The organism is Desulfosporosinus sp., from assembly GCF_014237355.1.
GTDB lineage: Bacteria > Bacillota > Desulfitobacteriia > Desulfitobacteriales > Desulfitobacteriaceae > Desulfosporosinus.
The window spans coordinates 1-57,671 of record NZ_JABZFS010000081.1 but is presented as its reverse complement, the minus strand read 5'-3'; the positions used below and the strand labels follow the sequence as shown (position 1 = coordinate 57,671).

The 57,671-nt window shown below is 46.1% G+C and carries 35 protein-coding genes and 1 other annotated feature (1 of these 36 running past the window's edge); of the genes, 31 read left to right on the top strand and 4 right to left on the bottom strand.

Annotated elements, in window-relative coordinates; genetic code table 11:
• A protein-coding gene (locus HGJ98_RS20590) for an FMN-binding glutamate synthase family protein (protein WP_291353594.1) crosses the window boundary here: on the top strand, positions 1-402 show its end. 966 nt of this gene lie to the left of the window's left edge; the window shows 402 of its 1,368 coding nt (coding positions 967-1,368); its start codon lies beyond the left edge, outside the window; it ends in the stop codon at positions 400-402.
• A 189-nt stretch (positions 403-591) separates the two neighbouring features.
• Positions 592-807: a binding site (T-box leader), on the top strand.
• A gap of 204 nt (positions 808-1,011) precedes the next feature.
• On the opposite strand, the gene HGJ98_RS20585 is transcribed toward HGJ98_RS20590, so the two are convergent.
• Together HGJ98_RS20585 and HGJ98_RS20580 are read right to left on the bottom strand one after the other, a co-directional pair.
• Entirely contained in the window at positions 1,012-1,140 is a 129-nt protein-coding gene (locus HGJ98_RS20585; protein ID WP_291353580.1) for a hypothetical protein, read from the bottom strand.
• Between the two features lie 106 nt (positions 1,141-1,246).
• Positions 1,247-1,774, bottom strand: coding sequence for a hypothetical protein (locus tag HGJ98_RS20580; RefSeq protein WP_291353579.1), 528 nt, complete (start codon positions 1,772-1,774; stop codon positions 1,247-1,249).
• A 10-nt stretch (positions 1,775-1,784) separates the two neighbouring features.
• Between HGJ98_RS20580 and HGJ98_RS20575 the strand changes: the two genes are divergently transcribed.
• The 16 genes from HGJ98_RS20575 to HGJ98_RS20500 all read left to right on the top strand — a co-directional run bounded on the left by HGJ98_RS20575 (position 1,785) and on the right by HGJ98_RS20500 (position 19,273).
• Positions 1,785-4,412 (top strand): valine--tRNA ligase, encoded by a 2,628-nt coding sequence (locus HGJ98_RS20575; RefSeq protein WP_291353593.1) that lies wholly within the window; start codon positions 1,785-1,787, stop codon positions 4,410-4,412.
• A gap of 73 nt (positions 4,413-4,485) precedes the next feature.
• Complete coding sequence (locus HGJ98_RS20570) at positions 4,486-5,811, top strand: folylpolyglutamate synthase/dihydrofolate synthase family protein (RefSeq protein ID WP_291353578.1); 1,326 nt, start codon at positions 4,486-4,488, stop codon at positions 5,809-5,811.
• Between the two features lie 336 nt (positions 5,812-6,147).
• Entirely contained in the window at positions 6,148-6,765 is a 618-nt protein-coding gene (locus HGJ98_RS20565; protein WP_291353577.1) for a DUF47 domain-containing protein, read from the top strand.
• Complete coding sequence (locus HGJ98_RS20560) at positions 6,758-7,765, top strand: inorganic phosphate transporter (RefSeq protein ID WP_291353576.1); 1,008 nt, start codon at positions 6,758-6,760, stop codon at positions 7,763-7,765. The genes HGJ98_RS20565 and HGJ98_RS20560 overlap by 8 nt, the downstream gene beginning before the upstream one ends.
• Positions 7,766-7,917: 152 nt before the next feature.
• Complete coding sequence (locus HGJ98_RS20555) at positions 7,918-8,613, top strand: SPOR domain-containing protein (protein WP_291353575.1); 696 nt, start codon at positions 7,918-7,920, stop codon at positions 8,611-8,613.
• A 135-nt stretch (positions 8,614-8,748) separates the two neighbouring features.
• Entirely contained in the window at positions 8,749-9,384 is a 636-nt protein-coding gene (locus tag HGJ98_RS20550) for a redox-sensing transcriptional repressor Rex (protein ID WP_291353574.1), read from the top strand.
• 223 nt (positions 9,385-9,607) lie between these two features.
• Entirely contained in the window at positions 9,608-11,206 is a 1,599-nt protein-coding gene (gene cimA, locus HGJ98_RS20545) for a citramalate synthase (protein WP_291353573.1), read from the top strand.
• Positions 11,207-11,358: 152 nt separating this feature from the next.
• Positions 11,359-12,762 (top strand): aspartate ammonia-lyase, encoded by a 1,404-nt coding sequence (gene aspA, locus HGJ98_RS20540; protein ID WP_291353572.1) that lies wholly within the window; start codon positions 11,359-11,361, stop codon positions 12,760-12,762.
• Between the two features lie 364 nt (positions 12,763-13,126).
• Positions 13,127-14,416: a radical SAM protein gene (locus HGJ98_RS20535; protein WP_291353571.1), complete on the top strand. Its 1,290-nt coding sequence runs from the start codon at positions 13,127-13,129 to the stop codon at positions 14,414-14,416.
• 246 nt (positions 14,417-14,662) lie between these two features.
• Positions 14,663-14,926, top strand: coding sequence for a DUF4321 domain-containing protein (locus HGJ98_RS20530; protein ID WP_291353570.1), 264 nt, complete (start codon positions 14,663-14,665; stop codon positions 14,924-14,926).
• A 1-nt stretch (position 14,927) separates the two neighbouring features.
• Positions 14,928-15,584, top strand: coding sequence for a nucleoside triphosphate pyrophosphatase (locus HGJ98_RS20525; protein WP_291353569.1), 657 nt, complete (start codon positions 14,928-14,930; stop codon positions 15,582-15,584).
• The gene (radC, locus tag HGJ98_RS20520) at positions 15,535-16,218 is read left to right on the top strand and encodes a DNA repair protein RadC (protein ID WP_291353592.1); all 684 of its coding nucleotides are present in this window, start codon (positions 15,535-15,537) and stop codon (positions 16,216-16,218) included. Before HGJ98_RS20525 ends, radC begins: the two co-directional genes overlap by 50 nt.
• A 202-nt stretch (positions 16,219-16,420) precedes the next feature.
• Positions 16,421-17,443 (top strand): rod shape-determining protein, encoded by a 1,023-nt coding sequence (locus HGJ98_RS20515; protein ID WP_291353568.1) that lies wholly within the window; start codon positions 16,421-16,423, stop codon positions 17,441-17,443.
• 18 nt (positions 17,444-17,461) lie between these two features.
• Positions 17,462-18,331, top strand: coding sequence for a rod shape-determining protein MreC (gene mreC / locus HGJ98_RS20510; protein ID WP_291353567.1), 870 nt, complete (start codon positions 17,462-17,464; stop codon positions 18,329-18,331).
• Positions 18,331-18,837 (top strand): rod shape-determining protein MreD, encoded by a 507-nt coding sequence (gene mreD / locus HGJ98_RS20505; protein WP_291353566.1) that lies wholly within the window; start codon positions 18,331-18,333, stop codon positions 18,835-18,837. Before mreC ends, mreD begins: the two co-directional genes overlap by 1 nt.
• Positions 18,838-19,036: 199 nt before the next feature.
• Entirely contained in the window at positions 19,037-19,273 is a 237-nt protein-coding gene (locus HGJ98_RS20500; RefSeq protein ID WP_291353565.1) for a hypothetical protein, read from the top strand.
• Positions 19,274-19,300: 27 nt separating this feature from the next.
• Here the strand turns inward: HGJ98_RS20500 and HGJ98_RS20495 are convergent, their stop codons facing one another.
• Positions 19,301-19,573: a hypothetical protein gene (locus tag HGJ98_RS20495; RefSeq protein ID WP_291353564.1), complete on the bottom strand. Its 273-nt coding sequence runs from the start codon at positions 19,571-19,573 to the stop codon at positions 19,301-19,303.
• 73 nt (positions 19,574-19,646) lie between these two features.
• Here HGJ98_RS20495 and mrdA point away from each other — a divergent pair, with 73 nt between their 5' ends.
• From mrdA to HGJ98_RS20450, 9 genes are all read left to right on the top strand, one after another.
• Positions 19,647-21,758, top strand: a complete 2,112-nt coding sequence (gene mrdA / locus HGJ98_RS20490; RefSeq protein ID WP_291353563.1) for a penicillin-binding protein 2 — start codon at positions 19,647-19,649, stop codon at positions 21,756-21,758.
• Positions 21,759-21,957: 199 nt separating this feature from the next.
• Positions 21,958-22,641 (top strand): septum site-determining protein MinC, encoded by a 684-nt coding sequence (gene minC, locus HGJ98_RS20485; protein WP_291353562.1) that lies wholly within the window; start codon positions 21,958-21,960, stop codon positions 22,639-22,641.
• 168 nt (positions 22,642-22,809) lie between these two features.
• Positions 22,810-23,604: a septum site-determining protein MinD gene (minD, locus tag HGJ98_RS20480; protein ID WP_291353561.1), complete on the top strand. Its 795-nt coding sequence runs from the start codon at positions 22,810-22,812 to the stop codon at positions 23,602-23,604.
• 28 nt (positions 23,605-23,632) lie between these two features.
• Positions 23,633-23,911: a cell division topological specificity factor MinE gene (gene minE / locus HGJ98_RS20475; RefSeq protein WP_291353560.1), complete on the top strand. Its 279-nt coding sequence runs from the start codon at positions 23,633-23,635 to the stop codon at positions 23,909-23,911.
• Positions 23,912-24,089: 178 nt separating this feature from the next.
• Positions 24,090-25,250 carry a rod shape-determining protein RodA gene (gene rodA, locus HGJ98_RS20470; protein WP_291353559.1) on the top strand — a complete coding sequence of 387 codons (1,161 nt, stop codon included), beginning with the start codon at positions 24,090-24,092 and terminating at the stop codon, positions 25,248-25,250.
• Positions 25,251-25,666: 416 nt separating this feature from the next.
• Positions 25,667-26,431: a murein hydrolase activator EnvC gene (locus HGJ98_RS20465; RefSeq protein ID WP_291353558.1), complete on the top strand. Its 765-nt coding sequence runs from the start codon at positions 25,667-25,669 to the stop codon at positions 26,429-26,431.
• A 76-nt stretch (positions 26,432-26,507) separates the two neighbouring features.
• Positions 26,508-27,383, top strand: coding sequence for a M50 family metallopeptidase (locus tag HGJ98_RS20460; protein WP_291353591.1), 876 nt, complete (start codon positions 26,508-26,510; stop codon positions 27,381-27,383).
• Positions 27,384-27,521: 138 nt separating this feature from the next.
• The gene (locus HGJ98_RS20455; protein ID WP_291353557.1) at positions 27,522-29,378 is read left to right on the top strand and encodes a TIGR03960 family B12-binding radical SAM protein; all 1,857 of its coding nucleotides are present in this window, start codon (positions 27,522-27,524) and stop codon (positions 29,376-29,378) included.
• The gene (locus HGJ98_RS20450) at positions 29,375-30,079 is read left to right on the top strand and encodes a TIGR03936 family radical SAM-associated protein (protein WP_291353556.1); all 705 of its coding nucleotides are present in this window, start codon (positions 29,375-29,377) and stop codon (positions 30,077-30,079) included. The genes HGJ98_RS20455 and HGJ98_RS20450 overlap by 4 nt, the downstream gene beginning before the upstream one ends.
• A 34-nt stretch (positions 30,080-30,113) precedes the next feature.
• Here the strand turns inward: HGJ98_RS20450 and HGJ98_RS20445 are convergent, their stop codons facing one another.
• The gene (locus tag HGJ98_RS20445; protein WP_291353555.1) at positions 30,114-30,272 is read right to left on the bottom strand and encodes a hypothetical protein; all 159 of its coding nucleotides are present in this window, start codon (positions 30,270-30,272) and stop codon (positions 30,114-30,116) included.
• A 176-nt stretch (positions 30,273-30,448) separates the two neighbouring features.
• Between HGJ98_RS20445 and HGJ98_RS20440 the strand changes: the two genes are divergently transcribed.
• The 5 genes from HGJ98_RS20440 to HGJ98_RS20420 all read left to right on the top strand — a co-directional run.
• Positions 30,449-30,739 (top strand): hypothetical protein, encoded by a 291-nt coding sequence (locus HGJ98_RS20440; protein WP_291353554.1) that lies wholly within the window; start codon positions 30,449-30,451, stop codon positions 30,737-30,739.
• 479 nt (positions 30,740-31,218) lie between these two features.
• Positions 31,219-32,481 (top strand): Rne/Rng family ribonuclease, encoded by a 1,263-nt coding sequence (locus HGJ98_RS20435; protein WP_291353590.1) that lies wholly within the window; start codon positions 31,219-31,221, stop codon positions 32,479-32,481.
• Between the two features lie 322 nt (positions 32,482-32,803).
• The gene (locus HGJ98_RS20430) at positions 32,804-33,412 is read left to right on the top strand and encodes a response regulator transcription factor (protein ID WP_291353553.1); all 609 of its coding nucleotides are present in this window, start codon (positions 32,804-32,806) and stop codon (positions 33,410-33,412) included.
• A 360-nt stretch (positions 33,413-33,772) separates the two neighbouring features.
• Positions 33,773-35,530 carry a tetratricopeptide repeat protein gene (locus tag HGJ98_RS20425; RefSeq protein WP_291353552.1) on the top strand — a complete coding sequence of 586 codons (1,758 nt, stop codon included), beginning with the start codon at positions 33,773-33,775 and terminating at the stop codon, positions 35,528-35,530.
• A gap of 68 nt (positions 35,531-35,598) precedes the next feature.
• Positions 35,599-57,671 (top strand): hypothetical protein (locus tag HGJ98_RS20420; RefSeq protein ID WP_291353551.1); only part of this gene is annotated, 22,073 nt, incomplete at its 3' end.

The following is a 57,671-nucleotide window of genomic DNA, read 5'->3' as shown; positions in this document are numbered from 1 at the left end:
CGCGAACAAGGGGCTCGTAAAGAAGTAAGTTTAGTGGTTTCAGGAGGATACTCAACTCCCGCAGAATGTCTAAAAGCGATAGCCCTAGGTGCAGATGCAATCTACTTGGGAACCGTTCCGATATTTGCCCTTGTTCATAACCAAATTCAAAAAATTCTTCCCTGGGAACCGTTAACTCAGTTGATTTGGTATGATTCTCCCTATAAACAACGTCTCGATATCTCCTTGGCCACTAAAAGTGTGGCCAATGTTCTAAAATCCATGGCTCTTGAAATGGAAGAGGGTGTACGGGCTCTAGGAAAAACATCATTGTCTGAGCTAGGCCCCAATGATCTCGTGGCCTTAGACGAATGGACCGCCAAAGTGACAGGTGTAAAGCGTGCCTATCCTTGGGAAGATTAGACAGCAAAAAGACAGGTCGAAATGGGGAGGCATTCGAACCTGTCTTCTTAAACTTACACCAGCTGAACTTCAGGGATGATACGTGTCAAAAGGACCGCCCCCCTTGACACGCGAAAGAAACTATGTGACAAACCAGTTTTGACAATATTTATTGTGCCGAGTATAATGTATTCAATAAAAATAATCGAGTCAAACCCAGGGAATGTGAGGAATAGTGACAGATACCGTATAGAGAGAAGGACCATAGCTGGAAGGTCTTTTCGGTAAAGCACTAAGGTCGCACAGGAGGGGCTGAGGGGAATGAAGTACTCTCTGACGGAAAAACCCGTTACGTTTACCAAGTGCTGAGGGAACGAATGTTTTCTCAGAATAAAGGTGGTACCACGGAAGCTTTTCGTCCTTTTGGGATGAAGGGCTTTTTTTGATAGGGAGGAAGTGTCTTAGCCCGTTCGCACTCGTGACATCGCTATTCCCTTGAGGATATGGCTAAAACTCAAAACCTCTGGGCTTTCTGCATGTGAACCGTTGAGTTTCTTCACGCCATATCCTCTGCGCTCATTGACGCGATTCTACTCACATGCTCACTAAGCTAAGAAACTTCCTCTGGCTTTAGGGTCGACGGTTTGGAACGACGGGAGTTGGAATGCTCAGGGAACTGTTTGCGTCTTGACGCAAAAGTGTATGCAAGTTTGGGACGGTTCTGGCTTTCTGGATGTGAACCGTTGAACGTTTCTTCACGCCTTGTCGTCTGCGCTCATTGATTCCCACAAAAGTGCTCCTTAAGCTAAGAAACTTCCTCTGGCTTTGGGGTCGACGGGGTTTGGAACAACGGGAGTTGGAACGCTCAGGGAGCTGTTTGCGTCTTTGACGCAAAAGCGGTGGTTAAGTTTTCGAGTGGAGGACGAATTCTAGTATAAACATAAGAACCGTCCCCGCCTCCGTTCCCCTTCCTATGCCCCAGAGGGTCGCGCTCACACGGCGCGAAGCCTTTGCGTGAGTCGTAGCCAAACTCGGCTTTAATCCGCTTGCATAAAGCAGGGCGGGAAACAGGGATGTTTCCCGCGGGCCATGCGACAGGGTCACCTCCCGCCGTCCTTGGCTCCGGTGACACTTGGCCATCCATGGCCTGCGGATGTCGCTTTGGCCCGGAACCCTGCCCGCTTTCATAACGGATTAAAGCCCTAGTTTGGCACGACGAGCGCATGGCTGAGCATAGTGTGATCGCGACCCTCGCCAGGATGAGAACTTCAATAAACGTCCTCGTACCCCAGAGTTTAGCTATCCCTTTATATCCACGCGAGAGACTAAATAACCACCCTACCCAAACCAATATTAACAATAGCCCGAAAGGAGTTTTAAATATGACAGACAAAAAACTAGAAATGGCCACAGCCTACGACTCAAGCTCAGTAGAAAGCAAATGGTACCAGTATTGGGAGGACAACGGCTTTTTCCATGAAGAAGTGGACAAGGACAAGGAGCCCTTTAGTATAGTAATGCCTCCTCCGAATGTAACAGGTGCCCTTCACCTGGGGCATGCCATGGACAGTACCATCCAAGATATCCTGATACGCTTTAAGCGGATGCAGGGCTTTAACACGCTCTGGGTTCCAGGAACGGATCATGCGGGGATCGCCACTCAAGCTAAAGTTGAAGGGCAGCTAGCCAAAGAAGGAACCAATCGTCACGAACTAGGAAGAGAAAAATTCTTAGATAGGGTCTGGGACTGGAAAATGCAGTATGGCGGCCGCATTACCCAGCAGTTACGTCGACTAGGATCCTCCTGCGACTGGGAACGTGAGCGCTTTACCATGGATGAAGGATGTTCACGAGCGGTTCGAGAGGCCTTTGTAGATCTCTATAATAAAAAGCTGATTTACCGCGGAAACTATATAGTCAATTGGTGCCCTCATTGTCATACCACGATTTCAGATATTGAAGTGGAACACAATGATCGGGATGGAAACTTATATCACTTGCGTTACCCCGTCAAAGACAGTGACGAAGGCTTAGTCGTAGCGACCACTCGGCCGGAAACAATGCTCGGCGACACGGCAGTGGCCGTTCACCCAGAAGATGAGCGCTATAGTCATCTGATCGGAAAAACTTTAATCCTCCCCCTAATGAATCGAGAAATCCCGATTATTGCCGACGAATACGTGGACCGAGAGTTTGGGACAGGTGCTGTTAAAATCACCCCAGCCCATGACCCCAACGACTTTGAAATCGGACTCCGTCATAAATTGCCTCAAATTATTGTCTTAGACAAGGCAGCTAAGATGAATGAAAATGCTGGTAAATACCAGGGACTGGACCGTTTTGAGGCTCGTAAAGCGGTTGTCGAAGACTTGAAAACCGCCGGAGTTCTGGTCAAAATTGATGCCCATGCTCATGCTGTAGGAGAGTGCTATCGTTGCTCAACAGTCATTGAACCTTTAGTCAGTAAACAATGGTTCGTAAAAATGCAACCCCTAGCCAAGCCCGCCATTGACGTTGTCCGGGATGGACGCTTGGAATTTGTTCCAGAGCGCTTTGATAAAATCTATCTTGGCTGGATGGAGAACATCCGGGATTGGTGTATTTCTCGGCAGTTATGGTGGGGCCACCGTATTCCTGTTTGGTATTGCGAAGCTTGCGGTGCTGAAATCTGCTCAAAAGAGGATCCGGCAAGCTGCCCCACCTGTGGAGCGGACCACCTGAAGCAAGATCCTGATGTCTTAGATACCTGGTTTTCTTCCGGACTATGGCCCTTTTCTACCTTAGGCTGGCCGGAGAACACGCCTGAACTGGAACAGTTTTACCCCACCTCAGTGTTAGTCACCGGCAGGGATATCATTTTCTTCTGGGTAGCCCGTATGATTTTCATGGCCATGGAGTTTAAAAAGGAAGTTCCCTTCTCAAAAGTTATGATTCATGGTCTTGTACTAGATGCCCAAGGTCGAAAAATGAGTAAATCCCTAGGCAACGGTGTCGATCCCATAGAAGTGATCGAACAGTACGGAGCAGACACTCTGCGCTTCATGCTAATTACAGGTAATACACCAGGTAATGATCTGCGCTTCCATCCAGAGCGTCTCGAAGCAACCCGGAATTTCACAAATAAGATTTGGAATGCTTCACGTTATGTCCTCTTAAACCTAGAAGACTACGAAGAAGGACCCCGAGGCGAGCTCGCCCTAGCGGATCGCTGGATCTTGACTCGTTACGCATCCACTGTCGAGAAGGTCACAGAGGCTCTGGAAAATTTCGATCTTGGTGAAGCAGGACGTTTACTCTACGAGTTTATCTGGAATGAATTCTGTGACTGGTATATTGAACTTACGAAGCCGCGCCTCTATAACAAGGAAGATGTGTTGGCCCGACATACTGCTCAATCCGTACTCCTTGAAGTTCTGGAAGGAACTCTGCGCCTCTTACACCCCTTTATGCCTTTCTTAACCGAAGAAATATGGCAGAACTTCCCTGTGCCGGGGAAAAGCATAATGCTGCAGCCTTGGCCGGAAATACCCGATTACAAAGACCCTGTAGCTGAAGGAAATATGACCTTACTCATGGACAGCATCAAAGCCATTCGCAATATTAGAGCAGAAATGAAAGTAGCCCCTGGTCAGAAGGTGGAGATCATTATGCTGGCTCTTGATGCCAACCAACGCTCTGTATTGGAAAATGGAAAAGCGGATATTCTGAAATTAGCCGGAGGTGCTAGCGTCGAATTGTTTGCAGCCTTAGCTGAAAAACCTTCCCAATCAGCAAGTGCAGTTTTAGAGGGCGTAGAAATCTATCTCCCTTTAAAAGGCTTAATGGATTTTGATAAGGAAATTGCTCGTATAGAAAAAGAGATTGCTAACGCAAGCCAAGATCAGCTGGTCTTAGAAACCAAACTAAATAACCCGGGCTTTACAAACAAAGCACCCGCCGCAGTCGTAGCTAAAGAACGGGAAAGACTCGAAGGACTTTTAGCTCGCAAAGTGGCTTTAGAAGAGCGATTAAGGGAGTTAAAGCAAGGCTAGCATTAAGTCGGCAGGATGTCATGAATATCTGCGTATAGAATAGACTCTCAAATAGGCAGGAGGGGGCAAAGTTATGTCTGAAAAAAATCTTGAACAGGACTATCAAGAGAACTTACAATACCTCGCTAACCTAACCACCTTTGGTATCAATTTTGGGCTAGGGCGCATTACAGAACTTCTTAAACGGCTTGGAAATCCGGAAAAAAACCTGCGCGTTGTGCACATCGGCGGCACAAATGGTAAAGGTTCAACAACCGTCATGGTTGCCCGGATTTTGCGAGAAGCGGGGTATAAGGTTGGGGTCTTCACCTCCCCTCATATGCATGATTATCGAGAGCGTATGGTGATTAATGGCCTCATGATATCCAAGGAAGATGTTATTCAGATGATCAGTCGCCTGCGACCCCACTTGGAGGACATGGTTGCTGAAGGGTTTGAGCACCCCACCGAGTTTGAGGTGAGCACAACCCTTGCACTTCTCTATTTCGCAGAGAAAAACGTCGATTATGCCATGATTGAAGTCGGGTTAGGTGGAGCTATCGATTCCACAAATGTCGTGACTCCTCTGATTTCCGTCATTACCAATGTTGCCATGGATCACATGGATTACTTGGGTCCGGATGTGGTTTCCATTGCCAAAGTTAAAGCAGGCATCATTAAACCAAACTCAGTTGTCGTCACCGCCTCTGAAAATCCGGAGGTGATCCAAGTATTGCGTGAACAGGCTAAAGCCATGAATGTACCCCTTTGGTTAGTCGGGGAAGATGTCCGCTGGGAGAGCAAGTGGAGTGGAGAACTAGAACAAGAATTCGACCTCGTAGGGCTCCATGCTAACTATTCGAAGTTACGCCTGCGACTGATGGGATCCCACCAGCTGCGCAACGCCGCCACCGCAGTGACTGTTTGCGAAGTCCTACAAAGCGACTATGGAGTAACAATCCCTAGAGAAGCGATTTACTCCGGATTGCGCGAAGTGGAATGGATTGGTCGGCTGGAATTGCTTTCTCTAAATCCCAAGATTCTTCTCGATGGGGCACACAATGTGGATGGAGCAAAAGCTTTATCCCAGGCCATTCCAATTTATTCACGGGAGCGGCTTGTCCTTTGCCTGGGTATGCTGGCAGACAAAGAACGTGAAAAAGTCGTACAAATGCTTGTGCCTTTAGCAGACGAAATCGTCATCACCCGTCCGAATTCTCCTCGAGCAGGAGACTGGAAGGCCCTGGGGAGCCTTGCAGAACAATATGGTCGTCCTGTAACTTGCATTGAAGATCCTAAGGAGGCAGTTCTTTTCGCCCTTACTCGGCTCGGAGAAAAGGATATGCTCTGTGTAACAGGTTCAATCTACATGTTAGCGGACGCACGCCAAGCACTAATAGATAAAGTGAAATTAGCCTAAACGAAATAGCCTAGGGGGTGGAGTTATAGTCCACTCCCTAATTAAGTTTACATAGGCACTGTACATATTTGATTAGCAATAACGATGGGATATTGCCCTTGTTTAATCAGGCAAAAAATGCATATCGATGTCCTTATATCGAGATTCCAAATGTTAACTTAACTTAATAAACTTAACACAAACTTAACACAAAACTTTTGGGATTTGATATAATACTCAGTGGGAATTATACTGGATGAAAATGGGTATTCGACGAATTTTGCTGAAAACTTAAAGATTCGAATGTTGACTGCTCAGTTTCCTGGAGACTGGGAATTTTAAGGCTGGGGGTATTTTATGTTCAAGAAAGAAGACAAGTTTTTTATGCTTTTTTCCCAAAGTACTGAGATAATCACGAAGTCACTTAAAAGGCTCTATGGGATCATGCAACAAGAGTCAGTTTCACAAGAAGACGCAGCCCAAATGCATCGCTTTGAAAACGAGGCAGATAACGTCACGACTCAAATCTTAGAGCGACTGAATTGCACCTTCATAACCCCCCTGGACCGTGAAGATATCTATGAGCTGGCTCAGGTTCTTGATGATATCGTCGATTTTGCTGAAGGTACCGTGGAACGTATGCTCATCTATCGTACAGGTAAACCTTCACTAGGAGCTCAAGAACTGGTCCACTTGGTAGAATTATCTGCGGAGCAAATACATACAGCCTTCTCCTTTTTAGGGAACCTTCATTCTAAGAAAGCAAATATCTTGGCTGCAGCAGAAGAAATCTATCACCTGGAAAGTGCTGGGGACAAGCTTTACCGTCAAGAAGTAGCACGTTTGTTTGAATATGAAAAAGACCCCATTGAGATTATCAAATGGAAAGAGATTCTGGAGCATATTGAAGCAACCCTAGATCATTGTGAGTCCATTGCCGATCTTCTTAAAAGTGTGGTCCTAAAATATGACTAGTGTCAGCGTAATGCTTGTTCTTGTAGTGTTTTTAGCCTTGGCTTTCGACTACATAAATGGATTTCATGATACGGCCAATGCCATCGCTACGAGTGTTTCTACAAGAGCCCTGAGCCCGAAACGGGCTGTAATGATGGCTGCAGTCTTAAATCTCCTCGGAGCACTCTATAGCACGGGAGTGGCTCAAACCATTGCCAAAGACATTGTTTCTCCGAAATTTGTGACTCAAGAGGTTGTCATTGCTGCCTTACTCAGCGCCACTGCCTGGAACCTCATTACTTGGTACTTTGGAATTCCAAGCAGCTCTTCCCATGCCCTGATAGGGGGAATGGCCGGAGCAGCTGTAGCCAAGTCAGGATTTGCCATCCTGCATTGGCAGGGAATTGGCAAGATACTAGCAGCACTAATTTTTTCGCCGATTATCGGGATGGCTTTAGGTTTTATAATTATGAAGTTATTAGCACTTATCTTTGGAGGTTTTTCGCCCTCTCGTCTTAATCAAGGCTTTAAAAAAATGCAGATCATCTCTGCTGGATTATTAGCCTTTAACCACGGATCCAATGATGCCCAAAAGTCCATGGGAATTATCACCATGGCACTCATCGCTGCAGGGTTACAATCTCAGACAGATCTTAATCCTCATTTTTGGGTAAAACTTTCCTGTGCCTTGGCTATGGCAGCGGGAACGGCTGCGGGTGGATGGAAGATCATTCGAACTATGGGAGGAAAGATCTTTAAACTTGAGCCTATCAATGGCTTTGCTGCAGATTTGACATCATCGATCGTTATCTGGACAGCGACCGCAATGCCGGGACTCCATCTGCCTGTTTCCACAACTCATGTCGTTTCTGGCTCGATTATGGGGGTTGGGAGTGCCAAACGAGTTTCTGCAGTTCGTTGGGGCGTGGCTCAACAAATGCTTATGGCATGGCTTGTGACAATTCCTACAACCTCAGTTTTTGCGGCAACTCTTTACCTCGCACTTTCGAGACTTCTCTAGGTAAGAATTCCGACGATTGTTTTATTACAACTGTTAAAAGGTCTTGGCTTGAACCAAGGCCTTTTAAGATTATCTTTCGGTCTATTTCTTTCCTCCATCACATATCTTCCCGTAGAGAAGTTTGTCCTGAGCAACGGGGAAGGGGAATGGACATGAAGATAATGGGAAAGTTTCGAGTGGTGTTTGTCTTGATTTTAGGAATTATGGCATTGGCTTTATTGACCTGGGGAATCGGTAAAATATACTTAGAACTCTTAGGGCAACCTAGCCGTGACCAAGTCATCGGTTACCAAGTTCAAAACAACGAGCAAAGGAATCAAGAAACCATATTAGTGCTGCCTGAGGTAAAATTTTGGATTTGTCAGGCTGGAGTTTTTCAAAATGAACAAAATGCCCTGTCTATAAAAGAGCAATTAACTCTAAAGGGGTTAAAAGCTGAGGTGATAGGTTCTAGTCCCTGGATCGTAGGGATTGGCCTAGGACATTCTGCCGATGACCTTAAAAGTCTACGCCAACGCTTAGAGGAAAAAGGTCTCTTGACAATTCCGAAACAAATAGTGCTTCCTAAACGTACCTTTCGTGTCGCTGGAAATGGCAGCGAATTAACGACAGAATTATTGAAAAATGTTAATAATATTCTCCAAAAGGGATTTAATGAGGAAGAACTAGCCAGGGAAGAGCAACTATGGAGGACTCAGGCTGGTGATCATCCGCCGAAAGATTTAGAAAGCCTCCATCAAATCTTTTCTCAGATTCGCTCGAATACCACCATTGAAGAGCAAAATGCTGTGGGGTTATCACTGTTTTTTGAGTCACAGAGGATTATTTCTAAGTTTTCTGGTAAATAATACATGTAGAAACATCCATAAATTAAACTATTTGGAAAATCGAGCAAAGATAAAATTGCGTTTTTTTCCGATAGTGCTATAATTAACATATGTTTTATTATGGCGAAATTCCAAGGAGAGAAATGGGGGAACTTATTGAAAACGCTAAAAATTCCTGAGGCAACTATTATTCGACTATCGGTATACTCACGTCATTTGACTGACGTTGATCGCAAAGGAATTATCACCACTTCTTCGGGGGAAATCGCTGACGGAGTTGGAGTTAGTCCTGCACAAGTGCGGAAAGACTTGGCCTACTTTGGAGAGTTTGGGACAAGAGGCGTGGGTTATAATGTCAAAGATCTTCGCCAACATATTATGAGAATATTAGGCTTAAGCGAAGATTGGAGTGTAGCCTTGGTAGGAGTCGGTAACCTAGGCTTGGCTTTAAGTACTTATAGAGGGTTTAGAGAACGTGGTTTTGTCATCACCAGTATTTTTGACACAGATCCCCAAAAGATCGGGACAAAGATACTAGACGTAGAGGTACAGCCGATTGACCAAATGGAAACCGTTGTAAGACAAAACCGTACGCAAATTGGAATTGTCGCTGTACCCGCTGCCGCCGCACAGGAAACCGTAGATCAATTGATTAAAGCGGGAGTCGCAGCTATTCTGAATTTTGCTCCGGTAGTGCTGAACGTTCCTCCTGAGATCGAACTACGTAATGTTGACCTAGCTGTAAACCTTGAAGTGTTGACCTTTAATGTCTGCGGACAAAGGTGTTATTAATTCATACTACTGTTGTACATCAATAGGTACCTGTCGTATAATAGCACAATAAGAAGTGTATCTAGGGTTCCGCTGAAAAGGTCTGGACCGAGCGATACAGGTTGGAAATGTACCAGCTACACCGTGTGGGAAAAAAGCCCCGTGGCAAGTTCTTAGGAACTCGTTATGGGGCTTTTGAGTACTGTAAAAGCATAGACGCGCAGATAATAAGAGGGGGAGAACTATGAATCAAAACCAGGGTAAGAGAAAAGTGACAGTTTACGATACAACCTTGAGAGATGGAGCACAGGGAGAAGGAGTACATTTTTCGACCCAGGATAAGCTTAGTTATGTCAAACGAATTGAGGATATGGGAAACCTCTATGTGGAAGCAGGTTGGCCGGGAGCAAACCCACGAGATGAAGAGTTTTTTCAACAAGCTCAAACGTTACACTCTCCTATGGCGCGGATCACCGCCTTTGGAAGTACCTGCAAAGTCATGGAATCCCCTGAAGAAAGCGAGATTTTGCTTAAGCTATTAGCTTCCGGGGCGAAAACCATTACCATCTTCGGAAAGGCCTGGGACCTCCACGTACGGGACGTCTTACGGGGAACTCTAGAAGAGAACCTGCGCATCATTCGAGAATCTGTAGCTTTTTTGCTGCAGCAGGGACGTGAAGTATTTTTTGATGCGGAGCACTTTTTTGACGGCTTTAAGGAGAACCCGGATTACGCCGTGAAATGTGTTTCAGCTGCCCTTGATGGCGGAGCGAATGCCATCGTTTTATGTGATACAAACGGGGGAAGCATGCCGGGGGAAATTGATCTAGGGGTCAGAACCGTCGTGCAGAAATTTTCCCCTCAAAAGCTAGGCATTCACGTCCATAATGATCGAGGGCTGGCCGTTGCCAATTCCTTGATCGCCGTAGAAGCTGGAGTAAATCAAATTCAAGGGACTTGGAATGGCTTTGGAGAACGGTGTGGAAATGCAAATCTAAGTACACTTATTCCTCTGTTACAGCTTAAAGGGGATTATGATGTAGTTTCGGATGCAGCTCTGTTAAAGATAACCTCTTTTTCACGCTTCGTTGCTGAATTATCCAATGCACCGTTTGATGAAAAACAGCCCTTTGTAGGCCGAAGTGCCTTTGCGCATAAAGCAGGTATGCACGTGGATGCCATTCTCAAAAATCAACGAACCTTCGAACACATGGATCCAGCTGAGGTGGGCAACGAACGACGAATTTTAATCTCTGATCAAGCAGGCAAAGCAAATATTCTCGAACGCTTATCTCGCTTTGAACCTAATATTCGCAAGGACGACCCGCGAGTGGAGATTGCAATGCATGAAATCAAAGAATTAGAGCATACAGGATTTCAATTTGAAGCTGCAGAAGGCAGCCTAGATTTATTGCTTCTGCGCACCCTTGGAAAGTTAAGTACTCCCTTGTTCGAAGTCTTAGATTATCATGTCTGGAGTGATCCTTTGCGAGGAGAGCTTGATTCTGTCGCCGTCGTCAAGGTTAAAGTCGGTGAGGAAACCGTCCAAATTGCCTCTGAAGGAAACGGTCCAGTAAATGCCTTAGATACAGGCTTGCGGCAAGCCCTCGCCAAGTTCTTCCCCATCTTAGGGGAGAGCGAGCTGGTGAATTATAAAGTAAGAGTCCTGGACGGTGCTCACGGAACAGAAGCCATTGTCCGCGTAATTATTGATACTCGCTTAGGTAATGAGGTGTGGGGAACCATTGGGGTGTCTAAGAATATCCTAAAGGCCAGTGCCCAGGCCTTGCTCGATGCTATTAATTGGACCATATGGAGAGGGGAAGGGTACGAGTCGCATTAAGCCGCAAGTGAACGGGAACGTGCAATGTCCCCTTACTTTCAAAGACCCCAAGTGGCTCTCAAACTCTCGGAATTGCATCTGTGACATATAGCCTTAAATGTTATATTATGTACATAACATTTAAGGCTATTATTATAAGGGAGATATGCAATATGCGGCAAGAAAAGGATCTGATAGGAGTTCATTTAGTTCCGGATGACGTATATTATGGTATTCAGACAGTCCGCGCCACGGAGAACTTCCCCATAACTGGGTATCAACCTCATCGAGAATTGATCCGTGCCTTGGGCATGGTTAAAGGTGCTGCAGCAGAGGCCAATATGCATATTGGAGCTTTAAGCCCTAAGATTGGAAGGGCAATTGTCGAAGCTTCTAAGGAACTGGTAGAAGGACGTTTTCATGATCAATTTGTGGTTGATGTGATTCAGGGCGGTGCAGGGACGTCTATGAATATGAATGCTAACGAGGTGATTGCTAATCGGGCGATTGAGATCCTTGGCGGAACTAAGGGTGAGTATTTCAAGGTTCACCCCAATACTCATGTGAACATGGCCCAGAGTACGAATGATGTTTTCCCAACAGCTATACGAATTGCATGTTTGAATGTTGCCCAGGATTTGCTTGAAGTCCTAGACCACCTAAGCCAATCCTTTGAGGATAAGGCTCAAGAATTCGACGGTGTTATTAAAATGGGGCGGACTCATCTTCAAGAAGCAGTCCCTATTCGCTTGGGCCAAGAATTTGCTGCCTATGCGCACATGTTAGGCCGAGATATTAAGAGAATTAAAGAGGCAGTTCGCTCTCTTGAAGTCATAAATATGGGAGCAACGGCAGTTGGCACTGGATTAAATGCTGATCCCAGGTATATTGAAAAAGTGACTGAGCTGATGGGCCAATGGACAGGCTTGCCCCTTCGTCTTGCTGAGGATCTCGTAGATGCTACACAGAACACAGATGCCTTTATGGAAGTCTCCGGATCCTTGAGGACCTTGGCGGTTAATCTTTCAAAGATAGCAAATGATCTGCGCTTAATGGCCTCAGGTCCTAGAACTGGTTTAAATGAAATAAATCTGCCACCTATGCAACCGGGTTCCTCAATCATGCCTGGGAAGGTTAATCCGGTCATCGCCGAAGTGGTCAATCAAGTCGCCTTTCAGGTGCAAGGAAATGACTTTACCATTGGCTTAGCTTGTGGCGCTGGCCAACTTGAACTGAATGTTATGGAACCAGTCGTTGTCTTTAATTTGCTCCAATCCTTAGACATTCTGCGCAATGTGACTCGCGTCTTCCGAGAGCGCTGTATCTTAGGTATCACTGCCAATATTGAGCGCTGTCGAGTAATGGTGGAAAACAGCGTGGGCCTTGTCACAGCAATAAACCCTCACGTGGGATATGAAGTAGCATCAACTATAGCCAAAGAGGCTATTCTTTATGGAAGACCCGTGAGCGAAATTGTAATAGAAAAAGGGGTCCTGACAAAAGAAGAGCTTGATCTGATTTTAAATCCCTATGAGATGACCAAACCGGGAATTGCTGGAGTGGAGTTACTGAAGTAGTCGCGAGACACGTCCTCAGTCATGAGTTCGGCTACGACTCACTCAAAGACGTCGTTCCGTGTGATCGCGACCCTTTGGGGCTGGGGTTCCATATGCTTTAATGGTGATAACCACGATTTGAATAATCAAGTCGTGGTTAATTTTCTGCTAAAAATCTGCTAATTTTCTGCTAAAAATACTACTATGAAGCACAAAATAATCATTGCATTACAATAACAATATAACGAAAATCAAAAATAATTTATTGAAAAACAATATATATCCTGTTAAAATCAAATTGAAATAGAATAATAGAATAATATGAGCTAAAATGTTGCTGGAAATTTGCTAGGAAAAATAATGAGTTATCGTAAAAGGAGATATGATGAAAACAATACTTATGATTACTCCTGAGAATAGTGAAATTAATCGCTTCAGGGCCAAACAACATAATAACTTTACCCAATTAACAATGCCATATTTAGCAGGATTTGTCCCTGAACAGTATAGAATTAGGCTGATCGACGAATATAGTGAACGAATTGAATTTGAAAGGTATGATTTAGTAGCAATTACAGTAAATACACCAAATGCCCCCCATGTATATCAAATATCTACAAGATTCCGCGAATTAGGGTCATGGGTTGTACTAGGTGGTCCACATGTTACATTAAATCCAGAAGAAGCGGCTACTTACTCGGATACCGTGTTTGTTGGGGAATCCGAGGAGACATGGCCTCAATTTCTCACAGATTTCTTAGTGGGGAAACAGCAAAAGGTTTATAAATGCGAGTCTACACCGAGCCTTGAGGGATTACCTGTTGCGCGTAGAGACTTAATATCTGGCCATAGGTTTACAAGTGGTGCAATTTTTGCTACACGTGGATGCCCACATAATTGTAGCTACTGTTGTTTAAAGAAAATTTATAACAAGGAATTTCGCACCCGTCCTATTCATGAAGTAGTTAACGAGATAAGAATTATGAGGAATCGCTACTTTGTTTTTTGGGACGATAACTTTTTTGCTAATCCAGACTACACTAAGTCTTTATTAAAAGAGATTACACCATTAAAGAAGAGATGGGCTGCTCAGGTCACTGCACAAAGCTGTCATGATGAAGAACTTTTATCATTGGCGAAGAAGGCTGGATGTGTTTACTTATTTCTTGGACTAGAATCCTTTTCGGAACAGGGATTAGTAGATGCCAATAAAAGTTTTAATCACATTGACCAATATAAGATAATTGTAGATAAACTCCACCAACACGGTATTAGCGTACAAGCAGGAATAGTTTTTGGCTTTGATTCAGATACTCCAGAGATATTTGAAAAAACCCTTAACGCATGTGAAACTCTGGGAATTGACGGTGTAACTCCAAGTATATTAACCCCTTTTCCGGGAACCCCCATATATGATCAGTATAAGCGAGACGGGAGGCTCCTCAATGTAGACTGGTCATACTACAACAGTAAAACGCAGGTGGCATTTACTCCGAAGAATATGTCCGTAGAAGAATTGTTGAGTGGTTGTGACAGTTTTAGAAGTAAATTCCTTTCAATTAAGAGTATTACTCGTAGGGTAATAAAGTCTAAAGTTAATTTACCTTATACTTTACTGATGAATTGGGGTTATAGGAGAGCTTATATTGGTTTCAAAAAAGCGCGTAGGACATAACAGGAATAGTCATGACGTTATCGTGATATTACATCCTAATTCAATTTCCTCATAGTTAAATAGACAAAACTGATCCCCTTATGTTCAACAGAATGGGGGTTGTTTTTTTGTGTTTTTCAGAATGAAGAAGAACCCTGTCGAACTTGCTTACTAATGGGGAAGGTGCTACACTTATATGAGGCTTATTAGGAGTCAAAATAGATTTTTTGCAGACTAGACTTGCTATGGACGGAAGGGGAAAGAATAATGGCGGTTGGACGAAATTCCTCGGGTACAGGAAGAACGGTCTTGCTTATTATGATCGGTGCTGCACTGGGGACTTTAGTTGGTTTTGGCTTGGAAAAATACGGTATATTTGCACCGTTTTTGAAGCCGGCCGTCATCGATATACCTTCTCACACTTACGTAGATTTCTTTTTTCTCTCGCTCTCCTTTGGCTGTCGCATAAGTATTACGATTGCAACGATTTTGGGAGCGCTGGGAGGATATTTGATGTCAAGGAAGGTGTAATATGCTCGTACTTGCTTCTACATCTCCTCGCAGGGCAACATTGCTTCGCGAGGGAGGGTACGTTTTTGAAACGGTCAAGACGTCTGTTTCGGAAGAACTGACGGAAGGGATTCCTCCAGAAATCGGAGTTAAACAGCTAGCAATCCGTAAGGCCCAAGCGGGTTTAGCTTATTGGTTAGAGCTAGGAGGAAACACGCAGGACGTAGTGTTAGGGGCGGACACGATGGTAGTCCTTGACGCCTGTATTTTGGGAAAACCAGCTTCAGCAGCGGAAGCAGAAGAAATACTTCAAAGGCTAAGCGGACGAACTCACTCTGTCTTAACTGGAGTAGCTATGATCTCTGGATCAGGAAAACACGTTGCAGATGTGGTTGAAACTATTGTCCATTTTCGGCCTCTTACAGAGGATGAAATAAAGGCCTACGTAGCTAGTGGAGAACCAATGGACAAGGCAGGAGCTTATGGGATTCAAGGAGAAGCCAAAAAATTTGTTACATCCATTGAAGGGTCATTAACAAACGTTGTTGGCTTACCCATGGAATATGTCTCGGAACAACTTAGGACGTGGGGGATTGAGCAGATAAATATCGCTTCACGTGAGGTGGATAATGGAGTATCGGCGTTTGAAGGATCTACCGGAGGAACTTCTACCCCGTGAGAGGCTTTGCCAATTAGGCCCTGAAGCATTATCAAATCACGAAGTCTTGGCCATACTTTTACGCACTGGCCTTAAGGGAGAAAACGTTTTGACCTTAGCGGAGCGTATCTTGGTTGGGGTTGGTGGACTTTCGGGTTTGGCGAAGCTGACTGTCCATGAGTTAGCCCAAATACATGGTTTAGGGAAGGCAAAATCTGCAGAGGTAAAAGCTGCCTTAGAGTTAGGGCGACGGTCTGTTTCTGTAGATCCAATGTCTAGACCCGTGGTGAATTCTCCTCAGGATATAGCGCACATAGTTATGGAAGAAATGCGATTTCTTGATCGTGAGCATTTCCGAGTTGTTTCTCTATCGACCAAAAATCATGTTTTAGGGATCAGCCCGGTCTCCATAGGTTCGCTGAATTCGTCCTTAGTACACCCCCGAGAGTGTTTCAAAGAAGCAATACGGCGTAACTCCAACGCCATTATTTTATTGCACAATCATCCCAGCGGAGATCCAACCCCTAGTCAGGAAGATGTTGAAGTAACACGACGTCTGGCAGACGGAGGTAAGATTCTCGGGATTGAAGTATTAGATCACGTGATTATCGGAGATAATCGCTATATTAGCTTGAAGGAACGAGGAATCCTGTAATCGAGGTTCGTGGTTTAAAGTTCGAGGTTCGATTTGTGAATTCGATTCTAACGAATCGAAGGACGAAATTGAGCTTATAGCTTCAAATAATGTGCGAACTTTGTTCGCTTCGATTCGAACCACGAACGACGAATATCGAACCAGGATTAGGGACCTCGTACCACGACCATCGAACATCGAATTTAAGGGGGCTTCAAATACCATGTTTTTTAATTTTTTTAGCAAGGATTTAGGAATAGATTTGGGAACTGCAAATACAGTAGTTCATGCCAAGGGAAAAGGAATTGTTGTACGGGAACCCTCCGTTGTTGCCATGGACATAACCAATAAGACCCCTGTTGCCGTAGGTGACAAAGCCAAGGAAATGATCGGGCGGACCCCTGGTAACATTGTAGCTATACGCCCCTTAAAAGATGGAGTCATCTCGGATTTTAACGTTACGCAAAAAATGTTAAAATACTTTATCAGCCGAGCCCTAGGGACCGACCATCCATATATTCGACCCCGGGTCGTGATTTGTGTCCCTTCAGGGGTTACCCCAGTTGAAGAGCGTGCCGTGAAAGAAGCGGCCATAGCAGCGGGGGCGAAAGATCCAATTATTCTAGAAGAACCCATGGCAGCAGCCATCGGTGCAGGTCTTCCAGTCAGCGAACCGACAGGGAACATGATTGTTGACATTGGAGGAGGAACAACGGAAGTAGCCGTTATTTCCTTAGGTGGAATCGTGACAAGCCGTTCAATTCGGGTGGCTGGAGATGAAATGGACGATGCGATCATCGCTCATATTAAGCGACGCTATAACTTAACAATAGGTTATCGCACAGCAGAAACACTTAAATTTGAAATTGGCTATGCCTATAAAGCAGAACCAGGCTTCTATACTGTACGCGGTCGAGATTTATTAACGGGACTGCCTAAAACCATCGAAGTGACCTCCGAAGAAATTCAAGAAGCTTTACAAGAACCAGTCATGGCAATTGTGGATGCTGTCAAATCATGTTTAGAGAAAACTCCGCCGGAATTATCATCCGACATCATGGATCGAGGTATTATGATGGCAGGTGGCGGCTCGTTACTGCGCAACCTAGATCGACTACTCTCAGAAGAAACAGGTATTGCAGTGCACATAGCGGAGGACCCCTTGTCCTGTGTCGCTATAGGAACAGGAAATGTCTTAGAACACGCTGAAATCCTTCGTAGAATAGCCGCCTCGCAAAAGAGCTAAAAAGAGCGGGGAGGAATTATGGTGGGGAAAAGAGTAAATGTAACGGGAATTGCGGTTCTCGTTTTCTTTCTCTTATTAGGTGTACTAATAACGATGCGGTTTACCGGACTGGGAAGTAATTTCCCTAACCCGATTGGCGGAGTCATGCAACGTGTTTTAAGCCCGTTAGAACAACCGATTCTTCAAATGGGGAATGCAATCAGGAATAATACACGGGCCTTTTGGGACTTCACAGAAGTAGCGCGCCAAAATGAAGAACTCCTTAAAAAGGTAGACCAGCTTACCGGAGATAATCTAAAGCTTAAATCAGAAATCTTGGCGGGAATGCGTTACAACGTTCTTGATCAGGGACAATTTCGCAGTCCAACCCTTGAAAAGTATGAAAAAGTTGGAGCGAGCGTCGTTAATCGTAATCCAACCACTTGGTATCGGACCTTAACATTAAATCGTGGGAGCCAGGATGGAGTTTCTGTGAATGACCCAGTCATCGGCGACTTAGGGATCGTAGGAAAAATAGTCTCCGTTACACCGACCACCTCTGAAGTCTTGTTAATCCTGGACGGGGAAGGGCAAGTAAGTGCGTTGGTTCGCGGCAGTACAGGTACTGGTATCTTTGGCATCGTACAAGGGAACTATAAACGAGGTTCCCGTTTGGCCGCTGAAGGGAATTTACAGATGCTGTTTCGCCGAGAGGATGGCATCAATGTTGGCGACCTTGTCATGACCTCAGGTCTTGGCGGAGTCTACCCCAAAGATATACCAATCGGGCAAGTGAAGGAAATTCAGTTGGATCCTTCAGGCTTGCTTAAAACCGCTTTCATTCAACCACTCGTAGACTTTGATTCACTAGAAGAAGCATATATCGTTAAAATCGTGGGGGGAAAATAATGCGTTATTTTTTGATCGCGGTTATGTTTCTCTTAAGCCTCATTTTGCCGGGAACACTCTTTCACTTTTGGTCCTGGTCTGGAATCAAACCAGATTTACTCATGCTGCTAACCATCTATATAGCCATGCATCACAAACTCCCTTCAGGACTACTCTGGGGACTGGGCGCAGGCTTATTAGAAGATTTTTATCTGGGACGATACATCGGCATGTACACACTCACACTTGCCGTTGTTGCTTTATTAAGCTATTGGTTGGCAGAACGTTGGTATCGAGAAAATTTTCTTATAACCACCTTAATAGTTCTCATCGTTACCGCAGTAGGGCAAATGCTAGTTGCCTTCTTAAGCCTAGGCGCGGGCCTTCAATGGTCCCTAGCTGATATAGGCCGCCTGGTAATTGGAGTCTCCCTATACAATGCAATCCTAGTCCCCCTAACCTATCCCTGGATCCACCAATCCTTCGTCCGCGGCTGGCTGAGGTATAGACCGAGATATGAACGTTAGGAGGAAGTATCTTAGCCCAGTCGCACACGTTCCATCTGCTATTCGCTTGCCGATCAGACTAAACCGCAAAACCTCTGGGCTTTTCTGCATGTGAACCGTTGCGGTTCTTTACGTCAGATCGCCTGCGCTCACTTACGCGATTCCACTAAAGTGCTCCTTAAGCTAAGAAACTTCCTCTGGCTTGGGGGCCGACGGGGGTTTGGAACGACGGGAGCCTAGAACGACGGGACTTAAAACGGGTGTCTCCGGGGCTGTTTGCGTCTTTGACGCAAAAGCGTTAATACAGTGGGGACGGACGGTTCTTATATTTGCACGCTTTGCAGGTTATTTGGCAAAAGAACCGTCCCTACCGTCCCCTCGCTTCCTGGCTTTTGACAACGGGGGGGGGAGCTTTTGCTTCAAGCTAATGAATCGAGCTCCGTTCCTCCCTGAATAATGCAAGCAAAAACCTTCCTAACTTGCATCACGCACCTTTGCGTCCATAGACGCAAACAGCTCCCCATACATCGACCATTACCTGGTTCCCCATCGTCCCCCAAACCCCAGAGGGGGCGCGATCACACGGCGGGAGGCCTATGCGGGAGTCGTAGCCAAACTCGGCTTTAATCCGCTTGCATCCAGCAGGGCGGGAAACAGGACGTTTCCCGCCGGCCATGCGGCACGGACGCCGCTTTGGCCGGGAACCCTGCCCACATTCATAACGGATTAAAGCCCTAGTTTGGCACGACGAGCGCATGGCCGACCAAGTGTGATCGCGCCCCCTCCCCAGACAAGGACCCAAGACCCATCCCAACAAGGAGGCTAACCGAATGGACGAAAGAGAACGAAAACCCTACACCTATCGACTCTGGGGCCTAACCACCGTCGTGGTTCTTGTTTTCCTGATCCTGGGCTTTAACCTCTGGCGTTTACAGATCGCCCAAGGTTCCTACTATTCAGCCTTGGCTCAAGGAAACGTCGTGAAGCTTGTCAAAGTTCCTCCCACCCGTGGAGATATCGTAGACAGAAACGGCAAACTTCTTGTAACTAGTGTCCCGGAGTTCGTACTCCACTTAGACTGGATGGATCTCCAACAATCAAAAGGCAGTGAGTGGAAAGATGTTGTACTACGACTAGCAGAGTACGTCAAACCCTACTGGCCTAATGCTAATCAAACCGTCGATTCTATTGGCGAAGATATCTTCGCCAATATCCAGAACCATCAATGGGAACGTTATCGTCCAGTAATTATCCTGGATGAGATCCCCCCCAGTCTTCAAGCGGTCATAGCCGAACACCAAGAGGAACTTCCTGGAGTAAGTGTTGATGCTATTCCTGTTCGTTCCTATCCTGAAAAAACCCTCATCGGCCAGCTCCTAGGGTATGTCCGGGAAATTTCTGATGCGGAAATTACTCAGTTGAATAAAAACCCGGATGCTCAGGAGGCGGGTTTTGAGTACGCCCAAGGGGATCTGGTCGGTAAAATGGGAGTAGAAAAATCCTATGACTTTTGGTTAAGGGGCAAAGAAGGGATTCAACAGGTTGAAGTCGATAACAACGCCCGTCCCGTTTCCAAACAGATCGTCCAACCAGCAGAAGCAGGAAAGACCGTTCAATTAACGATTGACGCTAACTTGCAAAAGACCGTCGATGATACCCTTGATCAAGTTATCCTGGATATTCAAAAGAAAAACCCCGATGCTCATGCCGGAGCCGCTGTTGTGATGGATGTTAACACCGGTAAGATCCTAGCCATGACCTCTCGGCCGGCCATGGATCCCAATGACCTGATCGGCATTATCTCTGAGGAAATGGCGGATAAATATTGGCCGCAAGATCCTAAACGCGCTTCGGAAGCAGCCTCCCTTAACCGGGCCTTAACGGGTGTGTATCCTCCAGGGTCAGTCTTTAAAATGGTGACAGCAATGGCAGCCTTACAACTAGGAGTCACCAACCCCTATGAACAGATCGATGATAGGCTATCCTCCTTAGGAAATCTTGCCTCTCAACAACAAGGCATCGCAGAGTGGGGTTACAATTACTTCGGTCATGTCAACCTTTATCGAGCCTTAGCTAAATCCTCCAATATCTATTTTGAAATCATGGGACGTCGCGTGTTTGAATCCAATCCGGAGATGATTGGTCAGATTGCCCGGGAATTTGGTTTAGGTGTGGAAAGCGGGATTGATTTACCCGGAGAAGCTAAAGGAATTGCACCCTCTGCAGAATGGAAGAAAAACTATTTTGGTCCGACCTATGAAAAGTCTCGTGACAAGAAACTAGAAGAAATTGAGAAAACTTATGCTCCCAAACTCGAGCAGGCTCCAGACGCCAAAGCTAAAGAGAAACTTCAAGCCCAGAAAGAGGCTGAGATTAAGCAGGTCGGCGTTTGGTATAGGCAAATGGTCAGTGAATACGTAGACTGGAAGGTCTACGACAGTTACAACAATTCCATCGGACAAGGCTATAATGCCTACACTCCCTTGCAGTTAGCAAACTATGTCGCAACAATGGTAAACGGGGGAAAACATTATCGTCCCTATGTGGTGGATAAGCTCCTCGATCCAATTACTGGAGATACAGTTAAAAAATATGAGCCCAAGGTTCTTAATACCGTCTCAGTTTCTCCTGAGGTTCTAGACTATGTCAAACAGGGTATGCGAACCGTAACCACCGGAGAAGGAACAGCCAACTGGCTCTTCTCTGATGTACCGGAATTCTCTGGAGGAGGTAAGACTGGAACCGCTCAGATCGGCTCTAAAGATACCAGTTCAGGGGAAATATACAACGGGGTCTTTGTTGCCTTTGCTCCCTATGATCATCCTCAGATTGCTTTCGCCGGGGTTGTTGAATTTGGAGGACACGGAGGAGAAACAGCAGGTTTGGTCGCCAAGGCGGCTTTTAAGGAGTATTTTGGTTGGAAGAGCACGAATGAAGGCTGAAAAACGAGGAAATTTGTCCTCGTTTTTTTCATTTGGATAAAGGGAATTTGGACAGGCTTGTAGAATTTAAAGAGGAGCATTTATAGATAGCTTAGTTAGCGTTAAGTTTTGTGAAGACGCTGCTTAGTTGCACTTATGCCACCCGAAAAATATACTTTTGACTGGAAGAATTACGACAAGCAATGGGGGATTGTGCAGGTTGACACGGACAGACCATGTGGCTCTTAAAGGCACCCGCGATGGATTGGTGCTATACCTTGATCCAGAAGCGGACTTTGAAGTGCTGATTGATGAACTCGATAACCTAATTAAAAACTCTGACCAATTTCTCCAAGGAGCAAGCGTCCGGTGCTATGCTGGGAAACGAGAATTCTCTGAGGAAGAACACGCTAGTTTGACAACAGCCCTGGCTCAAAAGCGGTTGGAACTTGCGGGATGGTTAACCACGGAAGAAGTTTACCTACCTAATAAGGCTAAGTCTTATGAAACTTCGGAAAGAGATCCGCGCCTTTGGGAGGAAGGGATGGTGGAAGGACACTGTCTCTTCATAGAACGTACGCTTCGTTCGGGAAAAAGTGTACAATTCGAGGGGCATGTTGTGGTGCTAGGTGACGTAAACCCGGGTGCAGAAATTATAGCGACCGGCAATATTGTCGTTCTAGGCTCCCTGAGAGGTGTTGCCCATGCTGGAGCGACAGGTGATCGGAAGGCCACAGTCAGCGCCTATCATTTGGCACCTACCCAATTGCGAATTGCAGATCTAGTGACTAGGGCACCGGATGATGGAACCGATGGACGTGGTCCGGAAATTGCCAGGATCAAAGATGACCAATTGATGGTAGAAGCAGCCGTTATGAATGGCTGGCGCGGCAAGGCCCGTTAACGCGTTGTTCGATGTTCGTAGTTCGAGGTTCGAACTTTGAATTCGATTCTGCGAATCGAAGAACGGAATTAATCTTTAAGGCTTAAAATCTTCTGCGAACTTTGTTCGCTTTGATTCGAACATCGACATCGAACCTCGAAAATCGATAAAGGAAAGGCAGGTCTAACTATGGGTGAGGTAATCGTAGTAACTTCTGGAAAAGGGGGCGTAGGCAAGACAACGACATCCGCTAACATTGGCACAGGATTGGCCAGCAATGGCCACAAAGTCGTTCTTGTCGATACAGATATTGGTTTGCGTAACCTTGATGTCGTTTTGGGATTGGAAAACCGTATCGTTTACGACCTAGTAGATGTAACGAGTGGAAATTGCCGCTTAAAACAAGCCCTTATCAAAGATAAACGCTTCACAAATCTTTTCTTGCTTCCTGCTGCACAAACCAAGGATAAAACAGCCGTTAATCCGGACCAGATGAGAGCCTTAGCAGAGGAGCTGAAAGCGGAATTTGATTATGCTATTATCGACTGCCCGGCAGGTATCGAGCAAGGGTTCCGCAATGCGATTGCCGGTGCAGACCGAGCAGTAGTGGTTTGCACACCCGAAGTAAGTGCAGTGCGCGACGCAGACCGTATCATTGGTCTTTTAGAGGCTTCAGAACTAAGAAATCCAAAATTAATCATTAACCGTCTTCGTCCGGAAATGGTCAAACGTGGAGACATGATGGACATCTCCGACATTTTAGATATTTTGGCCATTGAGCTCATTGGTGTAGTACCGGAAGACGAGAGTATCGTCGTTTCTACAAACCGTGGTGAACCCGCAGTAATGGATCAAGGCTCAAAAGCTGGAGAGGCTTACCGAAGAATTACGAAGAGAATTCAAGGGGAAGATGTCCCCCTGATGAACCTTGAAGTACCTAAAGGAATCATGGATAAACTCAAGAGACTGATTGGTATGCGTTGACCGTCGGTACTGAGAGGAGGAATTGTCCTTGTTAGAATTTATTAACCGAATGCTTGGCAGGGAAAGTGCCTCGAGCAAGACGGTGGCAAAAGAACGTCTAAGGCTCGTCTTAGTGCATGACCGTGCCAGCATTTCGCCAGCCATGCTCAACCAATTAAGAGAAGATTTAGTCAAAGTGATCTCTAACTATATGGAGATCGACGAAACCGCACTCGAATGTAATCTCTGTCAAGATGATCGTGAAGTCGCTTTAGTAGCCAACATTCCCGTCGTAAAAATGAAACGGGATTATGCAGCCAAGGGATAATTTATGTTAAAAAAAGTTCGCCGGGAGTAAGCCTCCTGGCGAACTTTTTTGAGGTTCTTCGATTCGTAGAATCGAATTCACACTCAAATCTCGAACCTCGAACTTCGAACCTCGAGTAGGATGTGTTATAATGATCAAGCGAGTATTCAGCAAACTAACCTAAGGGGAAATTAATCACGTGGATAAACGAGCGTTAAGAAACCTGGACTTATTATTTCTTCTATTTACATTTTTGTTATTAGCAGCCAGTCTCGTGATCCTGAGTACAGCTTCAATTAATGTCATGAAATCAAATCCTTTGCACTATGTTCAGACACAAACTGTGTGGATTTTGACAGGGACAGTTATTGCAGTGGTTATAGCAGCAATCGATTATCGAAAATGGCGGCATTTCCGATGGTGGATTTATGCCTTCAATCTGATACTGCTCCTAATCGTCATCTTTTTTGGGGATACAGCGAAAGGTGCAACCCGTTGGATTTACTTTACCCCAAGCATCGGAATTCAACCCTCAGAGTTTGCCAAGATTTTCATCATCCTTACCTTCGCGGATTTTTTAGCGAGGCGTAAAGGAAAACTAAATAATTTCAAGGATTTCATTTCGCCGTTTTTGTTTGTCATAGCACCTATGCTTCTCATCTTTAAGCAGCCAGACTTAGGGACGACCTTAGTTTTTGTGGCCATCTTTATCGGGATGATGTTTGTCGCAGGAGCTAACCCCTATAAATTCGGAGGTCTGTTATTGGGAGGAGCTGCCGTAGTAGGGATCGCCCTATGGCTCCACTTCGCTGATAATTTACCTGGGTGGTTGCAATGGGCACAAGGAATCCCGCTTCCTTTGCAAGAATACCAGTTAAATCGCTTAATCATCTTCATGGATCCAGCCTCAGATCGAACAGGAGATGGATGGCATATCCTTCAATCTCTTTGGGCTATCGGGTCGGGTGGTTTATGGGGAAAAGGATATCGCATGGGAACCCAAGGGCAATTAAATTTCCTGCCGGAGCACCACACTGATTTTGTTTTTTCCGTAGTTGGAGAAGAGTTCGGGTTCATCGGAACCATTACCTTACTATTTCTCTTTTTGATCTTTCTTTTGCGCAGTATTAACATTGCCTTGCGAGCGGAGGATACCTACGGTATGTTGATAGGAACAGGGATCGTCTCAATGTTTACCTTTCATATTTTGGTCAACGTTGGCATGACCTCTGGGATTATGCCAGTCACCGGGATCCCCCTCCCCCTAATTAGTGCCGGGGGCAGTGCCATGTGGTCTAACATGGCCTCCATCGGACTCCTGTTAAGCATCAATTTAAGACACCGGAGGCGAATGTTCTGATCGTAGTTCGATGTTCGTGGTTCGAACTTGAAGCGAACAAGCTTACTAAATATTTATAGCCTTTGGCTGATCCTAAGCCTAAGCCCTAATTCTAAGTTCAAATTTCCTTTACTCGATTCGTAGAATCGAAATCAAAGATAGAACTCGAATATTATATCGGACGTAAAATAGAACTGCAGCGCAGTTCTATTTTTTTTGCTTACGCGTAGACTATTTAAGAGATGTACGAGCCATTATCGTGGTTCGTGGTTCGATGTTCTAGTTCGAACTTTGAAGCGAACAGAGTTCGCACTATATTTAAAGTCTTCAGACGTATTCTAAGTATAAAATTTAAGTGCGTTCTTCGATTCGTAGAATCGAATTCACAATCGAACTACGAATATCGAATATCGAACCACGAATAGGGGGTTGAATAGATGAATTCTTTTGAACGTTGGGATGATTGGGAATGGGAACGGGCGATCCAAGAAGTTGGTAAAGAACAGGGTCGAGGTAAATCCATTCCACGTAATAACCAATACGGGAGGCATCGAGTTCCAGTGAAGAGAGGGGTGGGAAACTTCTTTAACCACTGGAACGGAACACAGAAGCGAACCATTTTATCTGCGCTGCTATTTCTAATGGTATTTTTCAGCGCTAATAACTCCGACCGAGTTTCCCTAGCTGTTCATTCTATCTATCGGGGTGCCATGGATTCCGGAAATTATTACACAGCCCTCAATAATATGGCCAAAGAGGCTCTCTCCCTAGGGGGTATATCCAATGAGAGTGTCCCAGTTGATCTTAAGATGAAAGGGAAGTTCTTACCTCCTATTTCTGGACCAGTCATGGCCGGCTTTGGAGATGTGGGAAGTGACGATTCAGTTCACCAAGGACTGGATGTGGGGAGTGCTTTAGGAATTCCAGTAGTTACACCGGCCAGTGGAGTCGTAACCTTGGTGGGGGAAGATCCTCAGCTAGGTAAACTAGTAAAAATCGATTTCGGAGATGGCTGGACCACTGTGCTTGGCAATCTCGGCGAAATCACGGTTCAGAAGGGTCAGCGAATTGAAAAGGGACAAACTGTCGGAACCATCGGGCTTTCCGCACCTCTCAAAAAACCCTGGCTGCATTTTGAGTTAAGAAAAAATAACCAACCCGTCAATCCAATCCCTTATCTTATTCCACCGAAGGGAGTGTAAATTGTGTGGGGGTCAGACCCCCACACAATTTACACACAATTCCAGGGAATTATCTTTCTAGGGGGAATGCATGAAAATGGAGCTTTTGAAACTATTCGGGGTGAGCATCCGAATCCATCCTTCATTTCTCGTCGTTTTGTTCCTCTATGGAGTCCTGGGTTTAGCGGCCCAGGCTCTTCTGGTCTTTGCCTTGGTGCTTGGCCACGAATTAGCCCATCTTTTAGTGGCAAAAGCCTATGGCTTTAAAGTCGAAGGGCTTGAACTGTTTCCTTTTGGCGGTGCTGCCTACTGTGATGGCCTCTTCGAAGGAAGGAAACTCGAGGAGAGCATTATGGCCTTGGCTGGTCCAGCGTTCAACGTTTTCTTGCTTTTTGGTGCTCAGGCCCTGCGCTGGAACGGGATGTGGACGGGCGAATTCGCAGATGACTTTGTTAGGTATAACCTTTGGCTGGCCGCCTTTAACTTGATTCCCGTATTGCCTTTAGATGGGGGACGGGTTCTGCGGGCCCTCTGCGCGGAAGGCTTTGGCTTCGTAAAAACCACAAAGTTTTTAGCTGGGGCGGGCAAATTACTGGGTGTTATCTTTGCCCTCTATGGGATTGTTTTAGGGGTTAGTGGAAAATTCACCGACGGACCACTTTTCTTTCTTATATTAGGAGGATTCTTTTGGTTTGCTGGCACCAAAGAAATATCCTCAGCACATATTACCTTTCTTAGACACTTAACTCGCAAAAAAGAGGAGCTGATGGAACGTGGATTAATGCGCAGCATCTGGCTGACGGTTCAGAAGAATACTCCCCTGGTACGAATTGTTGAAGAATTCACGCCAGACCGCTACGCCATGGTAACTCTTACAAATGACAAAATGGGAATGGAGAAAATTTACACAGAAACGGACATCGTCGAAGGAATGCTAAGAGAAGGGATACGTTTTCCAGTCGGTAAACTCTAACGTGTCACGTGTCAGGGGGACCGTCCCCTGACACGCCCGATGTTTCGAGGAATACCTCTGCAATTTTTGGGAATTTAACTTATATATGATATAATTTAAGTTCACAATATAGATAACAAGGGAGGCCTCGTAGACACCATGAGTAATAATACCGCGGCGGAGATACGCCGGCAGGTCGAACGCTTTTTGCCTAAAGTCTTGAAACCTAGCCGATATATCGGATCAGAATGGAATGTCATAAAGAAAGATTGGGATAAAACCGATGTCCAGATGGTCTTTGCTTTTCCCGACGTGTATGAAGTGGGAATGTCCCATTTAGGGACCCGTATCCTCTACCACCTGGTTAATTCCTTCCCGGAATTTATCTGTGAAAGGGTATTTGCTCCTTGGGTGGATATGGAAAAGGAAATGCGTGATAGGAATATCCCGCTTTATGCTCTTGAATCCTTTCAACCACTCAAAGCCTTTGATGTAGTTGGCTTCACTCTTCAGTATGAAATGAGTTTTACCAATCTCCTCAACATGCTGGATTTAGCGGGAATTCCAATGCGAGCAGAAGAAAGGGGACCCGAGGATCCTTGGATTATTGCCGGAGGCCCCTGCGCCTATAACCCAGAACCACTGGTTGGTTTTATTGACTTCTTCCTGATTGGAGAAAGTGAAGAACAGTTGCCCGAAGTACTTCGCCTAGTGGCTGAGCAAAAGAAAAACCCCGTTTCTCGGCCAGACTTTTTAAAGAAAGTCGCCCAAGTCCAAGGGGTTTACGTTCCCGAGTTCTACCAAGTAACCTATAAAGAGGACGGTCGAATTGAGACGATTGAGGCTGAAGCAGGGGTTCCAACCATGGTGGAAAAAGCTGTTGTTGCAGATCTGGATCAAGCCTTTTTTCCCACCAATCCGGTGGTTCCTTACCTAGAAATCGTGCATGATCGAATGATGCTGGAGGTTATGCGCGGCTGTTCACGAGGCTGCCGTTTTTGCCAAGCAGGCATGATTTATCGCCCGGTTCGGGAACGGTCTCCAGAAACCCTTCTTAAGCAAACAGAGGAATTGGTGCGAGCGACGGGCTATGATCAAATCGCACTTACCTCCCTGTCCAGCGGAGATTACACCTGTATCCAGCCCGTGATCCACAACATCTTGGATAAACATGGGGCAGAAGGGGTTGGAGTATCCCTCCCCTCACTACGAGTAGACTCCTTTGATGTTGATTTAGCCGAGACTGTACAGAAGGCACGTAAATCCGGCTTAACCTTTGCTCCGGAAGCAGGTACACAGCGTTTGCGTAACGTGATCAACAAAGGAGTTGATGAGGAAAATCTCCTCAAAGCTGCAGAGGCGGCCTTCAAAAAAGGCTGGTCCACCATCAAGCTTTACTTTATGGTTGGCTTACCAACAGAGACTCAGGAGGACATCGACGGAATTGTTGATTTGGCCAAGAAAGTGGCTAATCTGGGAACCAAGCTGGGACGCCGAAATATTACTGTGACGATCTCGACAAGTGTTTTTGTTCCGAAAAGCCATACTCCCTTTCAGTGGGAACCTCAGGAAGCAGGCTCTTCTGTAGAACTAAAGCAAAGATATTTAAGAGAGAAATTGAGAGATCGCCGTTTAAAATATAACTATCACGATGTGACAACAAGTTATCTAGAAGCCGTCTTTGCCAAAGGGGACCGCAAGCTGGCTCCACTTCTAGAATGGGCGGTCAAACACGGATGTCGTTTTGATGGATGGTCTGAGCAATTCAAATATGATGTTTGGATGGAAGGATTCAAAGAACTGGGAATCGACCCTCGTTTTTACGCCAACCGAGCCATAGATTATGATGACATCTTACCCTGGGAGCACATAGGGAGCGGCGTCTCGAAACGGTTCTTGGTTGAAGAACACCATCGAGCCCTACAAGAAGCAAAGACGATTGACTGTCGATATGAGGATTGTACCGGGTGCGGAGTTTGCCCGGGCAGAGGGGTTCAGATTGAGTTGAAAGGGTGAGTGCCATGCGGCTAAGAATCGCCTATACAAAAATTGAAGATGCAAGGTATATCGCACACCTTGACCTTACACGGGTATTTGAACGTGCGATCCGACGGGCTGGAATCCATATGAGTTATTCAGAGGGTTTTAATCCCCGTCCGAAAATCTCCTTTGGCTTTGCCTTAGCGGTTGGAACGGAAGGAGAGCGGGAATACGTAGATGTCGACCTCCAACAAGAGATGGATTTGGGAGAGGTTCTAGCACGAGTTCAGGAACAATTACCTCCGGGAATCCGGCTCTTACAAGGGCGTGCCTTAGATCAAGGTGCTAAATCCTTGATGGCAGTCCTTAATGCCGCGAGTTATAAAATTCGTGTGCCCATGGCTCTGCCGATTCAAGCGGAACGACTGCAGGAAGCGGTGAACGCTTGGATGGGACGGGAGCATGTGACCTATTCCCGGTATTCCAAAAGAGGACCGACGGATAAGGATATTCGCCCCTGGATCAAGCTGTTAGAAGCTAAAATCCAAGGGGATGAGGTTATCTTCGACCTAGAAGTTGAGATGGGGAACTCGGGAAGTGTTCGGCCAGAGGAAGTTTTGGCGAGCCTCCGAGAGCTTGAGAATTTGCCCATTGAGTTGGATGAGCTGCAGGTTATTCGGACGGGGGTTCATGTGAGTTATGAGGGCGGGAAAAAGTCGCCGCTTGATGAGCGTTGAAGCGTCCGCGTTTGGGGTCTTAGCGGGAGGAGGGTCACGAGCACACTTGGTCAACCATGCGTTCGTCGTGCCAAACTAGGGCTTGAATCCGATATGGAAGCGGCAGGGCGAAATACACTGTATTTCGGCCAAAGCGACGTCCCTGTCGCATGGCCGGCGGAAAACGTCCTGTTTTCCGCCCTGCATGATGCAAGCGGATTAAAGCCGAGTCTGGCTACGACTCTCGCATAGGTTTCCCGCCGTGTGATCGTGACCCTCGCTCTGGGGGTCAACGGGGATTGGAACGTGTAGGGAAGGGCTTCGAAGATGAGCTGCGCGGCAGGGCTGGGAACGGATGTGGGCTGGGATGCTTAGGTTGGAGCAAGTATCTTGGGGTCATGCTTAAGGCATGCGGCACCTCTGACTCGGTGCGGTTGTGTAAGTGTAAGTGTGGGGACGGTTTGGCTTGCACGCCTAGCTCATGAGAGTGAATTTAAAGCCGAGTTTGGCTGCGACTCTCGCATAGGTTTCCCGCCGTGTGATCGTGACCCTCGCTCTGGGGGTCGACGGGGATTGGAACGTGTAGGGAAGGGCTTCGAAGATGAGCTGCGCGGCAGGGCTGGGAACGGATGTGGGCTGGGATGCTTAGGTTGGAGCAAGCACCTTGGGGACATGCTTTAGGCATGCAGCACCTCTGAATCGGTGCAACTGGAACTAGGGAAGATTCTTAATTCCATGAATGGAATCAGAACCCTCCCTGTGTACAATGCCTATAGAGCTCAGTCTTTATGATCGTTTTCCCTTAAATCTTCCAGGAAATCTGCCATAGAATCAAAGCTCTTAATTTTCCCAGCGTCGATTTCAGCTTGTGCTTCTCCTTCGCCTTCGCCTGCCTGCCATTTCTATGTCCAAAACCATTGCTGGCAAGAAAGGATACCGCAGAATCTGTCTAACTGCACGTTATACATACATATCGCTTCCTTCCGATTCCGAGACACTGTTATTTAAGTTCATTATAATACGTTAGTTCCAGTAGGCAAATGCAAGTTAGGAACTGTTGTTAACTTTAAGTAAAAAATTTCTCCTTTTTTGATTTGCATTTACCTACAAAACTGACCTGAGAGGTGATTCGATTGAAAAGTGAACGTGCGCGTAAGGAAATCGTTCTTCAAACTCAAACTAACCAAACCCAAGGCCAGGGCGCCCAATCCCGATCCCAAACCATACGGGCTGCTGTCTTTGAGCAAGGTGACCTGATGGAAGTGTTCGAGGAAGAGGGCGGGTCCTCCCATATGGTGGGGAATATTTATCGGGGACGAGTTGAGAACGTCCTTCCTGGTATGCAGGCCGCTTTTGTGGATATTGGTTTGGATAAGAACGCCTTTCTGTATGTAGGAGATGCTGTTCCGACTCGCTTAGATGAGGACGAAAAAGTTACTCCAAGTGTTCACGAGCGGATCGAGAATGTCCTAAAGCCTCGCCAAGAGCTTTTAGTTCAAATTACGAAAGAACCCGTAGGGACGAAAGGGGCTCGGATTAGCGTTAACCTTACCCTTCCCGGCCGGTATGTTGTTTTGTTACCCCAGGTTAGTTACATCGCGGTGTCTCGGAAGATTCTAGATAATAATGAACGGACGAGACTGAGAGATCTGGCGGCTGCTTCCAAACCTGAAGGTATGGGAGTCATCGTCCGAACTCTGGCTGAAGGGATTGCTGGGGAGGAGATAGCAGAAGATATTGCCCAACTCGTAGCTTTCTGGCAAGCCTTACTACCGAAAATCCCCCACGTCTCCGTTCCTGGCCTTGTACATAAAGATGCAGATCTTATTAGTCGATTGATCCGTGACTGGATTGATCACGATGTTGAAAAGATCACCGTCGACAACAATGAAGTCGCCAAAACACTACGTAAAGCCTTACAAGAGATTGAGCATCCAGCTGCTAAGCAGATCTATGTTGTCACAGGAGAGGATCTTTTTGCCAATTACGGGGTAGATGATGAAATTCGTAAAACCTTACGGAGCAAGGTCTGGCTAAAAAGCGGAGGCTATTTAGTTATCCAACAGACTGAGGCCTTGATCGTCATCGATGTAAATACCGGAAAATATGTAGGGCAACGTTCCTTAGAGGAAACCGTCGTCCATACGAACCTCGAGGCCGCCCATGAAATTGCCCGCCAATTACGGCTAAGAAATCTCGGTGGAATCATAATTATTGACTTTATCGATATGGCAACGGAAGAAGCACAAAAACAGGTCATTGAGGCACTGGAAACAGCCTGTGCCCGGGATAAAACAAAATCCCAGGTGTTGGGGCTGACTCAGCTCGGACTTGTGGAAATGACTCGGAAGAAAGTAGGTCAGACGTTAGCGGTACGCTACACATCACCCTGCCCGAACTGTGATGGAAGTGGTAGGGTTTAATACCGGGGTCAGACCCCCACACAACGGGAAACAATTCTGACAATATCCAGATCAAGGGCCTTCGTGGGTTAACACGAAGGCCCTTGAATCATTTTTTCTTCGCTAAAGAATTGTGTAAATTGTGTGGGGGTCAGACCCCCACACAATTTACACACAATTCTTTATGCGATATAAGGGCGAATTCGACATTGTTCTTACTAAAAACATGTTATGTTAATAAAAAAGTAGAATAATACAAGTTTTGGTACGTAGCCAAGAGGATGCTGTTGCTGGATTTCAATTTCTTGCTAAATTGGTGGGAAGTTCAGAGGAGGCAATCTAGATGAAAATAGTATTGGTAAGTGAAATTCCTATAGTTCTAGAAGGGCTTCAATGCCTTCTTGAGAAAAATGGGATCGAAGTTGCAGGCCTAGCTTATAACGGAAGGGAAGCAGTAAGTACAGCAAAAGCCTTGAAACCAGACGTAATTTTGATGGATATAAAGATCCGGGAGTTCGGCGGAATCGATGCTTTGAAACAAATTAAGGCTGAAATGCCGAATATTAAGGTGGTCATGTTTAATATAACAGAGGGGGAGGAAGATCCTTTTGAGGCAGTCAAGTATGGTGCCTCAGGATTTCTATTAAAAAATGCCAATACCAAAGTACTAATGAATTTACTATTTGATCTGGAAAAAGGCAAGCCGCCTCTTTCTACATATCTCGCCGCTAAGCTTTCCAGCGAGTGCGAGGGAGGGCACCTTACATACCGACAGTGGGAAGTGTTGGAGATGGTAGCAAAAGGAAAGACCTATAAGGAAGTGGGAGAGACCCTTGGACTAACTGAAAGAACTGTAAAATACCATATGGGAAGAATAATCGATCGAATGCATCTTGAAAATCGTGCTCAAGTAATAGCTTATGCAGCCCAAATAGGATTAATAGAAATTTGAAAGAACTAAAATATTCACTTAATTATCAAATGACTGTACCTTAGTACATTGTTAAAAAGAGGGAACGAACATATAGTATACTCAACAAATATTGTCACTTTGCACACATCAAAGGCTAAGTTTGTTGATGATTGAACTAATTGTCCAAATTCTAGAATAACTTGGCATAGCAGAGGGTGTGATTACATTAAATACCGGAAGTGGATTTCATTAGCTATAGTACTGATCTTTCTTCTTGGGACCCTTGTAAGTCCGTCTTTAGGGCTATTTAATGATTTTAGTTCTCTGAGTGGCTCGCAGCAGGATATGCATAAACAGAGCTCACAAACAAAGGAAGATGCGTCTAATCAGAACCAAACTATGACTCAGATTGACCACGATCATGGCATAGTGCCCATTAGTGATGATTTAATCAAACGAACCGTAGCACCAGTATTAGAGGAAGAACTTCAAAGCGATTCATTGCTTGAAGGTGACGATCCTAACTTATCCTCAGAGAGTTTCACCGAGCTCAGCGAGGAGGAATTGGCCAATACACTGAGTTATGTTGACTCTGGAAGAGGGTTATTTAATCAGGGGAAATATGCCAAGGCCTTGAAGGAGTATAGCCGAGCCATTCAACTTGCGCCTCAGGCTGCTCCCTTATACTTTGAAAGGGGACAGGTATTCCTAAAACTGAACAATGCTGATGAGGCCCTTGAGGATTTCGAGCAGGCTATCCGGTTAGATCCCCAGATGATAGATTCTTACCTCTTAAGGGGTAAATTAAAAAACTTTCTTGGCAAACCAGAGGAGGCTATTGGTGATTTTAACAGAGTGTTAAGTAATCAGCCGAAAAACATTTCTGCCCTCTTGGAAAGAGGTATTGCTTATTCTCTGCTTAGAAAATGGCCCCAAGTGGTGTCGGAATCCACAACTATAATGGCAATTGATGGGGAAAATATCCAGGCTCGAAGATTACGAGCCCTTGCTTATCAAAATATTGGGGAAGAGGATAAAGCCTTAGCAGACTGGGTTGAAGTCGAAAGGATTGCAGGACAATCCATGGAGATTCAGGCTAACCTCGGAAATATTTATTTTAGTAAAGGGGAGTTGGAAAATGCCGTTTCACAATGGTCCCAAGCCCTAGAACTAGACAATACTCAGGCCTTCCTTTACGTCAATCGGGGTATAGCCCGCAGTCGCTTAGGTGAACTTGACGCTGCAATTGACGACTTTAAGCAAGCCATCGGCCTAAACCCCGCCGAATACTCAATTTATAATAGTCTTGGCTATGTGTATTATTTAAAAAAGGAAAATCAGCAAGCCATTGAAAACTACACTAAGGCTCTGGAGCTTAATTCCCAAGATCCCAAAGTATATTTTAATCGCGGTAACGCCTATCGGGATATAAATAAATTCCAGGAAGCCCTAGCAGATATGAATGAGGCGATTCGTATGGTCCCAGCTTACACGGAAGCTTACACCAACCGCGGCAGCATTTATCTTTCTCTAAGAGATTATACGTCCGCTCAATCAGATTTTACCGAAGCCGTTAGACATAACCCCGATAATTCCATTGCTTATTACAACCGAGCTCTTGCTTATCTGCAAACAGAGGATTATCAGTTGTCCGAGCAAGATTTAAATTTTCTAATCCAGAGTAATTCAGAGATGTCGGTAGACTCTTTTCAGCATAGAGGTTTGGTTTATTTTCAGACTGGTAAATATAAACAGGCTATTGAGGATTGGCAGACGTATTTACGTCATGTCCCGGAGGATGACGAAGTTTCTTATAAGATCGGACTGGCACAATACAAATTAGAAGCTTACGATCAGGCCATTCAAGCCTTTAATCAGGCTATTTCCTTAAACCCCCAGCACGGTCTCGCCTATTACCAGCGAGGTAACGTTTACTCCCTGCAGAAAAAATATCAAGAGGCTGTTCGAGATTACACCAGCGCAATAGACTATCAAGTTAGCTTAGAAATTTCCTACTTTAATCGTGGAATCGCCTATTTGAACCTCAAAAAAGCTAAAGACGCCACTCGCGATTTTAAAAAGGTCTTGGACATATCAACAAATGATAAGCTCATTGAGGAATCTAAAAAGGTACTAAAGCTTCTTAGTTCCCAATAGACTTATTAGGGTATAAAAGCGTAACAACTAAGAATAGTGAATGTTATCCATTGGTGGAGGAACAGTGAATGCTTGAATTAGTTTATTACCTTAATAGCAAATTAAAAAAGAGACTATTTCTCCATTTCTTAATAGGTTTGGGGGCTCTTTTTCTGTTGCTCGTTTCTCCCGCCCAATCTGTTTACGCTTCCGATGATGCTCAGATAGCTCAATCTTCTTTCGCAGACAGTTCGAATGTCGAAGATTCTACATCTGCAGACAGCCTTTCAACCGAGGAAACAACAGGGGACATAGTTGAAAGTGAAGCCATCACCGAAGAAGAACCGCAAACAACCGAAGAAACAACGGGGGACATAGTCGAAAGTGAAGCAATCACCGAGGAAGAACCTCAAACAGCCGAGGAAACAACTGGAGAAATAGACGAAAATCAAGCAATCATCGAAGAGGAAACGCAAGCAACTGCGGAAACAGACGAGAATGAAGTTGTCACAAATGAGGAAACTCAGCCCGCCACTGAAGATGAACCTATCTCCGTAGTAGACGAAAGTTCAGCCACAGATCCAGAGGCAGGGACAGAAACAGTAACAGAAACCGTAACAGAAACCGAATCTTCGGCAGTAACTCTAATTGACCCCTACGGAACAGTGTACGATGCCATTACCAAAGAAGCCATAGCTAATGCCATAGTAAAGCTCTTCTCAGTGGAAGACGATATCAAGACTCTCTATGTCAATAATCCCGATAATACTAATCCTTATACCAGTACAGATGGCACCTATGATTTTGACATAGTACTTGAGGATGCTGGCGCATTTCAGATTGAAGCTAGTGCCGTCGGATACCTCTCATATGCTTGGGATTTTATTCAGGATGATACTGACCATCATATAAATTTCTACCTTGCTCCGCTTCAGATCAAAGATTCCAATGGGAATATGGTTGATTCAGGTATCAGCAGCGGATGGGCCAGTTTTGACAACAAGGTTACAATCGATCAGGAACTGCTTTATCCCGGTCTTGACTTGAAAATAGAGGCGGCAGAAGGGGAAGATCCTTTTGAGAGCATCACAGTTAACAATGGAATAACGGTTACCACTCGGAAACTTGACGATAGTGATACAGATTATGTAAACGATAACTCAGCTGGAGATTCAGGCAGTATAACCTTTAAAGCCCCATCCATTCACATTGGAGAAGGAGCGAAGCTCTTAGCTCAGGCGATCAATGAGAACGATACTATTTATGAGACCGGGGACATAACCTTGATGGCTACCAAGTTTGGCGGCACAGATTGGATGGATCTTCTCCTAGCAAATCAGGATAATACACAAACAGAGATTATCATTGCCGATGGAGCAATCATAAAAGGTGGAGCAGTAACAATCTCTGCCACTTCCAATAATACCGTAGTTTTTGATGAATCCGAAGATGACGCCAAGCTTTTAAGTGAACGTTGGCTAGAATTAAAATCCGTTGAGTTTTTGGAAGGATTTTCCTTGATTGGTGGGGTTGCCATTTCCAAAGCCGGTTCCCTGATATCTTTGGGAGAAGGCAGCGAGATTAGTGCCGATAGTCTGGAAGCCCTTGCCCAATCCCACGTGAATGCTTCGACCTCTCCCCTGGGTCTTGGTGTCGGAGTCGCAGTGGGTATTGCAGATTCCAAGGCTGAGGTTATCCTGAACGGTACTATCAATACAACCGGAAATTGTCTGATAAAATCACTAACGGACAATACCCTCCAGGTGGTTGGCAGCGCAGGTGGTCAAAAAGGGATCGGGGTAGGCGTTGCAGTAAGTATTTTAAATTCCAACTCTCAAGTCCAAACAACTGACAAATCCCAAATGAATATTGGCGGCGACCTTACTCTTCAGGCAGAAACCATCGATCGCAACTTCACTCTGGCTCGCTCCAACTCCGAAGTAGACGGCAAGGTTTCGACGGCTGTAGCTGTTTCAGAAGAAAACGGCACGACCAGCGCTTTTCTGGACGGAAGAGCGGAGGTAACCGGAAATATTAATGTCATAGCCTTAATGCGCAAAGAGGCTGTGGAAATGAAAAAACTATTTGGCAGCGTTCCATCGATAGCTACCGGAGTCGTTGCCTCTGCCGGCACCAACACAAATAGTTCCGGTGATCTGCTTGAGGATACAAAAGCTGCCATCACGGGTAAGGTTAAAACATTTCTTAAGGATAACGTGAAGCCCTTGGTTTCCAAAAAGTCATCCCAAGCTAATCAACAGACCCAAGGTCAAACGACTTCCTTTGAACTAGCAGCTTCCGTCGCGGTTTACAATGATACAAATAAAGTAACCTCCAGGATTGGTGCCGGTCTTCTGCCGAATGCCGTTAAGTCCAAGGGATCCATCACGGCCAATGCCCGGGCGGAAAGTCAACCCTACTTGATGGCTACTGCATCTGTTTCAGAACCTGCTGACAGCCAGGAGCCTGAAGGAAGCGGATCAACAGATGAGGGAACCAAATTTGCCGGTTCGGCAGCAGTAGCTATCGGTACGTTTACCAACGATGTTACTGCCTTTATCGCCAAGGAAGCCGCAGTTGATGCTGCGCAAAACTTAATAGTCAAAGCGGAGGCGCTCAACGATTACGAATTCGTCTACGGAATCAATTTAATCCAGGATTTATCCAAATCAACTGAGGATGGACAGACAACAGTTAATCCGGACGATCTTGTCGAAGTTCAGGAGGGGTATACGGCAGGAGGCGAGGCTGGTCATCTGTATAAGTACATTGGAAGCGATCCCCTAGAAGCAAACTTAAGTCAAATCAATTATACCGATACAGCTAATTGGGAGGATCTCGGAGCTTCCTGGAAGTATGAGTTATCGGAATTCCTCAGAACCTTCTCTACCTACCTGGATGATAATTTAGGTTTGGGCAATAATGCGGTTAACACCTGGAGCCAGAGTATGGCTAAAGGAGCAAAGGTAAGTATCTGCGGTGCCGTATCAGTTATTGAACTCAATAATAACGCCCATGCCTATATCGCCGAAAACGCTAAGATAAATCAGATGACAGATGAAGCCTACCGTACCGAAGCTCAGCAGGTAGCGGTGGAATCAATGGTTGTGAATGAAGCGGTTCATTTTGGCGGGAATATTGAGCTGCCGGGAATTACGGGTGATGGCAAAAAATTCACCGTCAAGACGACACTGGGTGGGGCTGGTGTTGAAGGGGAAAATGCAGCCGGCGGTACGGTTCTTGTCATCAATTACAATAATGAATCAGTGGCAGAGATCAAGGACGGAGTTCTTCTCTATGGCGACAATCTGAAAGTAACTGCCGACAACAAGGCCTTTATCATCTCTGTTGCTGCCTCAGGTGGTGAAGCCGGAACCTTCGGTCTAAATGGAACGGTCACCGTTATTTCGATTAATAACACAACGCTTGCCAACATCGACAATGGTGCCAGAATTGTGGTTTGCCATCTGCTGATTCCAGGAACGGAAACCAGTCTACTGGTTCGAGCCAACGATTCCAGCAATATTATCAACCTGTCCGGCGGCGTGGCTGTGTCTAAAAGTATGGGGATCGGCGCTTCGGTTGCCATTAATGACATAACACGTAATACCCAGGCAGTTATCGGCGACCTGCTTGAAAATCTGGACGGAGTAAAGCCGATTAATCCGGACTTGACCATCGATACCGATAGTCCTATTGTTTTAGAGGCTGTCAATGGCGGATACATAGCATCCTTCGCTTTGGCGGGCGCCGTCAGCAAGGAAAAGTCAACACCTTCCTCATCTCAGGAAGCCCCTGAAAGCGGGGGTAGTTTTGGACTTGGAATTTCTGCAGAAGTTGTCCTCAATGGGACAAAAGATGAGACTCTGGCCTATATCCGTAACGCTTCACTACGTTCTACTAATTTGGTAATCTCGGCAAGAAATAAGACAAAGGTAATCGCTGCCGGAGGCTCCGTGGCCATCGTCAACACTCAAGGGACTTCCTTGGGTTTGGCTGGTGCCTACACCCAAAATACTATTGAAAATAAGACCAGAGCTCTAATTGACAACTCTGATATTAATTTGTTGACGGGAGATCTTACCGTCGAAGCGGAGTCCGATGAAGAAATTATTTCAATAGCCGCCAGTGGTTCCGGCTCAACTAGTTCTAATAACATCAGCGTTGCTGGACAGGTTAGCATCAACTCAATCTCTAACCAGACAGAAGCTTCGATCTTAAACCGGTCGGAAATTAAGGCAGCAAATATCACAATAAAAGCGGTAGACAGTTCCCGCATTTTTGCCATTGCCGGGGCCTTGGCCTTCGGAGGTAAGGCGGGAATCGGTGCAGCTGTTGCCCTAAACAAACTTCCCTTGAGCGGGCGTAATGCTGTCACAGTCTCTATCCAAGATTCTGCTGTTACTGCCAGCGGCAACATAAACCTTACCGCTAGTTCTACCAACAAGGTCTTCGCTATTACGGCCGCCATTGGGAATAGTAAAGAGGGCATGGCTCTTCCTGTTTCAGTTTCCATTAATACCATAGCATGTGACACGGAAGTTTATATAATAGGAAAGAAAATCACTGGGGAAACCTCCAAAGGGATTACTGCAGCCGGCAATATCGGCATGCAGGCCTTAGACAATTCCTCCATTCAATCTATCGCCGGTGCAGGAACATTTTCCAAAGCAACTTCCTCCTTGGGTGTTGCCGTTTCTTATAACAATATTGACAATAGTCTCTTGTCCTATGTGAAAGACACTATCATCGATTCTAAATCGTTAGCCATCAATTCTACCATGAACTCATCCATTATGAACGTCTCGGCGGGTGAAAGTGCTAACGGTAAAATATCAGCCAATGGATCAATAAGCATCAATACCATTACAGGTAAAGTAGAAGCCTATATCTTGAACTCAATTGTTAAAGCTGAGACAGGAATATCCTTAGCTACCTACAATAAATCCGAGATCGGGGCTATTGCTGGGGCTATTGGCCATGCCAAAACAGCTGCCATAGGTGCGGCCTTAGCCATAAATTATATCGGCGGATATGGTGCTGATGCCGATCAGTATAAAGTCGTAAGTTATATTGAAAATTCCAAAATAGAAGTAAAGAATGACAACGGAAACGGAATCATTCAGCTCATAGCACAATCAGAAGCGATTATTAAGAGCATCAGCTCAGCCGGTAGCTTTTCCAATGGCAAAGCCGCCATCAACGGAGCTGTTTCGGTCAACTATATTAATGGAGACATCGGCACTTATATTAAGGGCTGTTACAGCACTGACCAAAGCAAGCTGGTTAAGGCGGATGGGGATATTTCCCTGGAGGCTGCAGATAATGCTGCTGTCAGCGTTATTGCCGGTAACGCAGCGACCGCTAACAAGGCCGGTATGGGGGCCGCCATCGCAATTGTCGTCATAGGTTATATGGCAGAAGACCCTTTTGCAAACTATAAGATCAATAACCTCATGGACTGGACGTCTGAAGAAGAGGGAAGCGAGGATCAAGACCTTCCGGATTCTGCCTATGAATATGACAATCCTGCCTTTGGTGATTCCAGCCAAGTCAGAACTTATATAGCAGATTCGCTGGTACAATCCACAGATGGCTCTGTAAATCTGAAGACAACCACCAACAAGGCAATCTTTAATATTGCTGCTGGAAGAGCCTTTGGCGGAAAAGCAGGTGTTAAGGGTTCTATCTCTATAAATTATATTAACAATAATGCTTTATCAGAGATTATTCGGTCAACCGTCACTGCTTCAGGGGATATCTCTCTACAGACCCTGTCCCTAAAGCGAACCAATATACCTCAGGCCGCTTTACAACCGGAATCAGATCCAACAGATTCTAATATAACCATCTTTAACGGCAATACGGATGATGCAAACAATGGGAGTCATGACATCACCGCCATCCAATCTCTGGCGGGTGCTGTCGCCGGCGGTGGCAAAGCCGGCGTAGGGATTGCCTTGGCTGTAAACCACCTTGTCAACAACTATATCACTCGTGTCTGCGATAATTCTTACGTTACCTCTCAAACAGGGGATGTCATACTTATAGCGGATAACCAAGCAGGGATAAAGACGATATCGGCAGGTCTAGCCGGTTCTAAAAGTCTAGCCTTTGCCGGTGCCATGTCGGTCAACTTCATTGAAAATAAAGTGTTGGCCTATATCAGTAAAAGCACTGTAACCTCCAATACTGCTAATACAATCCCAACCGATGGCAAGAATCCGGGAATCAGAATAACAGCACAAGATAGTTCAAGTATAGAGTCATTGTCCGGGCAGCTTAATTTCTCCGGTAAGGCGGGCATCGGTGCTGCTGCTGCCTACAATGAAATTGCCAATTTTATCTTTGCTTACATTGATGAATTCTCAAGCGTGATTACTCCAGCTTATACAACCCTTAACGCCTCATCCGACTCGAAAATCATGAGCATTTCCTTAGGCGGCGGTTTTGGAAGCAAACTATCAGCGAATGGATCCGTGAGTATTAACACTGTTAGTAATTATGTAGCCTCCTATATTCTTAGTTCAACAGTAGAGGCAGATACTGGGGTAGTACTAACTGCCAATGATAAATCGGAAATTGGTTCCGTTGCAGGTGCCTTCGGAGGATCAAGCAGTGCTGCTATCGGTGCTTCCGTAGCCGTGAATTACATCGGCGGCTATGGCGGGTCGGGTGATCCACATCGGGTCTACAGCTATATCCAGGATTCCAGAGTAATTGCGGTAAGTGGTACGGTACAGCTTCTGGCCCAATCCGATACGATAATCAAGAACCTCAGTGCAGCCGGTGGCTTTGCCGGAAAAGCTGCGGTTAACGGTGCTGTTTCCCTAAACTTTATTAATACGGATATTGCGGCGTATATCATTGACTGCATCAGTCCGGCAGACACACCGGATGGCAATACAAAGCAGGTAACTGCCCAAGGTGCAATCCTTATAGACGCCATAGATAACTCCGCTATCAGTGTCATTGCAGGCAACCTATCCGGTGCCGGCAAAGCCGGGATAGGGGCAGCGATTGCTATTGTCTTTATTGGCAATGGTAGTATTCCTGTTAACCAATACTTAAATAACAATATCATTACAGATGGCAGTACATCAGAAGAACGGGATTTGACAGACGCTGATTATGCTTACGACGAACCTACTTTTACAGCTCAGAGCAAACTAAGAGTTTTTATCGTGAACTCTGTTGTCCAATCCACAGCTGGGGCAATCCGTCTTACTGCCTCCTCCAACAAGGTAATTTTCAATATTTCAGCCGGAGTTGCCATAGGTGGAACCGCCGGTGTTCAGGGTTCAGTCTCCGTGAATTACCTGTATAACGACGTCTCAGCTTACATTAAGAATTCGATAGTTGAGGCAGGGCAAGACGTCATCTTAAAAGCGCTATCCCTGAAAAGAACGTCAATTCCCCTTGGAGCTTTGCAGGTAGGATCAGACTGGGGAGACGTAAGCGCTTTTGACGGCGGGGCTAATCATGAGGATGGTGAGGAAAACTCTTTAGATACCGAACCTAACAGTCCCGACCATCTCACCTCCATTCAAGCTATTGCTGGAGCAGTAGCAGGTGGAGGATCTGCCGGGGTTGGAGTAGCCATAGCAGTAAATCATCTGGAGAATAGTTACACTACTTATATAGTAGGTACAACCATTAAGGCTGGTGGGGATGTATTGCTTACCTCCAACAGCCAAGCAGGTATCGAAACAGTTTCGGGCGCAGCAGCTGGTTCAGGGACCTTTGCCGGTGCAGGTTCTGTTTCATTAAACTTTATTAAAAATAGAATCCTCGCTTTTATATCTGCCAGCACGGTAGATGCAAAGGATGTCGTACTGGAAGCAAGGGATACTTCCAGCATCAAGTCCGTTTCCGGCCAGATTAATTTTTCCGGCGGAGTAGGCCTGGGGGCAGCAGCGGCTTATAACGAGATCTCCAATATCGTCATGGCTTATGTGGAAAAGGATTCACTAGGAAATAAATCCGTACTTAACACCAGCGGAGATGTAAAAATAGGAAGCTATTCTACATCCACCATCAGCACGATTGCAGCAGCGGGTAGTTTTGCTGGGTCAGTGGCTGGTTCAGCAACCGTAGCCATTAACCTGATAAATAACGAAGTGAAAGCTTATATTGTTGATTCAAATGTTAGAGCAGAGGGCAATGTTTATGTATTAGCTCAATCACATAATGCTATCAATAGTTATGGTGGTTCTGTTGGCGGTGCTGGAGTGGCCGGGATAGGAGCGGCAGTCGTTGTTAATCAGATTAACAATACAACCAAGGCTTACCTCAGCCAAGCAAGTGTCATTGCCTTAGGTAACGGGGCTGCCCTCACTGTGAATAAATGGGATGATGATGGTAATAAAACGACTCAGCTTGTTAAGGGCTTAGTGGTCATCGCTGATAACCGAGAAGCCATAACAATTTACTCGGGTTCTGCGGGGGTAGGCTCAGCAGGCGTCAGTGGTCAGGTTTCCACGAATATCATCAATAATATAACGGAAGCCTATCTCACCTCATCCAATATCAACACCGATGAAACTAAAGGAAAATGGGTTATTGTCAGGGCTAATCAAACGACTGGTCTCCGAATCTATGCAGGAAGCTTGGCCGGAGGAGGGGCAGCAGTCGGCGGTGCCGTGGATGTTACCAAGATCGGCAATCAGACGAAAGCCTACATTGACCTTTCTGTGGTTTATGCAGGAGACGGAGTGGAAGTTTCGGCACTTACAGAACTGAAACCTATAGACGACAGTTCTCCAACAGTCATTATCGCGGGAGCATCCCTATCCGGAATGTTCTCCCTGGCCGGGGCTGTCTCAGTGATCCTAAGTAAAAATATTAATGAAGCCTTTATCCGAACATCCGACATTTACTCACTGGGTTCCATTGGGGTAGTTTCTAATCATAATGTAAAGGTTGATGTTTACGCAGGCACAGTGTCCGGCTCAGCCTTTGTTGGTGCCGGTGGGACAGTTATTGCAAGCTCCTTCCAAAACCTCTCCCGGGCCCAAGTCAAGAATTCTAATCTTAACGCCAAAGGAGCCATCGAGGTAAAAGCCCGTTCGCGGGATACTATTGATGTTAAAGTAGGTACTGCCGGAGTAGGACTTACAGGAGCAGGGGTGGCAGGATCCGTCTCGGTAACTTTGATTGAGACGACCACCGAAGCTCTCATTGAAGAAATCTCAGGAGCAGAGGGTGGATACTCGAAGCTGAATCAAGATTCCCGTTACCGACCAGGAGGTCTGTACGCACCAGGGTCTGACCAAACCGTTTTAATCAAAGCAGATAACCAAACCACCGTGGATACAATCGGGGGTGCTTTAGGGGCAGGATTATATGCAGGCGTCGGAGCTAGCCTCGATTATATAAGCATTCTGAATAGAACCGTGGCGATGGTCGGTACCGGCACAAAAATCTATGCTCGGGGAAATATCACCTTGGAGGCGGGATCTGAGAAGATTGTCAACTCTACAGTCTATTCAATGGCCGGTGGACTTCTAGGTCTCTCGGGAGCCATTTCAATCATTAATATAGGATCTCCTATCTCCAGCCATGGAGCGGGAGAATTTAACAATGACTTAAGAAATCAGTTAACTAATGACCTCTCTCCCAATAGCCTTCTTTACTATCGGGACGCCAATGGAAACAATCACAGTCGACTTCCGGGTGACAGCTTCGGTACCAGGGCTGCTCAGGCAATCTCCGCTGCCGGAGGACCGGATGTCATTGGCTCACTGGATCCACTTCTTGACACAAGTTCAAAGATTACCGCAGCCTTTATCCAAACCGCCGGCAGCGCTGCTTCCCGAGCAGAGATTTTTTCCGACGGGAATGTGGTTATCAAAGCGGATAATGAGTACAACATCTCATCTACACCTAATAATGCAGTGGTGGGTGCGGCTGGCCTAGGTGCGGTTATTGGTATCGTAAATACCCGGGAAAATACCCTTGCTTTCGTTGGAAATTATGGATACATCCGGGCAGCAGCTCTGACGGTCAAAGCTGAGTCCCTTGAGACCGCCGCCGTCGATGCTTCAGCAGCTGCAGGCGGCCTGCTGGCAGGTGTTTCGGCCAATATCGCCCTGGTAAATGTCAAACCGTTGGTTGAGGCCTATTTGGGGGATTATAGCAAAGTCTATGTATCCAACGACGTGTCCGTTTATGCTGAAGTTACCCCCCAGGCAACAGCAGACGTAAGAGGAGTTACTGTTGCCGGTGGTATTGGGGCCGGGGCTTCTATTGCCGATGCCCAAGTTTCTTCCACGGTTAATGCTTATATCGGAAGTACCAGTGAGGTTGCCAGCGGCTTCCAATTCTTACCCGGCAACCCAACACTCATCTTCTCCAGTAATGCTGTCTTTAACGGCGGTGGTATTTCCTTTATCAATATTACAGCTTCTTTAGTCGATGAAACTCTATCCTTTATTCCGCGGGCCAATGACGGCTATGATGTGCTACGCCGTAGCAGCGGCAGTTGGCTCGATGATGGTTTCGTGCCTAATTACCTCATCACCGTTGTTGAGGGCGAAACGATGTCTGTCTATCAGGTCAGGTCCGTATCGACCTTGGATCTTACCTTAGAAACTCAAGATGCTTGGGACGAAGCTAAGGTTGCCAATGTTTCGGTCTATAGTGGCAAGCCGCCCAGTGAAATAAGACGGACGTCTGGCAGTTGGCTAGACGATGGATTCTTCCCTGATCAATTAATCGAGATTTCCGGAACCCTTCATAATAATGGGTACCACCAAATTGAATCAATCTCAGATGATGGCAAAACACTTTATCTTGATGTCAGCGGGGAAGTTACACCTGAGACCATCGGCAGCGGGGGACAGATAACCATAAGTGGGGATGCTCCCGACCGAATCAGAAGGAACAGCGGCAGCTGGACCTCTGACGGATATGCTGCCGGCCAGTTTATAAGGGTAACGGGAACAACTCATAACAACGGGATGTACCAGATCAAGTCCATTTCCGAAGATGGCCGGCTGCTTACCCTAGAGTCCTACAGTTCAATGGAAAGAGAAAGCACAGAAGATGCCCTGTTTGCGCGGAGTTTCCAAACCCTTCCTAGCAAGCCAACGGTAATCTTCTCTAGCGATTCAGTATTTAACGGAAGCGGCCTTACCTTCTCCTATGTCACGGCTACTATGGCTGATACTGCCTTGTCCTTTAGGCCTCAGGCTAACGGGGGCTACGATGTTATTACCCGAGCTGACGGCAGTTGGATTACGGAAGGCTTTGTAGCAGGTTATGATATTACAGTAACCATAGGGGAAGCTATTTCCACTTATCAGATTCGGTCAGTATCCGATCTGGTTCTTACCCTGGAAACTCAGGGTGCTTGGACTGAAGACCGGGAAAATGTCACGGGTGTATCAGTTAGAAGCAGTCAACCCTTCGGCCAAATCAAGCGCAGTTCAGGTAACTGGCTTGACGAGGGCTTCTTCCCTAACCAATGGATCCAAATCACAGGAACAGATTCTAACAACCAAAGTGTCCAAATCAAATCTATTTCCGACGATGGAAAAACCCTTTACCTTGATGTAAGCGCGGTTATCACCCCTGAAACCATCGGCTCAGGTCGGCAGATTACCATTAGCGGAGATGCCCCAGACCGAGTTAGAAGGGACAGTGGCAGTTGGACGGATGACGGGTTTACCATCGGAAGCCTGATCAATATTAACGGCACAGCGTATAACAACGGCATGTATCGGATCAAGTCCATTTCCGAAGATGGGAAATTCCTAACCCTAGAAACTGACAGCTCCTTCCAACGCGAGACCACTCAAGAGGCGCTCTTTGCCGGAGGAAAAATTGATTCGACAGTGTCTCAGCCGATCTGGCTTGGAACACTCACTGTCAATGCAGCCCAAAAAGTTCCTGCCGGAGGAACAACTGCTACGGCTAGAGCACATGGCTCAGGTGGGGGACTTATCGCCGGCATTCAGGCTAATGAGGCTAAGGCGACAAGCAGTAGTCAGGTTAAGGCCGGAATTTATGATAACACAAACCTGACCATTGCCGGAATCATGACCGTCAATGCCCGTACTGACAGTACCCAAAGAGCACTAGCCGATGGCTATAACGGGGGCTTAGGGGCTGCTAATTCTAACCATGCTAGAGCCACCTCCAAAAATATTACTGAAGCACACCTAAATAAAGGAATAGATGTTTTCGCCTATCAATTGGACCTAAACGCTACCGGTTTAGACGACAACTACTCCGAAGCAGTGGCAGGCAGCGGCGGATTGCTTACGTTAGTATTGATAAAAGCTGAGACAAGTGACCAAAGCCGGACGACTGCCTATACAGGTAATAAAGTAGATTCACAATATAAGGCCGAAGATCTGACGATTAAAGTACAAAATTTGCGGATTAACTCTGACCATCTGGCCCGCTTCAACAGTAAAGCGGATGGGGTCAGTGTGGCAGGTATCGGGATTGGCAGTACTTATGCCTACAATAACATTCGTCCGGTTGTGGAAATCAAAATGGGAGATTACACTTCGATTCTGGCAATGGATAGTTCAGCCAACGCTAGCAGCCGTGTGGAGAAGAACTGGCTGCCGGGTAATGCCTATAACGTGCGTTCCCGATCGGGAGCCTTGGTTGACGTGCCTGCTACCAAGAGTGAAACGATCATTGTAAATAATACAACGATTTATGTAGGCCAGGACTCTGAGTTAGTCGTTACAGGATCAACTGTTAACCCGGGACGATTTGAGCTTAATGCCTTTAACATAGTCGTAGCCAAGGATAAGGCAAAGCTGCAAAACGGCGGAGGCCTCAGTGTGGCCCAGTCTCATTCCCTCATCAACTGCACAGGTTATGCTACAGTGGAAATTGGTGAAAGGGCTAAGCTGATAAGCGTCGGCGATATCACTCTCACCACCCGTGATCGTCAGGAAATCAACACCAAAACCGAATCGACAACCTATGCCGGAGTGTCTGGCATAGCCACCGGCAGATCCAAGTCTGAGGCTTACGCCAACAATCGGGTGGTAATCAGAAAGGACGCTCAGCTATACTCAGAAGGAAACATCAATTTACTGGCAGGCCGTGACGGGGATAATCGCACCAATGCCTTCTACGTTGATGCCAAAACTGACGTTCTTAATTATACCGTAGTGCCTATCGGCACCAAGCCCTCAGCACAAGCGACCACTGACCAGACCAATCTGATGACGATTGAGGGCGGAGCGTTGCTGGAAGCGGTTAAAGATGCCAACCTGTTGACAGACCGAGGAGTAACCATAGCAACAGCCGAGGGTATTGGCAAGAATCTCTACGATAAGCTTTTGGGAACCGACCTCAAGGAAGGAAATAAATCGAATCCTATTTCGGTTCAATCCAGCGTAAGGGTTGACGGAACAGTAAGAGTGGGTATTAAGAACAAACTCTGGCTGATCATCGACGTCGACGGAAATCCCCTTGAACACGGCCCGGAGGCCTGGATGACTCTCGAACAGAGGATCCCATTTACTCTTCGATTAGAATCTAGAGAAACCAATCTTCTCAATGAGTTAGAGGCTTTGAATAAACTCTATGCACTTTATGCCAACACCTCTGCCGGCTATGCTTATAAGCTCCAGATAGAACGAGTGGTAGCCGATCTGGAGAAATTGGGCTTTGGCGAGGGATCCTCCAGCAATTTCAAACCCGAATACCCCTTTGTAAACTACATCATCATCAGCAACGTCTGGGCCCAGGCCTCCTATATCAACGTCAATGCCAATAACTTGTATGGCAGCGGCCGGCTCATAGCACCTGGAGATGCAGAGATCGTTATAGAAAACCGGAGTACCAATTTCCTTCGCTTAAATGGACTTACCATTCCGCAGACCGGCGGGGACATAGTGTTTAACGGTTGGTTAGTCAGCGAAAAAAGCAGTGGCAGTAATTACAACAGCTATATTAACAATAACAACAAAGAAAGCGGTTCCGTTGCCCAATTTACCTTTAACATTGGTACCAGCAGCGGTAATGATCCGGCTATAAGCGTTGAAAATACTCATACCGGTAACAGTACTGCTGGAATACCTGCACCTGACATTGAGGTCACTGGGGAAATAAATAACATCAACGGCAGTCTGCTGCTAAAAAGCCAAGGGGCTGTGGTTTGTTATGGAGATATTAATGTCGGAGTCAACAATACCATCAGCAGCACATTTATTCAGAACTATGTTGACACCATCTATAATACCGGGGGTGAGCCGGAGTACCTTTGGAAGATTCCGGTCCGACTCACCGAAGCTATGCGGATGACCTATACAGGTGGAGAAGGAAATTTCTTTTATAAGCTGTTCGGACTGAAAGATAAAATTGAAAACGCCTTAAACAATCCACCTACCAGCAGGATCCAGGCCGATACCATTTATATCAGTGCCCGCTACCTTAACATTAACGGTACCATCCAAGCCGGGCGTCAGTACAACATCACTTTAGGAGCAGATGTTCTTACTCAGATTAACCGCTACCGTAATTCTTCCACCCCACCCCTCAACTATCTTGACGCTCCACTCAAAGTGGGAGGAGACTTCACCGCTTACTGGAATCAAGCAACCAACTCTATTGTGATCGAAAACCTTAGAGTTCGGGCAGGATACATGGAATTGTTCGGGCAGATCATGAACACCAGTGAGACCGGCGGAAAGATTGAGATACTGGACGGTTACGGAAGTATTAATATCAATAATCTAACCGGTTATGACCTCCTGCTGAAAGGACTGGATAGCGGGGATAAGATGGAAGGCAAACTGGTTATTTATGACACTGCTTTGATGAACAACGCCCTTGGTGGCTGCGCCCAACCGGTCAAAGTAACCTATGAGCGGATTAATGGCGAGGTTAAAGTTTCAGGCGGCGAAATCAAGGATCAAAACGGCAATATCCTTGGGCAAATGGCACTTGATCCCGCACACTATAATCCATTAGCTGGTCAAAGATATGTCTGGACGACTGCTCAGACTTTCACCCTTACAGTAACCTCTACCTACCGTAATTCCAGCTGGCTGGGACTCGTTAAATGGCGCCCTGGTGACCTGCATAGTCAGAAAACAAATCCCTCCACCCCTAAAACCATAAGACAGGGCGACTATGTAACATATGACAGCAGTCATATCAACGATCCTTATCTTTACTATTATCAAAAAATAAGTATCCCTCTGACAGATGAAAACGGCAAGCCTGTAAACATCAAGGTGGTAAGCGTTGAGGACTGGGTCAAGAAGACCTGGTGGGGCAAACGTACCTATTACCATAGAGTCGTGGAGCAAAAGGGTTATAAAGAAGTCCATACCCACAGCATTAAAGCGGACTACTCCATTGGCATTGGTTTCACTGGCAGCGAATCAGGCGGCTCAATTAATGTCCAGTCCAATGGTAACATCATCATTGATGGTGCTATCAGTAATGGCGGAGGTGATGTCAGTCTTGGCTCAAGTAATGGCTCCATCGAACGGGGTGATGGAGAATCGACCACGATCAGCGCCAGAACTATTAACCTGTCAGCTAAACAAGGAATCGGGAATACCACTTATATCCTCATTAACCAGGGTGGCGGAGTCCTTAATGCCAATACTACCAACGGTTTAATTGATATGAAAGCCCAGGATACCTTGACTCTTGGCTTAATTGAAAACTTAACCGGAGATATCATTTTAACAGCCGATACTCATATCCTATCGGGTTCTGCATCCTCCCTGGTCAAGGGCAATAAGATCAAACTTGTGGCTCAGGGCGGGCGCATCGGAGATGTTAATCAGGCTCTGAGAATAGACACTCAAACTGAATCTCAGCAGTCCGGACTCCAGGCCACAGCCTTTGGAAACATCAATCTTAAAGAAGTCGCAGGTAACCTTTCTTTAGTTAGTATCGAGTCACAAACCGGCAATATCAGGCTTGAAGCAGCAAGCGGCGACCTGATAGATGGCAATGCAATGGGCGAGCAGAACGGGGTGGCACGCGGACAGTTTATATCCCTCTGGAACGAACAAAATCTCTCAGGCTCAATTACGGCCTCTCAACTGCACAACCTTCTTAAAGGGGTTCTGGCAGAGGTTTTGAATACCGTTATCCGAACAGAAGAGTTTAATCTCAAGGGCAAAGATATTTACCTTAAAGCCTCAGGCAGTGTAGGGAACCAGGTTCCTCTCCAAGTCAACCTGCCGACGGATAGTTCCCAACTCAGTCTGGATGACATCATGACGATTGCTGCCGCTGAGCCACAGGATCTCACCTATTATGATGCCAGTGGAAATGCCCTTGCTCCAACGAATAACAGCACAGTCGTATCCTATGTTCGCCTGAAGCAGCGAGAAGATCTAAACGTCGAGGCAACCGGTCGTTTAGACATTGAATCGGGAGGTTCCGTCTACCTTGGATCCAATCACAATATCCGACTGGGTATAATCAAAGGTACCGAAACCAGAATCAAAAGCGGCGAGGGTATTTACGGTGTCACAGGTGGAACAACTGCAAATATTACCTGTGAGGATCTTTTACTTGAGGCAGCCGATGGACCTATCGGTGCGGCCGATGCTCCGTTGACCATTACCATGCTCAATGCTGAAAGCCATAACATTACAGCCCGGGCCAAAGAAGACATTTATCTCAAAGGTATGGCAGGCAGTGGCCAACCAGGCAACTTAACTATTGATTTTGTCTATACCCCAGGAAATATTTATCTTGAAGCTGCAGGTTTCATTAGAGATGCCGACGACATTGACAGGATAAACATCAAGGGACAATCCCTCAGCCTAAGTGCTTCTTCCCTTGGACAGAGTGACAACTATCTCAGGATCAACCTGGCTGCAGAGGGGATTTTTGAAGGTGCTGCAACGAACAGCATTTACCTCTATGAAACCTTAGGCAACCTAAACCTTGCTCAGGTCTCCTCCGCAAGTGGAGACATCTATCTCAAAGCAGCTCTAGGTATCTATAACCATGACCAGGACTCCACTCCTAATCTTGAAGCTGGCGGGCAGATCAATTTAATTGCCTATGACGGAGACATTGGTTCACTTGAGAAACTCTTAAACATCCATACCCGTAGTGGGGGCGCCTTAAGGGCCGTCGCTAAAAATGATCTTTACGTTAGCGGAGTTGCAGGAGATCTATATTTGGACGCCCTCTCCAGTCAAAATGAACATGCTAAAATCGATCTTACGGCCACCCACAGTATTAGAAACAGCAACCCCATCGCAGCAAGCTTAAATATCAAAGCGAAGAAATTACGCCTCAGCGTAACGGATAATATCGGTGCTTTGGATAGGTTCTTACGCACCGAGGTCTCCTACATAGAAGGGTCTGCCCAAAACGGTGGAATTTGGCTGCATAATAATGGGCACCTCACTATCGGAGATTTCACCGAACTTCAAGGGTTAAGTTCCGGCAGTTCAATGACTATCCTAACTTCCGGCAGCCTGGAGGTTTTGGAAAACATCACAGCTGAGGGAGAAATTCTACTAACTGCCCTTGACGCAGGGAGTGGGGAAAATGTCCAAGATATCATTATCCCCGCCGGAATTACGATCTGGTCTAAGACGGCTTCAATTGAGCTTAGAGCAGGAGATAACATCCTGCTTAGCGACAAGCTGCTGCTTGGAAACGGAACTCAATTAACCCCAGCTATTCTTAAGGCCGCAACCGAAGTGGTTTTACGAGTAGATTACAATAATGCAGACCCCGGAGTGGGAGGAACCCTAGAATTATACGGAAAAATCTCGGCTCCTTCCCTCATAATCAGTGGCCAAGGGGATCAGGACACGGTGATCATTCGCACAAGCAGCCCGCTGCCCAATACTATCCTGCAGGCCGGTAACGGTAATGATAGTATTACGTTGGATAAACTGGAGCCTGTCATAAGTCAGTATGAAGGTGGCCGGGCGACGATTACTCTCGATGGACAAAATGGCAGTGATCAATATCTGATTAATTTAGTAGGTACCAGTAATTACATTATCACCCTTAATGACAGTGGTAACGGTCTAGGTGACCGTGACCTTCTGACGGTCAATGCCACCGATAACGCCGACCAAATTCTCATCCGTCGTAATTTCTTAGCCCTGATCAATCAAGGAGTTGATCTTGACGACGATGGCTGTCATGACGTGGAACGCATCAATTATAATAGTTCCCTCGAACATATATATCTAAATACCTTAGACGGCAATGACAAAGTCCATTCCGATGACACTAGTACCTACTTTACCATCGACGGAGGCAAAGGTAATGATGTCTTCCAGATAGCTCAGGTCTTTAATTCACCTCGTGATGCCGAAGCGGTAGCCCTAGGGGATGCATCTGCTACTGTCCATACCACCCAAGGCTTCCTCAGCCGAGGGATCAGTGTCCCCATGATTATTTACGGTGGAGAAGGGAACGACTCCTTTGCGGTGTATCACAACAAAGCTGAGCTATCTGTCTTCGGTCAAGATGGTGATGATAAGTTTCTCGTGCGTGCCTTTGTCGTGCTTGACAGTAGTGGTGACCAGGAAATGACCAATATTACAACTGGGGACGGTTTCAACGAAGTGGCCTACGCCATCAATGCCCCGGTTAATATTGACGGCGGTGCAGGGTTTAATACACTCGTAGTCTTGCTCACAGAATATAACGACCATGTTGTCATTACCGAGGATAAAATCTATGGTGCAGGGCTGACTGTCCGATATACCAGTATTCAACGTATTGAAGTGGACGGTATGGCAGGGGATGATGTCTTCTACGTCTTAAGTACCGGTCCAGGGGTAGAAACTGTGCTCATCGGTAACCTGGGCAGCGATACCTTTATTATCGGTGGGGATATAACCGGCCAGGTTACAGCCATTGATGAAGAAGGTAAACCAGTCATCCTGCCATCCCCTACTCATAAGACGGGTTCAATCCAAGGGAATTTAAAAATCATCGGCGGGGTGCTGGAGGGTGCCGATCGTTCCTTGTCAAGAGCCCTAATCCTGCCCACTGAGACCAATAAGTATATCCCGACCGGTACAGCTTCATCCTTCGGAAGCAACACCCTGACGGATGACTCCTCAAAATTCACCCAGGAAGTCGTCGGCTACTTTGTAGGAGTTCTTGATGAACAGGGGCAGGTGGCTCAACTGAGGCGCATTGAGTCGTTTACAGAAAACACTTTGACCTTGGATGTTGACTGGAATGGAAATCCGACTTCGGGTGTTAAGTATGTGATTCTCTTTGCTAGTCCCAGCCTGTTTGTGGATGAATCCACCCAGACAGATAAACTACAAGTTTATAATGACCAGTCTGATTCCGATGACTCGGGGGTCTTGACAGAAACCATGCTTTCCGGTCTGAACATGGCCTGGGGTATCGAATACAAGGAGTTTGAAGTACTTCAGATCTGGCTGGGTCAAGGCAACGATACCTTAACAGTTAACAATACAGCGTTGGGAGTACACACTGAAATTAATGGTAATCCTGGCAGTGATGTATTGAATATAATTTCAACTCAAGACGAATTGGTATTAAACGGTGACGAAGGTAATGATGAATTTAACCTAGATTTCACCCAAGCTGACTTAGTTATTAACGGTGGTGCAGGTGATGACGACTATAATCTAGTCTTTAATGAGTTTGCCGAAGGAAACGTAACTATCAATGGAGATGCAGGGGACGATTACTTCAACCTGGCTTATGATCCGGGGTATGCGGAATATATCCTCTTAAATGGTGGGGCAGGATCAGACACCTTTGACTTTGCTGACGAACTTGTCCTCAATGGCAAAATAAATGGCGACGCTGATTTGGATACCCTGGACTTTTCCGATTATAGTACTGCCCGTCATATCTCAATCTTGGCTTGGGATGACTCTGGCTATATTGGAGTCCAGACAGGAAGCCTAGTAGGACCTTTGACTTCAATTACTGAAGGATTTACAGGTATCATGCGGATTATCGGCTCTCCTGTTGCTAAGGAAATAGAAGGGGATAAGTTCTACAGCATAATGGATGAAAGCGGAGAGTGGACGCTGGACGGGGATCATAGTATCTATCAAGTGAAGGATCAAGCCGTTACTTTAAACTTCAGAAATTACGACTTCCTGTATGGCGGTATTAAGGATGACCTCTTTACCCTGACCGGCGCAGAATATGGACGCTTATTTGCGGGTCCTGGGCACGATTCCTTTAGGATGTTAGACGGCGCTTCGCTAGCTGGCAACATGGACGGCGGCGGTGGGAATAATACCCTGGATTACAGAGACTACACCACTCCCGTTGAGGTTAATCTCTCTACATTTACAGGCACGAATATCACTCGCTCCGTAGTGGGTATCAACAAGGTTTACGGTGGCCAGGCAGATGATATCCTGATTGGTGACAGCGGAGACAATGTTTTAGCTACGACTGGCGGTACCGACCGCTTAGAAGGATTATATGGAAATAACACCTACCTCATCTTGGCTGGTTTTGATACCGTTCATGTCCTTGAAACCTTATTAGGAAAAGACACCTTAGACTTCTCCAACCTGACCTCAGATCTTACCTTTGAAATGGCTGACAAACGGGTGACCTCTGGAGTTAGTACTGTCTACTATCATGAAGGAATTAGTCAAGGAAGTCAGATTGAAGCCTATATCGGCGGTTCCGGAAATAACCGGTTCGTCTTTGCCCGTGAGTTTGTCCTGCCTCAAGGCACCAGAATTGACGGTGGAGCAGGCTTTGCTATCCTGGACTTTTCTACCTATGAAAATGCAGGAAATGTTAGTCTAACCGGCACAGGATTAAATGGCTACTCCGGTAATCAAGCAGCAATACCAGGTGGCTTTGCCAACATCGACAAACTGGTAGGCAGCCTGAGCAAAGAAAACACTCTAACAGGGATGGATGAAGACAGTACCTATACCTTCAGGGACATTCACACTGTAACCGTTCATAATAATAGTCTGGATAAGGATATCATCCTGGAATTTGAAATCTATCAACACCTCATCGGCTGTAGTAAAAAGGATACCTATGCCTTCGTTGACGGTGGCAGCCTAATAGGTTCAATCGATGGGGGTCAAGGAACTAACTGGCTGGATTATACCAATTACGGTTCCAGCGATGGCATAACAGGAGTAACCCTAGATTTAGCACAAGGCATTATCCCTGGTCTTACTGGAATTCTCCCTAGCTCAACTGTAATTTTGAAAGCAGTCCCAAATATTATCGGCACACCTTATGACGATAACCTTTTAGGAGATGACGCGGCTAATATCATGATCGGCGGGGAAGGCAACGACACCCTTTCCGGTAGAGGCGGAGACAATACTTACATCTTCCATGCCAACGCGGATTGGGGAAATGACACCGTCGAAAACTCCTCTGGTCAGGGAACTCTGGACTTTACCAGTATAATGAAGGATTTGACAGTGGATTTGGGGACCGTAGAGGATGGAGCCACAGTCACAGACGGAACTAATACGGTAGGATTCAGCGGAATAAACCTCATCCAAGCTGGTTCCGGAAACAACCAATTTAATATCTCCGGCAATTACGCAATCAAGCTCATGGGAGGCACTGGCGACGATACCTTCAACTTTATTGGCAGCGGAACCTTAAATGTCTTAATTGATGGTAAAGCAGGGACTAACACCCTAAACTATAGCGGTTACAATACTGCAGCGACCTTTAACTTAGAAACCTCAGCAGTGACCTTCATTAACCTACCAACCTCCATTGCAACAAGTCTAAAAGAATTTAGCAATATCCGTCATCTTATCGGCAGTGCTTACAGCGATACCCTCATCGGCCCAGATACAGATACCCAGTTCAATATAACCGGAACCGACTCAGGCAATGTCAATCAAACCCATTACTTCACCGAAATAGAAAATCTCCAAGGGGGTAAGGGCATTGATCGCTTTACCTTCACCGAAGATGGAGCGCTTCAAGGAAGTATTGACGGCGGTCTCAGTGAGAACTGGCTGGATTACAGCAACTTCAGCCAGGGTAACGGAGTCACAGTCAACCTCTTGGAAGGGATGATCCAAGGGATATCGGGTACCCTAACAGCCGTCAATAACATACTAGGCACGATTTATGATGACCTCTTGATCGGCAATCAGGCGGATAATACCCTATCCGGTCTGGCAGGCAACGACACCCTCAAAGGGATAGGCGGCAGCAACACCCTCATCGGCGGCCT

Coding starts and splice junctions, on each gene's coding strand:
- HGJ98_RS20535 (WP_291353571.1), top strand. CDS start 13,127: ATGAAAACAATACTTATGATTACTCCTGAGAATAGTGAAATTAATCGC.
- HGJ98_RS20465 (WP_291353558.1), top strand. CDS start 25,667: ATGAATTCTTTTGAACGTTGGGATGATTGGGAATGGGAACGGGCGATC.
- HGJ98_RS20560 (WP_291353576.1), top strand. CDS start 6,758: ATGACTAGTGTCAGCGTAATGCTTGTTCTTGTAGTGTTTTTAGCCTTG.
- aspA (WP_291353572.1), top strand. CDS start 11,359: ATGCGGCAAGAAAAGGATCTGATAGGAGTTCATTTAGTTCCGGATGAC.
- HGJ98_RS20515 (WP_291353568.1), top strand. CDS start 16,421: ATGTTTTTTAATTTTTTTAGCAAGGATTTAGGAATAGATTTGGGAACT.
- HGJ98_RS20425 (WP_291353552.1), top strand. CDS start 33,773: ATGACTCAGATTGACCACGATCATGGCATAGTGCCCATTAGTGATGAT.
- HGJ98_RS20455 (WP_291353557.1), top strand. CDS start 27,522: ATGAGTAATAATACCGCGGCGGAGATACGCCGGCAGGTCGAACGCTTT.
- HGJ98_RS20570 (WP_291353578.1), top strand. CDS start 4,486: ATGTCTGAAAAAAATCTTGAACAGGACTATCAAGAGAACTTACAATAC.
- HGJ98_RS20495 (WP_291353564.1), bottom strand. CDS start 19,573: ATGCGCTCGTCGTGCCAAACTAGGGCTTTAATCCGTTATGAATGTGGG.
- minD (WP_291353561.1), top strand. CDS start 22,810: ATGGGTGAGGTAATCGTAGTAACTTCTGGAAAAGGGGGCGTAGGCAAG.
- HGJ98_RS20460 (WP_291353591.1), top strand. CDS start 26,508: ATGGAGCTTTTGAAACTATTCGGGGTGAGCATCCGAATCCATCCTTCA.
- mreC (WP_291353567.1), top strand. CDS start 17,462: ATGGTGGGGAAAAGAGTAAATGTAACGGGAATTGCGGTTCTCGTTTTC.
- HGJ98_RS20555 (WP_291353575.1), top strand. CDS start 7,918: ATGAAGATAATGGGAAAGTTTCGAGTGGTGTTTGTCTTGATTTTAGGA.
- mreD (WP_291353566.1), top strand. CDS start 18,331: ATGCGTTATTTTTTGATCGCGGTTATGTTTCTCTTAAGCCTCATTTTG.
- HGJ98_RS20575 (WP_291353593.1), top strand. CDS start 1,785: ATGGCCACAGCCTACGACTCAAGCTCAGTAGAAAGCAAATGGTACCAG.
- mrdA (WP_291353563.1), top strand. CDS start 19,647: ATGGACGAAAGAGAACGAAAACCCTACACCTATCGACTCTGGGGCCTA.
- HGJ98_RS20430 (WP_291353553.1), top strand. CDS start 32,804: ATGAAAATAGTATTGGTAAGTGAAATTCCTATAGTTCTAGAAGGGCTT.
- HGJ98_RS20565 (WP_291353577.1), top strand. CDS start 6,148: ATGTTCAAGAAAGAAGACAAGTTTTTTATGCTTTTTTCCCAAAGTACT.
- cimA (WP_291353573.1), top strand. CDS start 9,608: ATGAATCAAAACCAGGGTAAGAGAAAAGTGACAGTTTACGATACAACC.
- radC (WP_291353592.1), top strand. CDS start 15,535: ATGGAGTATCGGCGTTTGAAGGATCTACCGGAGGAACTTCTACCCCGT.
- HGJ98_RS20530 (WP_291353570.1), top strand. CDS start 14,663: ATGGCGGTTGGACGAAATTCCTCGGGTACAGGAAGAACGGTCTTGCTT.
- HGJ98_RS20525 (WP_291353569.1), top strand. CDS start 14,928: ATGCTCGTACTTGCTTCTACATCTCCTCGCAGGGCAACATTGCTTCGC.